This is a genomic window from Aliidiomarina maris (assembly GCF_003987335.1).
Classification (GTDB): domain Bacteria; phylum Pseudomonadota; class Gammaproteobacteria; order Enterobacterales; family Alteromonadaceae; genus Aliidiomarina; species Aliidiomarina maris.
This window is the reverse complement of record NZ_PIPK01000005.1, coordinates 172,309-221,091: the sequence shown is the minus strand read 5'-3', so window position 1 is coordinate 221,091 and position 48,783 is coordinate 172,309. Positions and strand designations below refer to the sequence as shown.

General features: G+C 51.5%; 48 protein-coding genes and 1 tRNA gene (1 of these 49 only partly in view). 24 read left to right on the top strand and 25 right to left on the bottom strand.

Annotation, left to right across the window (positions count from 1 at the left end):
* The first annotated feature begins 212 nt into the window (after positions 1-212).
* Positions 213-635, top strand: a complete 423-nt coding sequence (locus tag CWE07_RS07655; RefSeq protein WP_241974095.1) for an RNA recognition motif domain-containing protein — start codon at positions 213-215, stop codon at positions 633-635.
* A 159-nt stretch (positions 636-794) separates the two neighbouring features.
* Positions 795-1,889 carry a tRNA (uridine(54)-C5)-methyltransferase TrmA gene (trmA, locus tag CWE07_RS07650; protein ID WP_111569108.1) on the top strand — a complete coding sequence of 365 codons (1,095 nt, stop codon included), beginning with the start codon at positions 795-797 and terminating at the stop codon, positions 1,887-1,889.
* 49 nt (positions 1,890-1,938) lie between these two features.
* Here the strand turns inward: trmA and CWE07_RS07645 are convergent, their stop codons facing one another.
* The 3 genes from CWE07_RS07645 to efp form a co-directional block, all read right to left on the bottom strand.
* The gene (locus CWE07_RS07645; protein WP_111569109.1) at positions 1,939-2,502 is read right to left on the bottom strand and encodes a MerC domain-containing protein; all 564 of its coding nucleotides are present in this window, start codon (positions 2,500-2,502) and stop codon (positions 1,939-1,941) included.
* A gap of 95 nt (positions 2,503-2,597) precedes the next feature.
* Positions 2,598-3,551 carry an elongation factor P--(R)-beta-lysine ligase gene (gene epmA / locus CWE07_RS07640; RefSeq protein WP_111569110.1) on the bottom strand — a complete coding sequence of 318 codons (954 nt, stop codon included), beginning with the start codon at positions 3,549-3,551 and terminating at the stop codon, positions 2,598-2,600.
* An 86-nt stretch (positions 3,552-3,637) separates the two neighbouring features.
* The gene (gene efp, locus CWE07_RS07635; protein WP_111569111.1) at positions 3,638-4,207 is read right to left on the bottom strand and encodes an elongation factor P; all 570 of its coding nucleotides are present in this window, start codon (positions 4,205-4,207) and stop codon (positions 3,638-3,640) included.
* A gap of 110 nt (positions 4,208-4,317) precedes the next feature.
* Between efp and epmB the strand changes: the two genes are divergently transcribed.
* Positions 4,318-5,352 (top strand): EF-P beta-lysylation protein EpmB, encoded by a 1,035-nt coding sequence (gene epmB, locus CWE07_RS07630; protein ID WP_111569112.1) that lies wholly within the window; start codon positions 4,318-4,320, stop codon positions 5,350-5,352.
* Here the strand turns inward: epmB and CWE07_RS07625 are convergent.
* The 5 genes from CWE07_RS07625 to CWE07_RS07605 form a co-directional block, all read right to left on the bottom strand.
* A complete protein-coding gene (locus tag CWE07_RS07625; protein WP_111569113.1) occupies positions 5,349-5,531 on the bottom strand; it encodes a hypothetical protein in 183 nt (60 codons plus the stop codon). The genes epmB and CWE07_RS07625 overlap by 4 nt on opposite strands.
* A gap of 103 nt (positions 5,532-5,634) precedes the next feature.
* Positions 5,635-6,141, bottom strand: a complete 507-nt coding sequence (locus tag CWE07_RS07620) for a DUF3016 domain-containing protein (RefSeq protein ID WP_111569114.1) — start codon at positions 6,139-6,141, stop codon at positions 5,635-5,637.
* 163 nt (positions 6,142-6,304) lie between these two features.
* A complete protein-coding gene (gene groL, locus CWE07_RS07615; RefSeq protein ID WP_111569115.1) occupies positions 6,305-7,936 on the bottom strand; it encodes a chaperonin GroEL in 1,632 nt (543 codons plus the stop codon).
* Positions 7,937-7,993: 57 nt separating this feature from the next.
* On the bottom strand, positions 7,994-8,284 hold the full coding sequence (locus tag CWE07_RS07610; RefSeq protein ID WP_111569116.1) for a co-chaperone GroES: 291 nt from the start codon (positions 8,282-8,284) through the stop codon (positions 7,994-7,996).
* A 119-nt stretch (positions 8,285-8,403) separates the two neighbouring features.
* A complete protein-coding gene (locus tag CWE07_RS07605; RefSeq protein WP_157983239.1) occupies positions 8,404-8,931 on the bottom strand; it encodes an FxsA family protein in 528 nt (175 codons plus the stop codon).
* 90 nt (positions 8,932-9,021) lie between these two features.
* On the opposite strand from CWE07_RS07605, the gene cutA reads away from it, so the two are divergent.
* From cutA to purD, 11 genes are all read left to right on the top strand, one after another.
* Positions 9,022-9,357 carry a divalent-cation tolerance protein CutA gene (gene cutA, locus CWE07_RS07600; protein WP_111569118.1) on the top strand — a complete coding sequence of 112 codons (336 nt, stop codon included), beginning with the start codon at positions 9,022-9,024 and terminating at the stop codon, positions 9,355-9,357.
* Between the two features lie 117 nt (positions 9,358-9,474).
* Positions 9,475-11,277 carry a protein-disulfide reductase DsbD gene (locus tag CWE07_RS07595; protein WP_111569119.1) on the top strand — a complete coding sequence of 601 codons (1,803 nt, stop codon included), beginning with the start codon at positions 9,475-9,477 and terminating at the stop codon, positions 11,275-11,277.
* Between the two features lie 134 nt (positions 11,278-11,411).
* Positions 11,412-11,873, top strand: a complete 462-nt coding sequence (gene aroQ / locus CWE07_RS07590) for a type II 3-dehydroquinate dehydratase (protein ID WP_111569120.1) — start codon at positions 11,412-11,414, stop codon at positions 11,871-11,873.
* A gap of 16 nt (positions 11,874-11,889) precedes the next feature.
* Positions 11,890-12,351: an acetyl-CoA carboxylase biotin carboxyl carrier protein gene (gene accB, locus CWE07_RS07585; RefSeq protein WP_111569121.1), complete on the top strand. Its 462-nt coding sequence runs from the start codon at positions 11,890-11,892 to the stop codon at positions 12,349-12,351.
* A 21-nt stretch (positions 12,352-12,372) separates the two neighbouring features.
* Positions 12,373-13,716, top strand: a complete 1,344-nt coding sequence (accC, locus tag CWE07_RS07580) for an acetyl-CoA carboxylase biotin carboxylase subunit (protein WP_111569122.1) — start codon at positions 12,373-12,375, stop codon at positions 13,714-13,716.
* A gap of 2 nt (positions 13,717-13,718) precedes the next feature.
* Complete coding sequence (prmA, locus tag CWE07_RS07575; RefSeq protein ID WP_111569123.1) at positions 13,719-14,603, top strand: 50S ribosomal protein L11 methyltransferase; 885 nt, start codon at positions 13,719-13,721, stop codon at positions 14,601-14,603.
* 176 nt (positions 14,604-14,779) lie between these two features.
* Positions 14,780-15,769, top strand: a complete 990-nt coding sequence (gene dusB / locus CWE07_RS07570) for a tRNA dihydrouridine synthase DusB (protein ID WP_111569124.1) — start codon at positions 14,780-14,782, stop codon at positions 15,767-15,769.
* Complete coding sequence (fis, locus tag CWE07_RS07565) at positions 15,762-16,058, top strand: DNA-binding transcriptional regulator Fis (RefSeq protein ID WP_111569125.1); 297 nt, start codon at positions 15,762-15,764, stop codon at positions 16,056-16,058. Before dusB ends, fis begins: the two co-directional genes overlap by 8 nt.
* A gap of 96 nt (positions 16,059-16,154) precedes the next feature.
* Positions 16,155-17,729 carry a bifunctional phosphoribosylaminoimidazolecarboxamide formyltransferase/IMP cyclohydrolase gene (gene purH / locus CWE07_RS07560; protein WP_111569126.1) on the top strand — a complete coding sequence of 525 codons (1,575 nt, stop codon included), beginning with the start codon at positions 16,155-16,157 and terminating at the stop codon, positions 17,727-17,729.
* 90 nt (positions 17,730-17,819) lie between these two features.
* The gene (locus CWE07_RS07555) at positions 17,820-18,764 is read left to right on the top strand and encodes a class I SAM-dependent methyltransferase (RefSeq protein WP_111569127.1); all 945 of its coding nucleotides are present in this window, start codon (positions 17,820-17,822) and stop codon (positions 18,762-18,764) included.
* Positions 18,765-18,776: 12 nt separating this feature from the next.
* A complete protein-coding gene (purD, locus tag CWE07_RS07550) occupies positions 18,777-20,069 on the top strand; it encodes a phosphoribosylamine--glycine ligase (RefSeq protein WP_111569128.1) in 1,293 nt (430 codons plus the stop codon).
* Between the two features lie 87 nt (positions 20,070-20,156).
* Here the strand turns inward: purD and CWE07_RS07545 are convergent, their stop codons facing one another.
* The 6 genes from CWE07_RS07545 to orn form a co-directional block, all read right to left on the bottom strand.
* On the bottom strand, positions 20,157-20,525 hold the full coding sequence (locus tag CWE07_RS07545) for a MaoP family protein (RefSeq protein WP_111569129.1): 369 nt from the start codon (positions 20,523-20,525) through the stop codon (positions 20,157-20,159).
* A gap of 145 nt (positions 20,526-20,670) precedes the next feature.
* Positions 20,671-22,167, bottom strand: a complete 1,497-nt coding sequence (locus CWE07_RS07540) for a response regulator (RefSeq protein WP_111569130.1) — start codon at positions 22,165-22,167, stop codon at positions 20,671-20,673.
* A gap of 16 nt (positions 22,168-22,183) precedes the next feature.
* Entirely contained in the window at positions 22,184-22,594 is a 411-nt protein-coding gene (locus tag CWE07_RS07535; protein WP_111569131.1) for an OsmC family protein, read from the bottom strand.
* Positions 22,595-22,678: 84 nt separating this feature from the next.
* Positions 22,679-23,350, bottom strand: coding sequence for a response regulator transcription factor (locus CWE07_RS07530; RefSeq protein WP_111569132.1), 672 nt, complete (start codon positions 23,348-23,350; stop codon positions 22,679-22,681).
* Between the two features lie 226 nt (positions 23,351-23,576).
* Positions 23,577-23,652: transfer RNA gene (locus tag CWE07_RS07525), tRNA-Gly, on the bottom strand.
* Positions 23,653-23,730: 78 nt separating this feature from the next.
* Complete coding sequence (gene orn, locus CWE07_RS07520; protein WP_111569133.1) at positions 23,731-24,285, bottom strand: oligoribonuclease; 555 nt, start codon at positions 24,283-24,285, stop codon at positions 23,731-23,733.
* A gap of 134 nt (positions 24,286-24,419) precedes the next feature.
* Here orn and rsgA point away from each other — a divergent pair, with 134 nt between their 5' ends.
* From rsgA to CWE07_RS07505, 3 genes are read left to right on the top strand one after another with little or no spacing between them, the layout of a single operon-like run.
* Positions 24,420-25,439, top strand: a complete 1,020-nt coding sequence (rsgA, locus tag CWE07_RS07515; protein ID WP_111569134.1) for a small ribosomal subunit biogenesis GTPase RsgA — start codon at positions 24,420-24,422, stop codon at positions 25,437-25,439.
* Between the two features lie 5 nt (positions 25,440-25,444).
* Complete coding sequence (asd, locus tag CWE07_RS07510; RefSeq protein WP_111569135.1) at positions 25,445-26,314, top strand: archaetidylserine decarboxylase; 870 nt, start codon at positions 25,445-25,447, stop codon at positions 26,312-26,314.
* A gap of 1 nt (position 26,315) precedes the next feature.
* Positions 26,316-27,047, top strand: coding sequence for a glycerophosphodiester phosphodiesterase (locus tag CWE07_RS07505; RefSeq protein WP_111569136.1), 732 nt, complete (start codon positions 26,316-26,318; stop codon positions 27,045-27,047).
* A 73-nt stretch (positions 27,048-27,120) separates the two neighbouring features.
* On the opposite strand, the gene CWE07_RS07500 is transcribed toward CWE07_RS07505, so the two are convergent.
* From CWE07_RS07500 to nudC, 4 genes are all read right to left on the bottom strand, one after another.
* Entirely contained in the window at positions 27,121-30,270 is a 3,150-nt protein-coding gene (locus CWE07_RS07500) for an efflux RND transporter permease subunit (RefSeq protein ID WP_111569137.1), read from the bottom strand.
* Positions 30,271-30,273: 3 nt separating this feature from the next.
* On the bottom strand, positions 30,274-31,329 hold the full coding sequence (locus tag CWE07_RS07495; protein ID WP_111569138.1) for an efflux RND transporter periplasmic adaptor subunit: 1,056 nt from the start codon (positions 31,327-31,329) through the stop codon (positions 30,274-30,276).
* A 118-nt stretch (positions 31,330-31,447) separates the two neighbouring features.
* A complete protein-coding gene (gene hemE / locus CWE07_RS07490) occupies positions 31,448-32,524 on the bottom strand; it encodes a uroporphyrinogen decarboxylase (protein ID WP_181452259.1) in 1,077 nt (358 codons plus the stop codon).
* Between the two features lie 75 nt (positions 32,525-32,599).
* A complete protein-coding gene (gene nudC / locus CWE07_RS07485; RefSeq protein ID WP_198679897.1) occupies positions 32,600-33,427 on the bottom strand; it encodes an NAD(+) diphosphatase in 828 nt (275 codons plus the stop codon).
* Positions 33,428-33,553: 126 nt separating this feature from the next.
* On the opposite strand from nudC, the gene rsd reads away from it, so the two are divergent.
* On the top strand, positions 33,554-34,033 hold the full coding sequence (rsd, locus tag CWE07_RS07480) for a sigma D regulator (protein ID WP_111569140.1): 480 nt from the start codon (positions 33,554-33,556) through the stop codon (positions 34,031-34,033).
* A gap of 50 nt (positions 34,034-34,083) precedes the next feature.
* On the opposite strand, the gene CWE07_RS07475 is transcribed toward rsd, so the two are convergent.
* Complete coding sequence (locus CWE07_RS07475; RefSeq protein ID WP_111569141.1) at positions 34,084-34,818, bottom strand: BamJ family beta-barrel-assembly machinery protein; 735 nt, start codon at positions 34,816-34,818, stop codon at positions 34,084-34,086.
* A gap of 102 nt (positions 34,819-34,920) precedes the next feature.
* On the opposite strand from CWE07_RS07475, the gene CWE07_RS07470 reads away from it, so the two are divergent.
* The 3 genes from CWE07_RS07470 to CWE07_RS07460 all read left to right on the top strand — a co-directional run bounded on the left by CWE07_RS07470 (position 34,921) and on the right by CWE07_RS07460 (position 37,151).
* Positions 34,921-35,910, top strand: coding sequence for a WD40 repeat domain-containing protein (locus tag CWE07_RS07470; RefSeq protein WP_111569142.1), 990 nt, complete (start codon positions 34,921-34,923; stop codon positions 35,908-35,910).
* Between the two features lie 122 nt (positions 35,911-36,032).
* A complete protein-coding gene (locus tag CWE07_RS07465; RefSeq protein WP_126818991.1) occupies positions 36,033-36,266 on the top strand; it encodes a SlyX family protein in 234 nt (77 codons plus the stop codon).
* Between the two features lie 15 nt (positions 36,267-36,281).
* A complete protein-coding gene (locus CWE07_RS07460) occupies positions 36,282-37,151 on the top strand; it encodes a phosphoribulokinase (protein WP_111569143.1) in 870 nt (289 codons plus the stop codon).
* 26 nt (positions 37,152-37,177) lie between these two features.
* Here the strand turns inward: CWE07_RS07460 and CWE07_RS07455 are convergent, their stop codons facing one another.
* The 6 genes from CWE07_RS07455 to CWE07_RS07430 all read right to left on the bottom strand — a co-directional run bounded on the left by CWE07_RS07455 (position 37,178) and on the right by CWE07_RS07430 (position 43,541).
* Complete coding sequence (locus CWE07_RS07455) at positions 37,178-37,528, bottom strand: DUF3802 family protein (RefSeq protein WP_111569144.1); 351 nt, start codon at positions 37,526-37,528, stop codon at positions 37,178-37,180.
* Between the two features lie 101 nt (positions 37,529-37,629).
* On the bottom strand, positions 37,630-39,102 hold the full coding sequence (astD, locus tag CWE07_RS07450) for a succinylglutamate-semialdehyde dehydrogenase (RefSeq protein WP_111569145.1): 1,473 nt from the start codon (positions 39,100-39,102) through the stop codon (positions 37,630-37,632).
* 52 nt (positions 39,103-39,154) lie between these two features.
* Positions 39,155-40,213: an arginine N-succinyltransferase gene (astA, locus tag CWE07_RS07445; RefSeq protein WP_241974094.1), complete on the bottom strand. Its 1,059-nt coding sequence runs from the start codon at positions 40,211-40,213 to the stop codon at positions 39,155-39,157.
* Positions 40,206-41,417 carry an aspartate aminotransferase family protein gene (locus CWE07_RS07440; protein ID WP_111569307.1) on the bottom strand — a complete coding sequence of 404 codons (1,212 nt, stop codon included), beginning with the start codon at positions 41,415-41,417 and terminating at the stop codon, positions 40,206-40,208. Before CWE07_RS07440 ends, astA begins: the two co-directional genes overlap by 8 nt.
* Before the next feature lie 249 nt (positions 41,418-41,666).
* Positions 41,667-42,860 (bottom strand): HDOD domain-containing protein, encoded by a 1,194-nt coding sequence (locus tag CWE07_RS07435; protein WP_111569146.1) that lies wholly within the window; start codon positions 42,858-42,860, stop codon positions 41,667-41,669.
* 51 nt (positions 42,861-42,911) lie between these two features.
* Complete coding sequence (locus CWE07_RS07430) at positions 42,912-43,541, bottom strand: anthranilate synthase component II (protein WP_111569147.1); 630 nt, start codon at positions 43,539-43,541, stop codon at positions 42,912-42,914.
* 1,064 nt (positions 43,542-44,605) lie between these two features.
* Between CWE07_RS07430 and CWE07_RS07425 the strand changes: the two genes are divergently transcribed.
* The 3 genes in view from CWE07_RS07425 to CWE07_RS07415 are tightly spaced (at most 11 nt apart) and all read left to right on the top strand, a layout consistent with a single transcriptional unit that may run on beyond the window.
* On the top strand, positions 44,606-45,844 hold the full coding sequence (locus tag CWE07_RS07425) for a TolC family protein (protein ID WP_111569149.1): 1,239 nt from the start codon (positions 44,606-44,608) through the stop codon (positions 45,842-45,844).
* A 10-nt stretch (positions 45,845-45,854) separates the two neighbouring features.
* Complete coding sequence (locus tag CWE07_RS07420; RefSeq protein WP_111569150.1) at positions 45,855-47,012, top strand: efflux RND transporter periplasmic adaptor subunit; 1,158 nt, start codon at positions 45,855-45,857, stop codon at positions 47,010-47,012.
* A gap of 11 nt (positions 47,013-47,023) precedes the next feature.
* Positions 47,024-48,783, top strand: the 5' portion of a protein-coding gene (locus CWE07_RS07415; RefSeq protein ID WP_111569151.1) for an efflux RND transporter permease subunit. 1,453 nt of this gene lie beyond the right edge of the window; 1,760 of the gene's 3,213 nt are visible here — the first part of the coding sequence; the start codon lies at positions 47,024-47,026; its stop codon lies off the right edge, out of view.

Below are 48,783 nucleotides of genomic sequence, written 5' to 3'. Positions count from 1 at the left end.
TTTGTTGTATTCAGACCAGTTTTTAACTCGGTATTTTGCTTTGCTCATTGCGGTGTCTAGTATCAGCGTGGTTTGGCGATCTGATCAACGCTAACTGAGAAAGTTCCACTATTTGTTCAACAAGGCCTGTTGCAGCTATTATCGCAATTGTTTTCGGCCTTATTGCAGGTCTTATCGGTGGTGGCATTGCCGCGAACACTCAACTTATATCTTTGGTTGCCATTTTTAGCTTCGTCAGCGCTGTACTCTCACCATGGGTAAGTCAGTCAATCGTCGCACAGCGTGCAAAAGCGCCTAAAGCGTCTCCGCGTGCCCGCACTCAGTCCGCCCCCGCACAACACCCTACACCTGCGTCAACGGGTCAAAACCCAGATGGTTCAGATCAAGTCACACTATATGTAGGTAATTTGCCGTTTAAGACGAATGAGCAGAATGTAGAAGAAACATTCTCTGAGTTCGGTCATGTTTTTGCAGTACGTTTAGTCAAAGATCGTCGCACTGGTAAAAAGAAAGGTTACGGATTTGTCGAGATGTCAGCGCAAGGTGCCGATGAAGCGTTAAATCGTTTAAACGACTCTGAATATGAAGGCCGCACACTTAAAGTGCGTTTTGCTAACACAGAACGTAAGGACTAAGTCCCTTCTTTATTATCTGTATTGAGCCTTTGGTATTCAGTTGATACCAAAGGCTGATGCAACCTTTATCTCGCACATTGGGCGCCAGCCCTGTTTGAGTTAGAATAGACGACTTTGTTGACCGCGCTGTATGAGAGCGCACGCTATAGAGTCCCTGTTATGAGTCAATCATTACCAAGCCGATATCAAGCCCAGCTCGATACTAAAGCAGAACAATTGCGCCAACGCTTAGCCCCGTTTACGCCACCCGCACTTGAAATTCATCCGTCATTACCTGAACACTATCGCATGCGCGCTGAGTTTCGCGTCTGGCATGAAGGTGACGCGCTGTATTATATAATGTTCGACCAAGCGACACGCGACAAGTATCGGGTCGACTCGCTACCTGCAGCTAACCAACTTATCAACCAACTGATGCCAGCTGTACTGGAGTTTATTCAGTTCCGACCATTGCTGCGCAAAAAGTTGTTTCAGGTCGACTTTCTAACCTCTACCACGGGCGAAGCCGTCGTATCTCTTCTCTACCACCGTCAACTCGAGGCAAGTTGGGAAGAAGCTGCCGATGAATTACGCGCAGCGCTTAATCAGTTTGCCAAGGTCAGTATTATCGGACGCGCCCGAAAGCAGAAAGTGGTGCTCGGTAGTGAAGCGGTAATGGAACAGTTAGAGGTCAATGGACGTCTGTATAAATTCGAGCAGGTAGAAAATAGCTTTACTCAGCCGAACGCTGGCATTAACCAAGCCATGTTAACTTGGGCAAGCGACGTCACCAAGGGGCTTAGTAACGACTTGCTGGAATTATATTGCGGTAACGGTAACTTTAGCTTACCCCTTGCGACTAACTTTCGACGTGTGCTTGCAACCGAGATCAGCAAAACTTCAGTACGCTCGGCGGAACTGAATATCGCGCTCAATCAAATAGATAATGTCCAGGTTGTGCGCTTGGCGGCTGAAGAAGTCACCCAAGCCATTCAAGGAGAGCGAGTGTTTCGACGCTTAGAGGGAATCGACCTATCTGACTATCAGTGCGACACCGTATTGGTTGACCCACCACGCGCAGGACTTGATGCTGACACGCTGCAGATGGTCAGCCGCTACCCGCACATAGTCTATATATCGTGTAACCCTCAAACCTTAGCCGAGAATCTGGAAACATTAACCCACACGCACCACATAACCCGTGCAGCATTATTCGACCAGTTCCCGTTTACTGAGCATACTGAGGTTGGCGTTTTTCTTAGCGCGAAGTCATGACTTCGCGCGGGGATGCTACGCATAGCAGCCAAAGCTGGTTTGTTGTGCGTTACTTCAAAACTACGTGCGAGGTTTCTGCGGCAGGACTGTGCGATGAAGGGGCCGGCGACGAAGTGGCAGGCGACGAAGTGGCAGGCGACGAAGTGGCAGGCGACGAAGTGGCAGGCGACGAAGTGGCAGGCGACGAAGTGGCAGGCGATGAAATGGCCGGCTCGTCTGCAGCCACATCACAATTCTTGGCTTTGGCTACGCGGCACATATATAGGTTCATCACATGGGCGGTGATGAGTAGCGATGCGCCCACCAGAACGACCGGAATTTCCCACAAGTGGCCGAACTCATGCCCTATATTATGTTTATTGAAATACAACACCACGCCTGTCGCAAGGGCGAGCATAGGCAAAGGGCTACGATGATGGCGTGAACCGATACCAATGGCTACGCCACCAAGTACTGCACTGACCAATAAAATGCCACGTTCTAAACTTTCCGCGCCTAGAAAAGATAAGCCAATCAGCGATAAGGTCGGCAACAATACCGGTACTAGCAAGCAGTGCAATGCACATACGATGGCTAGCCAAATGCCTGTTTTGTCGAGCGGTTTATGCTTCATGAACCAACCTTAGTCTACTGTTAGGGTGTGATAGTATAACATTGCGTATATAAAGTGCAATTAGCGGCCACGCTCAAAACACAGATTTACCTGTTCTATACGCGTCTTGCGCTAAATGAGAGCACCTGGTCGATATGCTCTGCTCCCCACCTCAGCATGGCAAGGCGGTCTACGCCTAACGCGACACCTGCACAATCCGGTAAACCTGCCTCAAGGGCCGTTAATAAATGGTGATCAATAGGCTGCTGCGGCTTGCCTTGGCGCGACCGCATCTGATTGTCCGCAGCGAATCGCTGTGCCTGCACTGAACTGTCGCTCAATTCATAGAAACCATTGGCGAGTTCTATCCCTTTAAAGTACACCTCGAAGCGCCTGGCTACCCGAGGGTCCTGCACATCAATCCTCGCGAGAGCAGCTTGACTGGCGGGGAAATTAAATACGATAACCGGACGTTGTTGACCCATTTGGGGCTCAATAAAATGACTCATTGCCAGTTGCAGCAACGTGTCGGTATCGGTTTCCGTTGCTACCCAATCACCAAGCTGCTGTGCACTCAGCCAGTGCTTTAGCTGCGTAATACCAGCTGCTTCCAACGGGTCTATGTTTAAATACTTCAAAAACAGGGCTTGGTAGCTTATATAATCCGCAGCCTCGCAGCCCAAAGTAACTTGCAAAAATGCATCGACCTCCTGCATTAATTGCGTGTCGTCAAAGCCGATACGGTACCACTCAAGTAAGCAGAACTCTGGGTTATGATAGCGCCCCAATTCGTCATCGCGCACTGCTTTGCCAAGCTGATAGATACACCCACTGCCAGCGGCTAGCAGGCGTTTCATTGCATACTCAGGCGAAGTTTGCAGAAAGTAACGCTGACCAGCGATGCTGGTTTCGGCGTTGGTTAAGTGAGGATCTGTTACCCCTGCTGTGGCTAACAACGGTGTGTCTACTTCCATCACTTCGCGCTGCGCGAAGAAATCGCGTATCTCACGCATTAATTGGGCACGGTCGCGTAAACGCTGAACACTAATGCCGGGTTGCCAAAGGGTCATAAAAGGTTGCCATGTCCAATAACAAAACGGTGCCAATGGCACCGTTTATTCGCTCGATTGATTGATTCGGCATTATGCCGACACCGTTATTTTTGCACGCGAGAGACGTAATCGCCGCTGCGGGTATCAACCTTGATCACTTCGCCAATTTGTACGAACAATGGCACACGAACCACAGCGCCAGTCACCAAAGTGGCCGGTTTACCACCTGTCCCAGCAGTATCACCTTTCAAACCAGGATCGGTTTCAGTAATTTCTAATTCAACAAAGTTCGGTGGTGTGACATTGATAGGCTTGCCGTTCCACAAGGTTAATGTGCAAACGTCTTGCTCGACTAGCCATTTAACCGTGTCACCCACTGCGGCTTCATCGGCGGCTAGTTGCTCAAAGCTCTCATTATTCATGAAATGCCAGAACTCGCCATCACTGTACAAGTATGCAAGTTCAACTTCCTGTACATCGGCCGCTTCAACGCTATCGCCGGACTTGAAAGTCTTCTCTACTACTTTACCGCTAATTAATTTACGGATTTTCACGCGGTTAAAAGCTTGGCCTTTACCTGGCTTAACCATTTCATTTTCAAGGATGGTGCAAGGCTCGCCGTCCTGCATAATCTTCAAACCACCTTTGAATTCACTTGTGCTGTAACTTGCCATGGATATCCTCTTTGCGGGAAGTCTACAAATTTTGTCCCAATAATAAACCAAACCGGGCGGCATTTCAGGTAAAATAACAGCCCATTGAATTAAAATATCTATTCGCACCCATGAGCTCAGCACCGAACGAGGCACAAGTTATCCATCTAAGCGCTCCGAACGATTGGCAACGCCAGTTAGCGAATGCTTATAAAGACCCGCTTGCACTCGGTGAGGCGTTGCAGCTGCCAAGCACTTGGATTGCCACGCATGCGCCAGCTCGACGTTTATTTCCGATGCTGGTGCCACAACACTTCGCTGGTTTGATGCGACCTGGCGATATTAATGACCCATTATTGCGCCAAGTCTGGCCCTTGCACAACGAATTCAATGCCGTCGATGGCTATAGCACAGACCCACTTGGCGAGGACGATGCCACTGCACAACCCGGTTTATTGCATAAATACAGCTCACGGGTATTAGTCATTTTGCGCGGCGGCTGTGCAGTGAACTGCCGCTATTGCTTTAGGCGCCACTTCCCATATGGCGAACATAAGTTTGGCCAAGCTCAACTTAATGAATTAGTGCGCTATATCGTCGCTCACCCGGAGGTGAATGAAGTGATTTTGAGTGGCGGCGACCCATTGATGGCGAAGGACGATAAGATTGCCACATTACTGGCTGCATTGGAGCCATTAGCGCAAATTACCCGAGTACGTATTCACTCGCGCCTGCCAGTGGTGATTCCTGATCGCCTGACCCAGGAGCTTGCCGACCGCTTTTATGCCAGTCGCTTGCAAATTATTCTGGTAATTCACGCCAATCACGCGCAAGAGATTAGCCCAGAGCTTCGCCAAGGTCTTGCCAAATGGCGTCAAGCGGGTGTGCATCTGTTGAATCAAAGTGTGTTATTGCGAGGGGTCAACGACGATGCTGCAGCATTGGCGCAACTCAGTGAAGCCTTGTTCGCGGTGGGTGTCATGCCGTATTACTTACACCAGCTAGATAAAGTGGCCGGCGCCGCACACTTCGCAGTGAGCGACACCTTTGCCACTGATCTTATTCAGCAATTACAGGCTTCGCTACCAGGTTTCTTAGTACCTAAACTGGTACGTGAGATTGCCGGTGAAGCAAGTAAAACACCGCTTTGGCCTAGTGAATCCTAAGCCGTGGTGTTAATGTTTTGCCCCACCGCCGCACTCGGCGTAGACGGGCTAACGGTCATTTCGACCGCTGCGGATTGCAATAACTGCAAGCTCGCTTGGCCGACTAACTTTTGCTGATTGTTCGCCATCTGCACACCTTTAAGTTCAAGGGCTTGCTGGCTATTCATTGATACTTCCATGCTACCTCCTACGTGATCACGTATTTGGAAAAAAAAGCGAGGGCATTTACCCTCGCTTACTGTGTCGGTGACTGCGCCGGATACTTTAACCTCTTTACGAAAATTAAGCGTTAAAGTTTTCGCGGAACCAACGTTCAACCATTTCACGTTCATGACCAAGATTGTCGGTACTGGTGCTATGGCGCCGAATACTGTCGGTAGTCGTGCGGCCACGCAGACGCTCCTCACCCTCTTGCAGTACTTCGCCGTCGGCTGCCACTAAGCTGTATGCAAAGCGTAATACCGGTTCATGTCCATGGCGAACGATGCGCAACGGCTCTAAGCCACCGCTACTTGGAATAGGTTCAACGTAACCCGCCAAATCGATATCGGTGACAGTGACGTTTAATACCTGGTCTTCAGGCAAGCGACTTGCCACTTGGGCAAATATTTCCTCAAAACCAGCTAACGTACGCTCACGAAATCGGGTGCGGTTTTCACGCGCAGGTTCGATATCGGAAAAGCGTTCGGGCTCTTTAAACTCAATATTCAACTCTGCGCTATGCGCTGCACTAAGCGCGGATAAAGGCAATAGTGCCATTGTGATCAAGGCAATCATGGTGCGTTTCATATCGGTATCCTCCTAATAGGACAACATACATAGTTGTAGAGTATGACCATAATTTAAGCAATAGGTTGCAGGTTAGAGAATTGCAAAGAATTGCCTGGCGCACCAACAAAAAGGCAGTGCCGAAGCACTGCCTTGAATAGGTTGGAGCGACGTAAGCGAACGCTTACATCATGCCCATGCCGCCCATGTCGCCGCCTGGCATTGACGGAGCTTCATCTTTTGGCAACTCGCTAACCATGGCTTCGGTGGTAATCATTAATGATGCCACTGAGGCTGCAAATTGCAGTGCAGAACGAGTTACTTTGGTTGGGTCCAAAATACCCATTTCTAACATGTCGCCATACGTGTCGTTACCTGCGTTGTAACCGAAGTTACCTTCGCCTTCACGAACCTTGTTGGTAACCACTGACGCTTCCGCACCGGCGTTGGTCGCGATTTGACGCATTGGCGCTTCCATCGCACGTAACGCAACTTTGATACCGACGTTTTGGTCTTCGTTGTCGCCACGTAAGTCTTGCAACTTGCTCGCTGCGCGAACCAGAGCAACACCACCACCAGGCACTACGCCTTCTTCAACCGCAGCGCGGGTTGCATGCAACGCGTCTTCAACACGTGCTTTCTTCTCTTTCATTTCAACTTCAGTCGCTGCGCCAACTTTAATCACCGCAACACCGCCAGCTAACTTAGCTAAACGCTCTTGCAGTTTTTCGCGGTCGTAGTCAGAAGACGTTTCTTCGATTTGTGCACGAATTTGACCAACACGTGCTTCAATCGCTTTCTCATCGCCCGCGCCGTCAACAATCGTGGTGTTGTCTTTGTTGATAACAACACGCTTCGCACTACCTAAGTCTTCTAACTGAGCTTTTTCCAGCTCCATGCCAACTTCTTCAGAAATCACGGTCGCGCCAGTCAAAATAGCAATATCTTGCAACATGGCTTTACGGCGGTCGCCGAAGCCTGGTGCTTTAACTGCCGCTACTTTGACGATGCCGCGCATATTGTTAACAACCAAAGTTGCCAGCGCTTCACCTTCAACGTCTTCAGCGATCAGCAATAAAGGCTTACCTGATTTCGCCACACCTTCAAGGGTTGGTAGCAATTCGCGGATGTTGCTGATTTTCTTATCAACTAACAAAATGTAAGGGCTGTCGAGCTCAACCAGACCAGCTTCTTGGTTGTTCATGAAGTAAGGCGATAAGTAACCGCGGTCAAACTGCATACCTTCAACCACGTCCAGCTCGTCTTGCAAGCCTTGGCCTTCTTCAACGGTGATGACGCCTTCTTGGCCCACTTTGTCCATGGCATCAGCGATAATTTTACCAATGGTGCTGTCAGAGTTCGCTGAAATCGTACCCACTTGGGCAATCGCTTTGCTGTCGGCACATGGCTGAGAAATTTTCTTCAGCTCTTCAACCGCCGCAATCACCGCTTTATCAATACCGCGCTTCAGATCCATCGGGTTCATACCCGCAGCAACTGACTTCAAGCCTTCAGCCACAATCGCTTGCGCCAATACGGTCGCAGTTGTGGTACCGTCACCGGCTTCATCGTTGGCTTTTGACGCAACTTCTTTGACCATTTGCGCGCCCATATTCTCAAACTTGTCTTCAAGTTCGATTTCCTTCGCAACGCTAACACCGTCTTTGGTGATAGTTGGTGCGCCAAATGACTTATCCAACACCACGTTACGGCCTTTAGGGCCCAAAGTTACTTTTACCGCGTCGGCAAGGATATTCACGCCTTTCAGCATTTTTTGACGTGCTTGGTTACCAAATTTAACTTCTTTAGCTGCCATAATCTGTATTCCTTCTTAATTCTCAGTAGTGGTAGTTCGTTTTAACGTAACGAACGGTTACTCAACGATGGCTAAAATGTCTGACTCGGACATGATAAGCACTTCTTCGCCGTCCAGCTTCTCGGTTTTCACGCCGTAGCCTTCACTGAATAAGACTTTGTCACCAACCTTTACATCCAATGGCTTCACTTCACCGTTGTCCAGAATGCGGCCATTGCCCACAGCGATGATTTCGCCGCGAGTTGACTTTTCAGCTGCTGAGCCAGTTAACACGATGCCACCTGGTGATTTACTTTCTGCGTCAGAACGCTTGACGATCACACGGTCATGCAAAGGACGAAGTTTCATGTGGATACTCCCTAATTGAGATAGACATAACGAAAGGCCCGAAGGCCGGTGTTAAATATTTAGTTGATAGCAAAATGGGGGCTGCTGTGACGAACCCAAGGGGGCGAGTGAAAAAAAATTCACTTTTTGCTGTTGCGCGTGTCGTCGTTATCACCCAGATGCGCATGGGGCTCGCGCTTCTCAGTATACTCGCCGTCAATCACGTCGCCGTTCGCGTCATTAGCTGGACCTCTAGAGCGACTACCTGGCTGCCCTTGACCAAACTGAAAGCGCATGAAGGCAGCTTTGCCCTTAGCCTGCATACGCCCAATTAAGCGTCCTGCGAGGGCATGCCGAACAGGCGTCACAAGTAACGCAAAACCAATGATATCGGTCACAAACCCGGGGGTAATCAGTAGCACGCCTGCAAAGAAAATAAGCAGCCCACCGACCATTTCCAATTCAGGCACTTGACCTTGCAACATGCGTTGCTGCATCGCCACCCAGTTGCGCACGCCTTGAAGCTTGACTAATAATGCGCCTATCACCGCCGTGGCAATGATTAACAAAATAGTGTTCCAACCACCGATCGCATCGCCCACTTGCAGCATGATAGTGATTTCGATAATTGGAACAGCAATAAATATCAATAAAAGTAGTTGTAACATAAGTAGTCCTAACTTGGTGTTAACTCTATAAATGGGGCATGATAGCCGCAAATTCAAGGCAGCTTGCTCTTTCCACTTACGAGGTTTTTTATGCCAGTTACACATGACATCATCATGGTTTTCTGCACAACGCCAAGCCGTGCGGTGGCTGAACAGATTGCGCAAACTCTGGTGGCTAAAAAATTAGCTGCTTGTGTCAATATAGTTGCCGGGGTCGAATCTGTGTATGCATGGGAAGGAAAGATTGAGCAACAGCAGGAGTTTTTACTGTTAGCAAAAACTACAGCGGCAAATTATGAGCGACTTGAGGCGACCATTTTGTCATTGCATCCGTATGACACCCCAGAGATTATTGCCAGCCCTATTCAACATGGCCTGACGGATTATCTCACCTGGGTCGCAGCGACCACTGGCAACAACAACTAACCAGGCAACCGGATTCATCGTCGGTTAACCTTGACCTGCGATGCTGCTACTATCTGTGCTTTGCTGGTCACTCAGGTTGCCGCGGGCTTTTACTTTTTTATGTGCAGGAATTTAAGTATGTTTACAGGCGCCATTCAAGGCAGTGCCCGACCTAAGGTCAAACGCCCATATCTATTTCGCATGGGTTGGTTTGCAACTTGGCTGATGCTGCTTGCATTTAGTTGGCAAGCGCCCAGCATGGCGCAAACCTTTAACATGAATCAGTTTGCCAGTAACGACAGTGACTTTTTGCCAGTCCAGCAAGCGTTTCAGTTTAGCTATGAGCAGCACGGCGATGAACTCAGCCTGCACTTTGATATTGCCGAAGGTTACTATTTATATCAGCACCGCTTTAGTTATCAGCCTGAATCTTTAATTTATGGCATTCAACCGCTCCCTGAAGCAGAAGAGCATTCCGATGAGTTTTTCGGTGATACCTTTATTTACCGCGACAGCTTAACAATTGTGGTTGAGTTAGCCCCACTTCAGGGCGGTGAGGTATTGACGTTTAGCTTTCAAGGCTGCGCTGACGCTGGCTTATGTTATGCGCCGACGCGGCATGAAATCTCCCTGCAGGCAACCACGGGCGCAGGTGCCGCCGGCACAGGCAGCGGTGTCGCACTTGCCGATTTTTCAGAACCGGCTGGTGGCCCTTTCAGTGAGGTACTGAATTCTGACAACCTGACCTGGGTCATGCTGGTGTTTTTACTGCTCGGGCTAGGTTTAGCCTTTACCCCATGCGTGTTTCCAATGTATCCGATTATTGCCGGGATTATTGGCGGTCAACGCGGTAAGCTCACGACAGGACGCGGCTTTTTGCTATCGTTTGTGTACGTGCAAGGTATGGCCCTCACCTACACGGCACTAGGTATTATCGTGGCGCTCGCGGGTATGCAATACCAAGCGTACTTACAGCACCCGGCTATTTTAATCACCCTAGCAATTCTGTTTATTGTCCTTGCAGCGGGTATGTTTGGCGCATATACATTGCAACTGCCAAGCCGATGGCAGAATTCGCTCAATCAATTGAGTCAACGCCAAAAAGGCGGCGCCTATGGCGGTGTTTTCCTGATGGGTGCGCTGTCTGGCTTGATTGCATCCCCCTGTACTACGGCACCATTATCTGGCGTATTGCTATTTATCGCGCAGTCTGGCGATGTGGTAAACGGTGGTTTAATCCTCTATGCCTTAAGTATCGGAATGGGCATCCCGCTGATGATTATTGGTGCGTCTGGCGGCAAGTTACTTCCGAAAGCTGGCCCATGGATGAACAGCGTGAAGATTATATTCGGCCTGTTATTGTTAGCCGTAGCACTGTTTATGATCGAGCGCCTCATTCCAATGTTCACCGCAGCTATTCTGTGGCTGGTGTTTATCGTAATCAGCATCGTGATTATTAGCCGTAGCTTCTGGCCACAATTGAAAGCCCGTGGGCGAGTTATTTTGGTCGCTTGCATGCTGGCACTAGCCAGCGCTGGGGTCGTTTGGCAGAAGCCATTTATCCAAGCCGCGTTTATGGAGCACTTGGAGTTTGAGCAAGTAGTCGGCCTTGAGGCATTGCAGCAACGCTTGGACGCCGCGCAAGGCCAGTGGGTCATGCTCGACCTGTACGCCGACTGGTGCGTTGCCTGTAAAGAATTTGAAGCCTACACCTTTACCGACCCGCAGGTTCAAGCGCTACTTGAAAATGCGGTCGTACTGCAATCGGACGTCACCAGTAGCAACGCAACCAATAACGAATTGCTCGGCCACTATCAAGTCGTTGGCTTGCCCACCATTATGTTTTTTGACCCTAATGGAGAGGAAATTCGCGGTGCGCGGGTGACAGGCTTTATGAATGCCCGTGACTTTGCCCAACATTTAGAGCAGCTAATGATGTAAAACTTGCGCCGAAATGCTGTGATAAGACCAGTATTTTACTGTCATTTTGAAATTAGGCCGTATAATGACATGATTGGTTAAAACGCCAATGCCGCATTTGTGGTTTTGGCTTTATCGCAGCAGATGAGCGCAATATGACTGAGAAATCACGCATTTTAGTCTTGCATGGCCCTAATTTGAATATGTTGGGGACGCGTGAGCCGTCGGTATACGGTACGACCACGCTGGCACAGATCAATCAAAACCTCACTCAGCTTGGGGCTGAATTAGGTTGCGCAGTCACTTGCCTACAAAGTAACGCCGAGCACGAGCTGATTGATGCAATCCAGCAAGCGCACGGTAACATTGACTTCATTATTATAAATCCTGCTGCTTATACCCACACCAGTGTGGCGATCCGTGATGCCTTACAAGGGGTACAAATTCCTTGTATTGAAGTGCATTTATCGAATGTACATGCGCGCGAAGCGTTTCGTCACCATTCCTATATCTCAGATATTGCCCAAGGGGTAATATCTGGGTTTGGCGCAGCTGGTTACTCATTCGCATTGCAACAAGCAGTTAGCCTGTTGCAGTCCTCTTCTCACACTAACTAGAGCAAAGATATTGGTTATGGATATTCGTAAAATTAAAAAGCTAATCGAACTGGTTGAAGAGTCTGGCATTGCAGAGCTGGAAATCACTGAAGGTGAAGAATCAGTCCGTATCAATCGTCACAGCCCAGCACCTATGCAACAAATGCATTATGCGGCACCAGCGCCGATGCCTGCAGCAGCGCCAAGCGCACCGACCGCAGCCGCTTCTGCGACCTCTGTTGACGCACCTGCGCCAGAAGAAACTGGCCATAAAGTGCGTTCACCTATGGTTGGTACGTATTATGAGTCGCCAGCCCCAGGTGCAAAAGCCTTTGTTCAGGTTGGCCAGCAAGTCAATGTCGGTGACACCCTGTGCATCGTGGAAGCGATGAAAATGATGAACCAGATTGAAGCAGATGTCAGCGGCACTGTGAAGAAAATCTTGGTTGAGAACGAAGCGCCGGTGGAATTCGACCAGCCGCTATTTATCATCGAATAATACTACCGCCAGGTTGAGACTATGTTAGATAAAGTAGTGATTGCCAACCGTGGAGAAATAGCGCTGCGTATTTTGCGTGCCTGTAAAGAATTAGGCATCAAAACCGTCGCCGTTCACTCTACGGTGGATAAAAATCTTAAGCACGTGTTGCTCGCCGATGAGTCAATTTGTATTGGCCCGGCCTCAGCGACTGAAAGTTACCTGAATATTCCACGTATTATTAGTGCAGCAGAAGTGACTGACGCGGCTGCTATTCACCCGGGTTACGGCTTTTTAGCAGAAAATGCTGACTTTGCTGAGCAGGTGGAAAATTCTGGGTTTATCTTTGTTGGCCCAACCCCTGATGTGATTCGCATGATGGGCGACAAAGTATCAGCGATTGAAGCGATGAAAGCCGCAGGCGTACCTTGTGTGCCTGGTTCGGGTGGTCCGTTGGACGACAATGATGAAAAGAACCTGAAAATTGCTAAGCGTATTGGCTATCCGATTATTGTCAAAGCCGCTGGCGGCGGCGGTGGCCGCGGTATGCGTGTCGTGCGTCAGGAAAAAGACTTACTGTCTGCGATTGTCACCACCCAAAACGAAGCCCGTGCTGCTTTCGGTAACCCTGTGGTGTATATGGAGAAGTTCTTAGAGAACCCACGCCATATCGAAATTCAGGTGTTAGCAGACGGTCAAGGTAACGCCGTTCACTTGGGCGAGCGCGATTGCTCGATGCAGCGCCGTCACCAAAAAGTGGTAGAAGAAGCGCCAGCACCCGGTATCACCCAAGAAATGCGTAAAAGCATTGGTGAGCGCTGTGCCCGTGCGTGTGTGGAAATTGGTTATCGCGGTGCTGGTACCTTTGAGTTCCTATACGAAAACGGCGAGTTCTATTTCATTGAAATGAATACCCGTATTCAGGTTGAGCACCCTGTCACCGAATTGGTAACCGGGATTGACTTAGTCAAGGAGCAGCTGCGCATTGCTGCGGGGCGTCCGCTGTCGATTAGCCAAGAAGACGTGGTCATTCGCGGCCATGCTGTTGAATGTCGTATCAATGCTGAAGACCCTGAGCGTTTTGTGCCTTCGCCTGGCACAATTACCCGTTTCCACCCACCAGGTGGCATGGGCGTACGCTGGGATTCGCACATTTATACTGACTACCGCGTACCACCGAACTACGATTCGATGATAGGCAAGTTGATTACTTTTGGTGACAACCGCGACGTCGCTATTGCGCGCATGCGGAATGCCTTAAGCGAATTAATTATCGACGGTATTAAAACCAATATACCTTTGCAAAAAGGCATCATGGCGGATGAGAATTTCCAACATGGTGGTACCAACATTCATTACTTAGAGAAAAAGCTGGGGCTTGCTTAAGCATGCCTTGGATTCAACTGACTTTAAGTAGTGATGAAGCCCATGCGCGTCAACTTGGCGATGTCCTCATCGCCAATGGCGCGCAAGCGGTCACCTATCGCGATGGTAAAGACGCGCCTATATTTGAGCCCGGCCCCGGTGAAATTCAACTGTGGGACCATACCTTAGTGACCGGTTTATTTGACGCTGCCCATGATATGCGCGGGCTAGTTAAGCGCCTTGAACAGGTGAAATACTTAGGTAAAGGCTTCGCGTTTAAGACCGATCCTTTGGAAGACAAAGACTGGGAACGCGAATGGATGGATAACTTCAAGCCTATCCAGTTCGCCAGCAACTTGTGGGTCGTGCCGTCATGGCACCAAGCACCTGATCCCAGTGCAGCAAATATTCTGCTCGACCCAGGGATGGCGTTTGGTACGGGTACGCACCCGACCACGGCGCTTTGTCTCAGTTGGTTAGCCAAGCAAGACCTGGCGGGTAAAACCGTGGTCGATTTTGGCTGTGGCTCCGGTATTTTAGGTATCGCGGCACTCAAGTTAGGTGCGGCACGTTGTGTTGGCATTGATATTGACCGCCAAGCTCTGATTGCCACGCGTGAAAACGCAGAACGCAATGACGTCGGCGATAAGTTCGACGTGTACTTACCGTCGGAACAGCCCACCATGGCCGCTGATATTGTGGTGGCGAATGTGTTAGCTGGGCCACTGCAAGAGTTGAGCTCAGTGATTCTTGGCTACGTCGGCGAACATGGCTACTTGTGTATGTCAGGGATATTATCCAGACAAGCTGACGACGTAATGGATGCCTATCAGCCTGCCATTGCGTTTAATCCAGTCACAGAGCAAGACGAATGGGTGATGCTGAACGGTCAAAGAGTCAGCGCATAGAAATTACACACCGTTAACAAGCATCGGGCTGTAAAGCAGGTGCGCCAAGGCTTAACCAGAAATAAAGTCAAGGGCGAAAAGTGAAAAAAAAGCCAGTTTTGTTCACTTTCTCGCCTTTCCTTTCGCGTTCAAATTCCCTAAAATTCTCTCCCCTTTCGCTGCACAGTTTTTAGACGATGCGGATTGGAAACTATACACTCGACAATAATGTGATTTTAGCGCCCATGGCGGGCGTCACCGATGTACCCTTTCGCAATTTATGCATAAGAACGGGTGCAGGGCTTGCCGTTTCAGAAATGCTCTCCAGCAACCCGCGGGTATGGGAGACCGAGAAATCGCGCGAGCGCATGATGCACCACCAAGATGTGGGTATTCGTGCGGTGCAAATAGCTGGTTGTGACCCAGAGCTGATGGCGCTGGCGGCACAACACAACGTTGAGCATGGCGCCCAAATTATTGACATCAATATGGGCTGTCCAGCGAAAAAGGTTAATAAAAAGCTGGCCGGGTCGGCATTATTACAGGACCCCGCGCTGGTCACCGAGATTTTACATGCAGTGGTTGCTGCGGTAGATGTCCCGGTTACTTTGAAAATACGCACAGGTTGGGCTCGCGCGCATCGCAACGGGGTTGAAATTGCCAAGATAGCTGAACAAGCAGGCATTCAATCGCTGGCAGTACATGGACGCACGCGCGAGGATATGTATAAGGGTAACGCCGAGTACGACACCATTGCGGCAATCAAGCAGGCGATTTCCATCCCTGTGGTCGCAAATGGTGATATTACTTCGCCGCAACAAGCTAAATTTGTGCTCGATTACACGGGCGCAGACGCAGTGATGGTCGGCCGAGGTGCCCAAGGTAACCCTTGGCTGTTTCGTGAGATAGTCCACTATCTTGCCGAGCAACAAGCGTTAGCGCCACCGAGTATGGACGAACTAGCCACGGTCATGCACCAGCATTTGCAACAGCTACATAATTTTTACGGTGACCTGAAGGGCCTACGTATAGCCCGGAAGCATATTGGTTGGTACTTGCAGGCCATTGATGATCCACTTGGGTTTAGAAGTTACTTCAATGCCCTGGAGAGCGCGGCCGCGCAAAGCGACGCACTACACCATTATTTTGAAAACTTACAAGAGAGACAAGAGCGCTACTATGTTTGATCAGAACGTAAATCGTGATGCAGTTAACACGCCCCTGATGACGGCAAGCCAGAACGCTAACCCTAAGCCATTGCGCAACAGTGTAAAGCAGGCGCTAAACAACTTCCTAACGCAACTGGAAGGTCAGGACCCACAGGAATTGTACGAGCTGGTACTGTCTGAAGTGGAAGCGCCTTTACTTGAAGAAGTTATGACCTACACGCGCGGCAACCAAACCCGTGCAGCAACCATGCTAGGTATCAACCGCGGTACCTTGCGTAAGAAGCTGAAAAAATACGGCATGAACTAATTGCCCCTGAAGCCCCGCCTCTGTGCGGGGCTTTTTATTTGCTTTTGCTTTATAATTTAGTCTTTGTTTTTACTCATAAATCATGGAAATCAGGTTATGAACCAGCACCGTCCTATCCGCCGTGCGCTTCTCAGCGTTTCAGACAAAACTGGCATTCTCGAATTTGCCACTGCACTTAGCCAGCAAGGCGTTGACCTACTATCCACAGGCGGCACCGCCAGATTATTACGTGACGCAGGGCTGCAGGTGACCGAAGTGTCTGACCATACCGGGCACCCTGAAATTATGGACGGTCGAGTAAAAACCTTGCACCCTAAAATTCACGGCGGCATTTTGGCCCGTCGTGGCCAAGATGAAGCGGTCATGCAAGCTCATGATATCGATCCGATTGATATGGTGGTGGTGAACTTATACCCGTTCAAACAAACCGTCGCGAACCCAGACTGCAGCCTCGCGGATGCGATTGAGAACATCGATATCGGCGGCCCTACCATGGTGCGCGCCGCAGCGAAAAACCATGCGGATGTCGCGATTGTGGTCAACGCCAGTGATTACGACCGCGTGTTAGCCGAAATGGCTGACTCACAAGGTAGCTTGAGCCAACAAACTCGCTTCCAGTTAGCCGCAGCCGCCTTTGAACATACGGCTGCCTATGATGGCATGATCGCCAATTACTTAGGCCAGCGCACCCAGAACACCGATGCCCCAGCTCAGTTTGCGGATACCTTGAACCTGCAGCTGCGCAAAAAGCAGGACTTACGTTACGGTGAAAACAGTCATCAACAAGCGGCATTTTATGTGGAAGCTGATGCCGAAACACCGAGTGTTGCGACTTCAAAGCAATTACAGGGCAAAGCTCTATCGTTTAATAACATCTCCGATACGGACGCGGCTTTAGAGTGTGTGAAATCATTCAGCGCACCGGCTTGTGTCATCGTCAAGCATGCCAATCCATGTGGCGTGGCAGTGGGCGATAGTATTAAAGCGGCCTACGAGCGTGCTTTTAAAACCGACCCAACCTCAGCGTTTGGCGGCATTATCGCGTTTAACCGTGAACTCGACGAAGCCACCGCCCAAGCCATTATCAGCCGTCAGTTTGTTGAAGTGATTATCGCTCCGGGCGCAAGCCGTAAAGCACAAGCTATCGTGGGTGCTAAACAAAATGTGCGTCTATTGGTGACTGCTCCTTGGCAAGGTGTCCAGGCGCAAATGGATTATAAGCGTGTGCAAGGCGGTATACTGGTACAAGACAGTGACAATGCCGTCATTACAGCTGCCGACTTAAAAGTGGTGTCCCAGCGTGCACCCAGCGAACAGCAAATTGAAGATTTACTATTCTGCTGGAAAGTAGCCAAGTTCGTTAAATCGAACGCCATTGTATACGCCAAAGACGGCATGACGATTGGTGTAGGTGCAGGGCAAATGAGCCGCGTCTACAGCGCGAAGATCGCTGGTATTAAAGCTGCTGACGAAGGCTTAGAAGTTGCTGGCTCAGTCATGGCCTCGGACGCATTTTTCCCATTCCGTGACGGTATTGATGCGGCCGCAGAAGCAGGCATTAGTGCGATTATTCAACCAGGTGGCTCTATTCGCGACGACGAAATCATTGCTGCCGCGAACGAGCACGACATCGCCATGGTATTTACCGGCGTGCGTCATTTCCGCCATTAAACTTGGGGTTTAACTCACGGATGCGAATTTGCTGCTACGCTTAATAGCGACTATGAATCTCTCATAAGCAGCAAATTTGAGGACGTTACAATGAATAAATCGTTTTTAAGCTTAAGCATTTTGGCCTGCTTGATTGCAGGCCCTTCTTTTGCCATGCAGCAGGAAGAGCCGCCGGTCAATCCTGCCGTCGTCGAAGAAAATGAGCCTGAAGAGTTAGATGTCGTGCGTGATGTCGATGACGAAGGTTCAGATCTTGAGCAGCGCGACTTTAATCTGGATATGGACATCAGCCCAATGACGTTGCGAGAGGCAGTCGATGCGCCTAGTCGTCGCCCACAAAGCCGTGATCGTGATGGTGCGCGTAACCCATATGACACCCTTGAGTTTTTCGGTATTGAGCCGAACATGACGGTGGTAGAAGTATGGCCGGGTGCTGGTTGGTATACCGAAATCCTGGCACCTCTACTTGCAGCAGAAGGCACACTGTATGCGGCTCACTTCCCAGGTGACTCTGAGTCAGATTTTTTTCGTACTGCGCGTGGTAATTATCAAGACTTTTTGCGCACCAGTAATATCTATGCGAATGTGCAAATAACCGAGTTTAACCCAGGCAGTCATCACGAGATTGCCCCTGAGGGCAGTGCGGACATGGTACTTACCTTCCGAAACTTGCATAATTGGTATATGCGCAGTGGTGGCGAAGGTCTTGAACAAGCCATGGACGCTTTTTATACCGCCTTGCGCCCAGGTGGCGTACTTGGCATGGTCGACCATCGCTTACCAGAAGATCGCGACGATGAAGAAGCTGAAAGTAGCGGCTACATCAAGCAAAGCTGGGTTGTTAGCGCAGCAGAGGCAGCTGGCTTTGAGTTGGTTGATGAAAGCGATATTAACGCCAACCCAGATGATACCGCCGATTACTCCGATGGTGTATGGGCATTACCCCCTACCCTTCGCGGTGGTGACCCTGAAGGCCGCTTCACTGAAATCGGTGAAAGCGGCCGCTTTACCCTGAAATTCCGAAAACCCGAATGATGAGATAGCTGAATGAAAGTATTGATTATCGGCGGCGGTGGCCGCGAACATGCATTAGCCTGGAAAGTTGCGCAGTCGTCACGTGTTGACCATGTTTACGTGGCGCCTGGCAACGCAGGTTCTGCATTAGAGCCCATGGTAGAGAATGTCGCTATCAGTGCTGAGGACATCGACGGCTTACTTGCCTTTGCCCAGCGCGAGCACATTGAACTGACTATCGTGGGGCCTGAAGCGCCGCTGGTTGCCGGTGTAGTTGATACCTTTCAAGCCCATGGCTTGGCCATTTTTGGGCCAAGCCAAGGGGCTGCACAATTAGAAGGCTCCAAGAAGTTCTGCAAGGATTTCCTGGCTCGGCACAAGATCCCGACTGCCGCGTATGGCACCTTCACCGAAGTTGATGCGGCCAAGGCTTATGTGCGTCAACACCAGCTACCCATTGTGATCAAAGCCGACGGCTTAGCCGCTGGCAAGGGCGTTATCATTGCGCAAAGCTTAGCCGAAGCTGACGCTGCCATTGACGATATGCTGGCTGACAACAAATTTGGCGATGCGGGTTCACAAGTGGTCGTCGAAGAGTTTTTACAGGGTGAAGAAGCAAGCTTCATCGCCATGGTGGATGGCGATACTATTTTGCCTTTCGCTTCAAGCCAAGACCACAAAGCCCGTGATGATGGCGATCAAGGTCCTAACACCGGCGGTATGGGGGCCTATTCACCAGCACCGGTACTGAGCGATGACATCAACGCGTGGGTGATGCAACATATTATGCAGCCTACCGTTGAAGGCATGCGTGCTGAGGGGAATACCTACGTTGGCTTCTTATACGCTGGTTTAATGATTGATAAAGACGGCCAAGCGAAAGTTTTAGAGTATAACTGCCGCTTCGGCGACCCTGAAACACAGCCAATCATGATGCGCTTACAATCAGATTTAGTCGAATTATGCTTAGACGCATTAGCAGGTCAACTTGGGCGTACGCCGATTGAGTTTGATCCGCGCGCTGCGGTGGGCGTGGTGATGGCCGCGGGTGGTTATCCAGAGCAGTACCGTAAAGGCGACGTGATTCACGGTTTAACCGATGCGCCCAATACGGCACAAGCGAAAGTGTTTCACGCAGGCACGGCGGTCAAAGACCAGCAAGTCGTGACTCACGGTGGACGTGTACTCTGCTGTACCGCGTTAGGCGATACCGTGACTGAAGCTCAAGCTCATGCCTATGCGCTGGTGAAAGGCATTCAATGGGACGGCGCATACTATCGTCGTGACATCGCCCACCGTGCCATTACACGTGAGCAACAGTCTTAACTGCAAAGTCACTGTCACCATTTAAAAGCAATAGAGCCAGCATATGCTGGCTCTATGTTTTTTAATCTGAGTTGCGTTACTCACGCTTTAATCTTCGACGACCAGGTCATCGTCTTCTGTTGATGCGGTATAGTCGCTATCGTCTTCAAACACTTTGCTGCGGCCGTACATGCTGCCCACTTTAGGGCGATTAATACGGGCTTGGTACTTGGCCCAAGCTTTCTCCACTGGGCTCACAGCGGCCTGTTCGCCCTTGGCTACGGCCAGCAAGTTCTTGTCTTCTTCCGTTTCAGGCGCCAATTCACCGGCAACTAAGGCATTAATCAAACAGCCGTAGTGCAGTAAAGCGTCACTTTCACGAATAGAGAAATCACCTGAACGTGCAAAGCCGTACGGGTAGTTACGAAAATCATTAAACGGTTTTCTTAGCAGTGTGTCACGGGTTAATGCAGCCATAATATCCTCGCCTAGCTGACCTCCGGCCCTGTTGACTCAGGGATTGGAGAACCTCGAATAAGCGACCCTACCGAATGATAATGTCGCTACCTAAAATTTATACTGACGATATAGAGGCGAGAATGACTTTTGTCAATAAATATTTTTAGCTGGCTGTGGTTTCCTGCGGCAAGAATTGCTTTACTTCCAAGCGCTGCATACATGCGCTTAGCTTTTGCGCCAACGCTGGATTTTGCGGCGCCAGGCGCACAGCGCGATGCCACGCATAGGCTGCAATATCGAATTGGGCTTGCTTGAATAGCGAGGTGCCAAGGGCATCCGCTAAGCGCACACGCTGAGATGGCTCTGGCAGCATCATGCCGAGCATCAGTTCGAGTAACAACTGGTTACTGGTGGCGCGACTGGTGGCACCTTGCTGCTGAATCAGGTTCACGCAGGCTTGAACCTGACAAATTTGAACCTCGCTATGGGCAATCCAATGCAAATACATGCGTACCAACAACGAAATCGGTGAAGCATCTTGGGTCGGCTCACCCACCTTGAGCTGGGTGTCGCTTGCGGCTGTAATCGTGCCTGCTTCAAAATGCTCCAACAGTGCTGGCCATAATGACTCATTGAGCTCTTTATCGCGCCCATGCTGCTGTGCGGTAACAATATTCAATGCCACTTGCATGGCACCTAACTGCGCTTTGGCGTGTTCCACAGTCGGCTCTTTGAATACACCTAGCAACACTGTTTTCAAAATGGCAACCGCATAGAAATAAGCTTGATGGGAGCCACGCTTAGCGCGCTTTAATTTATTGTTTAAGTAAGCGAGACCATCATTGGTTTGACGTTGGTAAGTTAATACGATGGCTTTACACTCACATTCAAAGAGTGATAGCTCACTTTCTTTTAGGCTGGCTGGCATTTGCAGATCAGCTAATTGCCCTGAAGCAATCGAAAGCTGATTCACCAATGCCAAGGTTGCACTGTAATACGCGTCCTGCGAGGCCATACTGTTAAATAAATGACGCCCTGCTTTGTATTGACCCAAACTAAACAGCGCGCGCAGTTTTATCGCGCGGGCCCAGCAATAATCCTGAATTAACTGGTAACGGCGAATCACCTTCGCAAACTGACCTAGCTTAAGCAGCAGCATGCACTCGAGCAACCAAGCTTGTTGCTGCAAGTGCGGCGGGCAGTTGGCTTTGCACAATTGCAAACTATTAAATGCCGGTAGCCATTTTTGCTTATCAATTAAGTAAAACACACTCGAAAACGTGGCTTGGTTTTCTTTCACCCAGGCAATGCTCGCTTGCAAGTGGCCTAAGCTCATAGGTTTTTCACGAAACTCGGTTTGGGTAAAACGCAACGGCGCTTGGCGCTTAGCAAGGTGAATGGTGTTAGATAAGAAAATTACGTGGGTTTTGGCACTAATTCCCTGACGCCACTCAAGGTAGTGTAATAGTTCAGTGCCTTTGACGGAGGGGCCAAGATCGTAGCCGAGAATAATCAAATCGGCCTGAATCTTGTCTTTACGCTCCATCAGTGCAGCGCCAGACGCATGCAGCTGAACCTCATAATTAGCATCAATAGCGCGCACGAAATCGCGTAATACGCCTAAGGTTTCGACATTATCTTCAACAATGATGACTTTCATCGCACAGCTACCAAGCTTACATGTCAGAGGGTTTGACGCTAAAACTGTGCGTCACTTTGACGGTCGCGCCGAGCATAATAGACACCGAACAATACTTGTCAGCCGATAGTTTGACCGCGCGCTCGACATGCTGCTCGGCGATGTCTTCGCCAGTCACGATAAAATGCAGATGGATACTGGTGAACACCGCAGGGACGGCATCGGCACGCTCAGCCGTGACGTCTACCTCGCAATGTTGAATGCGTTGACGTGCTTTTTGCAGAATGGAGACCACGTCTACCGACGAGCAACTTGCGACGGACATTAGCACCATTTCCATTGGGCTTGGTGCATGCTGCCCTTGTTGACCGTCCATGACCACGCTATGACCGCTACCCGACGTACCTAAGAACTTAAGATCGCCACACCACTGTACTTTTGCGCGCATTTGCGACTCCTTTGACTGTTTCATCCCAAGATTATCACAGCCAGGTTTGCGCGCCCATAGTTTCAAATCGCACAGACGAAAATTTTAGCCTGTCATACCTAAATTATCTTGTCGTTTCATACGCTGGTTAACTAAGGTCAGAATGTCATGGCGGGAATTAACCCCAAGCTTACGATACATATTCGTGACGTGGCATTTCACTGTGTGCTTACTAATAAATAACCGCCGCGCAATTTCGCTATTTTTATGGCCGTCAAGCAGTGCCATACACACTTGCTGTTCACGCTTACTCAGTTCGTAGGCCGCAGCCAGCTCAAATACGACCTGCTCTTGTGACGTATTGCTGGTTTGATAATCACGCACTGCCTGCTCGACAATTGCGCGTGGGAACCAAATCCGGTTATTGAGCAAGTTCTCAAGGGCTTTGAGTTCGTCCTCAGGCCGTTCCTCTCCGTGCAGCACGCCACTATATCCGGTTTTTAGAAAGTGCAGCATTGCCTTTTCTGGCAGCCCACCCGTATTCGCCAACACAAAGTTACATTGGTTTAAATAGGGACTGGGGTTATAAGGCAAGTATTTGGGTAGGCCCACACTTTGAGTATCAACGAAGATCACAGACAAAGGTTGTAGGCGAATTCTGAAAAAGTCCTGCAATGCATCACAGTGAATGACCGGAGAGTCAGGCTTAACAAGGCCTAGCAGCCCGTCCCACTTAGAAATCCAACTTTTGCTCTTTGATATTATAACATTAGGCATAATTTTTAAGTATTATTTATGTTTTGTGTTACACGCGAATACCTAATATATAACAAAGAATATACTGGGTAGCTAGTAAATCTTAGCTAAACCAAGCAATTAATTGTTTGTGTCGATATTGATTAAAGATGTCGATATTGATTAAAAATATAAGGGAGATAAGGAGATATGCATTGGCGCAAGACTTAAACGCAAAAAGCCGCCTGATTAGGCGGCTTTTCTAATTTGGAGCGAGTAACGAGGTTCGAACTCGTGACCTCGACCTTGGCAAGGTCGCGCTCTACCAGCTGAGCTATACTCGCAGTGCTGTCTTACCGGGCATTGCCCTTGACTGCGAGGCGCATTTTACTGAACTTGAGAAACAATGCAACCCCCTTTTTTTAATTTTTTTCCAAATTTAGCAGGGTTGCTCGATAATGCGCCAATTCCGCAATGGATTCACGAATATCGGACAGCGCAGTGTGGGTATTCTGTTTTTTGAACCCCGACAACGCCTCCGGCTTCCAGCGCCGCGCCAACTCCTTCAGTGTGCTTACATCTAAATTACGGTAATGGAAGTACGCTTCAAGTTCAGGCATTTGACGCGCTAGAAAGCGGCGATCCTGGCAAATACTATTACCGCACATGGGGGAACTGCGCTCTGGCACATGTTCCCGTAGGAATTCTATCGTCTGTGCTTGCGCGTCAGCCATGCTAACCGATGACTCACGAATGCGCTGGACTAAGCCCGATTGGGTATGTGTGCGCGTGTTCCACTCATCCATCGCGGCCAAGGTTTTATCACTTTGATGAATCGCGAACACTGGCCCCTCAGCGATAACGTTTAAGTCTTTATCGGTGACTATGGTGGCAATTTCTATAATGACATCCGTTTCAGGCACTAAACCTGTCATTTCTAAGTCAATCCAAATTAAACGCTGACTGATTTCGCTCATGCTATGCTCCAAACGCAAGGGGCGCAGGCGTACTATGTATCTAGCAAGCTTACGCAACAGGTCAAAACGGGCGTATAGCCCCGAAGTGTTGTATCATAGCAAGCAAGAAAGTTAATCACCATGAAAGGAACGTTGTGGGTCGACACAATAAACTGAGCAAGGGTCAACAGCGGCGCGTACGCGAAAACATGCAAAAGCGGCTGGCCAAACGTGACTTGCGCCAAGATGTTGAGTGGAGCGCTGAACAGCTGGGGCAAATGCAAAGCGCGCTAGTGATTAGCCGCTTCGGCCAGCATGCGGATATCGAAACCGCTGACGGCGTTACCCTACGTTGTAATATTCGCCGCACCGTTGGCTCGTTAGTGACCGGCGATGAAGTCGCGTATCGCCCCGCAGCTGAGAACGAGCAAGGCCTGCAAGGCGTCATCGAAGCTGTGGAAGAGCGCCGCAGCGTGCTGACCCGCCCTGATACCTACGACGGTATCAAGCCTGTGGCGGCTAATATCGACCAAATTTTTGTGGTGACGTCACCATTACCTGCATTCTCCAGCCAAATTATCGACCGTTATTTAGTGGCTTGTGAAGATATCGCAATTCGGCCTGTCATTGTGCTGAATAAGGCTGACTTACTTGATGAGGACAACCGTGACGCCATCGAAAGTCGGCTTCAGGTGTACCGCGATATCGGATACCAAGTTGCCACAGTAAGCGCAAAGCAAGCCCAAGGTCTTGACCAACTGACAGCGCTAATGGCTGACAATGTATCTATTTTCGTCGGTCAGTCTGGGGTCGGCAAGTCGTCTCTGGTCAATGCTATTTTGCCTGATGCGGCGATTGAAACGGGTGCGGTGTCGAGTAACTCAGGGCTGGGCCAACACACCACCACAGTCGCTAAATTGCACCGCTTAGCCAATCGCGCCGCACTGATTGATTCGCCGGGTATTCGCGAGTTTGGTTTATGGCATATTGAACCAGAGCGGGTGACTTGGGGCTTTCGCGACTTTCGGCCATTTATTGGCGGTTGCAAATTTCGCGACTGTACGCATAAAAACGACCCCGGATGCGCACTGCAAGCCGCCGTCGCCGCACAAAAGCTAGACGCAGAGCGACTAGAAAACTACCATCGCATTATTGAATCTTTACAGCAGGCTTAATCGTCATGAGCAAACTCGATCAATTTAAAGTCAAAGCCCAATATGTATTACCCAAGCATGCCATTTCCCGCGCGATGGGTGCCTTTGCGAGTGCGCGTTGTGGTATTTTTACCCAAGCCTTTATGCGCTGGTTTATCAAGCATTATAAAGTTGATATGACTGAGGCGGTGCAAGAAGACCCGCGCGACTACCCGACTTTCAACCAGTTTTTTACCCGCCCGCTGAAACCCGAAGCGCGCCCCCTATTGGCGGGCGATGGTGAACTTGCCCACCCGGTTGATGGCGCGGTATCGCAGCTTGGGCCGATTCATGGCCGCAGCATTGTGCAAGCCAAAAATCATGACTATTCAATTTCAGCTCTGCTGGGCGGCGATGACGCAGAAGCTGCGCGCTACCAAAATGGTCAGTTTGCGACAATTTACCTAGCGCCGCGCGACTATCACCGCATCCATATGCCACTTGACGGGGTGTTACGCAAAATGACGTATGTACCGGGCGACTTATTCTCGGTCAACCCATTAACGGCGGCCAATGTGCCCGGGTTATTTGCCCGTAATGAACGGGTGGTATGTCATTTCGATAGCCCGCAAGGCCCATTTACCTTGACCCTGGTTGGCGCCACCATTGTCGCCAGCATTGAAACCGTGTGGGCTGGTACTGTCACACCTCCAACAGGGCCAAGTGTGCATAGTTGGGACTATCCAAGCAGCGGCTTTAATGCCGTTAGCCTGAAAAAAGGCGAGGAAATGGGCCGCTTTAAACTGGGCTCTACGATTGTGATGACCTTTCCTGAGGGCATGATGAGCTTTGCCGATGATCTTAAACCCGAAGATGTCACTCGCATGGGTACCGTCATGGGCGCTTTGGTCGACTAACATGTTGATCATTGCACACCGTGGTGCCAGTGCCGAAGCGCCGGAAAATACCTTGGCTGCGATTCAACGGGCATTGGATAGCCAAGTAGATGGTATTGAAATCGACGTGTATTTTGTCGATGGTGAGGTGTTTGTCTTTCATGACCGGTACCTTGAGCGCTTAACCGCGCACCCTGGCCGCTTGCTCGACTTAACCGCCGCGCAAATTCGGCGGTTGAAGGTATTTAACCAGCAACCCATACCTACCCTCAGTGACGTGCTCGCATGTATTGCTGGGCGCTGTATGTTGAATATTGAGCTTAAAGGCGATGTGCCAGTAGACATTCTACGGGAACACCTCGACCAAGCGTTGACCACTTATGGTTTTAGTCAAGAGCAACTACTGGTCTCGTCGTTTAATCACCACTGGCTGCAACGCGCGAAGCAGGCTTCACCCTGGTTACGCTTAGGCGCCTTAAGCGCGAGCTGTATGCTTGATTACGCACGCTACGCAAGCGACTTAGACGCCTACTCTGTGCACACCTGTGTCGATTTTATCGACCAAGCCTTAATTGATGATGCCCACGCTCGTGGATTGCCTGTCTATGTCTATACCGTGGACCAAGCCGAGGACATTAAAGACCTACAGGCTATGGGCGTGGACGGCATATTCACCAACCACCCGCAGTATGCGCGCAATGTCCTTGAGGGTTTACCCACCGCTGATAAGGCATTGATTTGGCATAAACAATAGCCAGCACGGCAGTCACAAAAAAGGTGCCTTTAGGCACCTTTTTTATTTGTCCATCGAGTTGAAGCAGCCCCCGCTATGGGCGCTCTGCATTGGCTTCTGCCAACGCCATGTCTTCGGCTCGACGGTCAGGGTATTCGGCTTCATAGGCTTCGATACGCTTCGCCAGTAACTTCGGAGAACCAGTATTCTTAGCCATCGCAGCATATAATGCTGGGACAATAAACAGCGTCATAAAGGCCGAGAACGCGACCCCGCAGAATATCACCATACCAATCACGGCACGGCTTTCTGAGCCAGGGCCCGATGCTAATACCAACGGCAGTGAACTCATAATAGTGGTAAATGCCGTCATTACGATAGGGCGTAAACGTAAGGTGGATGCCTTCACCAAGGCTTCTTCAAAGCGCATGCCCGCGTCGCGCAACTGGTTAGCAAATTCGACGATTAAGATACCGTTTTTAGCCGCCAAACCGATCAACATGATCATCCCAATCTGGCTATAGATATTAATCGTCATATCACCAAGCCATAAGCCCAGTGCAGCACCGAAAATAGCCAGCGGTACGGTCAAGATAATCACAAACGGGTGAATAAAGCTTTCAAACTGCGCTGCCAAGACCAAGAAGGTCACGGTCAATGCGAGTAAGAATATCCAGTAAATCGTGTTACCGCCTTCTTTGTATAGGCGTGATTCACCGCGGTAATCGTAAGCGACTTCTTCAGGTAAATCCGTTCGTACCACCTCTTCTAAGAACGCAAGGGCCTCACCCAATGGGTATCCATCGGCTAGGTTGGCGTCAATCGTAATTGCGCGCATGCGATTGTAACGGTTCAGCTGCGGCGCGGTGGCACCTTCCACCGTGGTGATCAAGTTCGACATCGGAATAAGTTGTCCGGAAGTACTTGAGCGCACATAAATGTTATTGATATCCGACGGTGTACGGTAGTCCATACGTTCGCCTTCAATTATCACATCATATTCTTCGCCACGGTCTGAGTACGTGGTCACACGACGCGTACCCATGATGGCTTCAAGGGTGCGACCGATATCCCCGACAGATACACCAAGGTCTGCAGCGCGGTCATGGTCAATTCGAATCGATAACTGAGGTACGGTTTCGCGGTAATTGCTATCCACCTGCAGTAAACCAGGGTTTTCCTCTGCACGCGCGACGACAATGTCACGCCACTCTGCCAACTGGTCAAAGTCGTGCCCCTGCAACACAAAGCGAACCGGACGGCCGCCACCGCCACCACCACCGAGTGAGCTGCGCATATTGGCCACCGCTATGACGTCCGGGATGTCGTTAAGAACTTCACGGAACTCAGCCATCAGCTCTTGGGTTGACCAATCGCGCTGGGTGTAATTCACCGTATTGACAATCACGACACCCGCACTATTTCCCCAACCTGGAGCACGCACTAATAAGCGATCGACCATGCCCCGATCAACGTATGGCAATAACAACTCTTCTACACGTTCCATATTGCGACGGTTTGACTCGTAGCTCGCACCTTCAGCGCCACGCACCATAACAAAGAAGTTACCACGGTCTTCGGTAGGCACATATTCTTGTCCGAGCTGGCTGAAGAGCAGGTATACCCCACCGGAACACAACGCAACAACAACGAATGCCATACTGGAAAAGCTAATAGTACGCGTCAATGCACGTTCATAACCACGTTCAAGCTTACCGAAACCGGCGTCAAATGCGCGTCTGAACCAGCCTTTCTTCTGCTTACCTTTCTTCAGTATTTTAGAAGACAGCATCGGCGACAATGACAGTGCGGTGATACTTGAAAAACCCACTGCAGCGGCCAGCGCTACGGCAAACTCAGAGAACAATAGCCCCAAGTTGCCGTCCAGGAACATCAGTGGTAAGAATACGGAAATCAGAACCGCAGTCGTTGCTACCACTGCAAAACCAACCTCGCGCGCGCCACGGTAGGCCGCCAACAAGGGTGGGTCGCCCATTTCCACGCGACGGTAGATATTTTCCAGTACTACGATAGAGTCATCCACCACCAGACCAATCGCGAGTACAAGTGCAAGCAAGGTCAGTAAGTTGATGGAATAGCCCATTGCGCCAAGCACAATATACGAAGCTAATAAGGCAACGGGTACGGTTATGGCCGGAATCATGGTCACGCGCAAATTACCCAAGAATAGGTAAATCACGATCACCACCATAGCCATGGCGATAAACAGGGTGTTATACACCTCATTAATTGAATCTTCGATGAACACGGCGCTGTCGTAGGCTTTAAACAGCTCCATACTGGCAGGCAAAGTCTGCTGGATACGGGCTATTTCAAGGTCGGCGTTGCGCACCACTTCTAAGGTGTTGGCTTCGGCTTGGCGTTCAATGCCGATACCCAGCATATTGACGCCGTTGGCACGGAACAGGTTTTGATCGTTTTCAGCTTCGAGTGACACCCGAGCTACTTCGCCCAATCGCACCAAATAACCACCGTCACCGCCGCCACGGATCGTCAGATTCTGAAAGTCCTCGGGTGACAAGTAAGAGCGTGTGACGCGAACGTCAAACTCGCGATCACTTGATTCTAAAGTCCCCGCAGGTAGTTCCACGTTCTCGGCACGTAAGCGGTTTTCTATATCCGTTACAGTGACATCCCGCGCCGCCATTGCATCACGATCAAGCCAAAGCTTCATCGCGTAGCGCCGCTCACCACCTAAGTTAACCCGGGCAACCCCATCAACAATCGCCAAACGCTCCAGCATGAAACGTCGCGCGTAGTCCGTTAACTGCTCTGCGGTCATGACTTCTGAACGCAAGTTATACCAAACTACCGTGTCTTCATCGGCGCCGGCTTTGGATATTTCCGGCGGGTCAACTTGTTCAGGTAACCGACGAGTAATCCGCTGCACGCGCTCACGCACGTCATTCGCCGCCGCATCAAGGTCTCGCCCGGCTTCAAATTCGATGGTGACTTGTGAGTTACCATTGCGACTACGTGAATCAATAAACCGGATGCCGTCAATACCGCTAATACCACGCTCAATTCGCTGAGTAACTTCACGCTCCATAATTTCGGCGTTGGCACCAGGGTAATTGGTGTTAATGGTAACAACAGGCGGTTCAATACTTGGGTATTCACGTAGAGGCAACGCCATAAACGCAACGACACCGAAAATCACCAAGAGTAAGTTTAAAACTGTCGCGACTACTGGGCGCTTAACCGATACATCTGACAAAAACATGGTTTACTGCTCCCGCGGTGACACAGGTAAGCCATCACGTAGACGTACCACACCCTCACGAACAATGATATCGCCTTCACGCACGCCACTCAGCACCTCAACCCAACCTGGTTGACGGCGGCCAATTTCAATCACAGTGCGCTCGACAATATTGTCTTCGTTGACAACGAAAACGATAAATTCGTTGCGAATAGGAACCACGGATGATTCTGGGATCATTAACGCGGTATCAACTTGACGCTCCAAGCGCACACGCATCAACATACCAGGGCGCAATTCGCGGTTGCTGTTCGGCAATTCAGCACGTACTTGAATAGAACGAGTGAGAGGGTCAACCCGAGAGGCCAAGCTGACAATACGACCTTCAAATTCACGCCCAGGGTAGGCAGTTGATACCCCGAACACACGCTGGCCTGTCGCTAGGCTAGGTAAGTAAATTTCTGGCACGCTAAAATCAACAAATATGGGCTGGATGCTATCTAGTGTGGTAATCACATCACCAGGGCGCACCAAAGAACCACGGCTTACCTGACGGATGCCTAAGCGGCCTGCGAATGGTGCATGGATAGTCATTTCTTCAAGGCGGGTGCGTGCAACTTCAAGCTCGGCCACGGTTTGCTCAACGCGCACTTCCTGTTCGTCAATCATGCTGCGCGATGCAGCATTTTCAGCCGCCAATTCGCGTAAGCGATTGAGTTGGCGGTTGGCCTCAGCTAAACGAAACTCTAATTCTTGTACCCGTGCACGCTCTTCGCGGTCATTCAGGGTGACGAGTAATTGACCTTCAGTGACATCATCGCCATCACTGAAGTGCAACGAGCGCACGTTTTGGGTGACGCGAGCCATGATTTCGACCGACTCACTCGCTTGTGCGGTACCAAGGCCTTCGATGACGTCACGAAACTCGACGTAATCAACCTCGTGAGTGACCACAGGTTGCGTCAAATCGCGGCGCTCGGCCACTTGCTCTTCTGCACCAAAAAAATACAGGTATGCAACGAAACCTGCGAGTACAACACCTACCAATGAAAGCGGCGTTACAAAATAACGTTTTGCCATTACTGCCCTCTAGCTCAAGTTATTAACCCTGAATATGCGACGGCACCATTGTAACGCACTCTTTCTAAGGCGCTTTACGCCTCAACGCTTATAAAGCGAAACTGGTCGCAAATGCAGCTTATGATTCGTCACCATGATAGCCAGCACTGAGTTCGTGCACTGCTTTGATAAAGGCGCCAGCATGCTCTGGGTTAACCCCAGGGTGAATGCCATGGCCTAAATTAAATACATGCCCACTACCACTGCCGTAGCTGTCTAAAATAATCTGCACTTCCTGACGAATACGCTCTGGGCTTGCATATAACACCGACGGGTCCATATTGCCCTGCAGCGCTACTTTATCGCCAACGCGTTGACGTGCATCGCCCAGGTCGGTGGTCCAGTCGACGCCTAATGCGTCACAACCTGTCGCCGCCATGGCTTCAAGCCATTGGCCACCATTTTTAGTGAACAATGTGACAGGTACTTTACGGCCATCCGCTTCACGCGTTAAACCTTGCACAATTTGCTGCATATACGTGAGTGAAAACTCGCGGTAGTCACGCGGAGATAATACGCCACCCCAAGTATCGAAGATCATAACGGACTGAGCACCTGCTGCAATTTGAGCATTCAAATAGCTCGTCACCGACTGCGCCAACTTGTGCAACAATAAATGCAGGGCCTCAGGCTCAGCGAACGCCATTTCTTTGATTAACGAGAAGTTCTTGGTACTGCCACCTTCCACCATGTAGGTCGCTAAAGTCCATGGGCTGCCAGAAAAGCCGATAAGCGGGACTTCACCTTTAAGCTCACGACGAATGGTGCGAACTGCGTTCATCACGTACTGCAACTCTTGCTCAGGGTCAGGTACACCTAACTTTTGAATGTCACGGAAAGAACGCAAAGGGCGCTCAAAACGCGGGCCTTCACCTTGTTCAAAGTACAAGCCCAAGCCCATCGCATCAGGGATCGTCAAAATATCAGAGAACAAAATAGCGGCATCAAGGGGGAAGCGGCGCAGTGGCTGTAATGTCACTTCACATGCGAGCTCTGCATTACGGCACAACGCCATAAAATCGCCCGCTTGCTTTCGCACCTCACGATACTCTGGTAAATAGCGTCCAGCCTGGCGCATCATCCAAATGGGTGTGCGGTCGACAGGCTGCTTGGCCAAGGCGCGAAGGTAACGGTCATTCTTTAGCGTGCTGCTCATGTGGCAAATACCCCTTATAAAATTTGTGCGCATTCTATCAAGCCTTGGGCGTGACAGTAAGTAGTAACGCGGTTTTTAACATCCGCACTTGGTGCGGGCAGCGTCAATCAGCTGTGCCGCAATGGTGCCGGGTGGTGGTGTTTTCGGTAGCGCATTGAACGTAAACCAATTCGCGGCTAGTACCTCATTACCATCTGGCGTAACGTCTCCATCGCGATATCGGGCGGTAAACCCCATCATCAGTGAATGTGGGAATGGCCACGGCTGGCTCATCACATACTCAATACATTCGACGTCAACGCCGGTTTCCTCAAATACTTCACGCGCAAGGCATTGCTCCAGGGTTTCACCACTTTCAACAAAGCCGGCTAACACCGAATACAGCCCCTCTGGATGACGCACGCCATGGGCCAACAGTATTTCTGCGCTATCCCCATGGCCACGATATACCGCCACAATAATACACGGTGAAATACGCGGATAGGTACGATAATCACAGGTGCGGCAATAGACTGCGAGCTCATCGGTGACTTCTTCTAAACCTTGACCGCACTGACTGCAAAACAAGTGTGTACGAATAAAATAGGCGACCTGACATGCGCGTCCAGCCAGTGCAAACAATTGACTATCAACCCGATGCAGCAATTGACGCAGGGGCAATGACTCAAATCCGGCTAATTCAACCGGTTCGTCTGTATCGAGTAAGTAAACCGGTGTACCTTGATACGTACCAATACGAGCACGGTATGCAGCATGCTGCCAAAGGGAAGCCACCGCCTTGGAATCAAGCTGAGGTAAAATATTTGCAGCGTCCTCTGGTACACTTTGCAAAACTTTGTTGCCGTTTACTATCATATAGATAGCCACTTGATCAGGGGCATTTTCAGGGCGTGGAACTATCATTTTTGCTCCCAGGTAAAAAGGTGTAAAGGTGACGGAAAAAGATTGACCCACCGTTGCTAAGCCGCGTAGATTGGAGCCATTGATCAACCCATTTCGATCAATTTATACCACGACCAGGAGGTCAGTATGTTAAGCCGCAATGAATCAGCCCGCCAACGCTGGGGTGGTCACCACCAAGCCTTGGATAATTGGCTCGAAGAGCGGCAGGAAATGCTTATCCGCTACTGCCAGATGGCAGGGCTACCGCCTTATGATAATGGCGCCAAAGGACTACCGTCTAGCGCTGATATTAAAGCATTTTGCGAAGTTTTAGTGGATTATGTATCAACCGGCCACTTTGAGATTTACGAACACCTGATGAAAGCTGCAGATATTGAAGACGAAGACGCACGTCAGGTGATGCTGCAAATTTATCCGCTTATCACGGTCACTACCGAACGCGTACTGAATTTTAATGACAAGTATGCTGAGACCACTGAGCAAGCCGCACTGCGCGAATTCGACCAAGATTTGTCAGCGCTGGGTGAAGCATTGGAAGTACGAATGGAGCTGGAAGACAAATTGATGTACGCACTGGAACAACGTGCTGCGCTGTCAGAAAGCTAATCGGAACGATTAAAAAAAGGTGCCAAGCGGCACCTTTTTTATTGTCAGACTTACTCTTCGTCGTCGCCAACAATACTAAGCAGCTCGACTTCGAAAATTAAAGTTGAGTTAGCAGGAATGCGTCCGCCACCCACTTCACGCTCGCCGTACGCCAATTCTGCTGGAATCACAAAACGATAATGCGCGCCCTCACGCATTAATTGTAAGCCTTCAGTCCAACCAGGAATCACTCGATTAAGTGGGAACACCGCAGGTTCGCCGCGCTGATATGAGCTGTCAAATACATCGCCGTTGACTAAGCTACCTTCATAATGCACTTCAACATAATCCGTTGACGCCGGGCGCTCGCCCTCACCTTCACGGATAATTTCATATTGCAGGCCTGACTCAGTGATCACCACATTATCGCGCTCAGCATTTTCCGCTAGGTATTCCTGACCTTCACTCATGGCACGCCCGCCAACGATCTCAGCTCGCTGACGCTGGACTTGCTCTTGCAGGGCAATCAAAATATCTTCTGCTTCCTGCTGGCTCATACGCGAATCGCCGCGTGCACTTTCTGCAAATGCGCGAATAATAATATCGCTATCAAGCTCAACGCCCGCTTCCTGTTGGTAGCTCAGGTTTTCTTCCACATAGATTCCAATCGATGCGCCAAGGGCATAAGACTGACGTTGAATTTCATCGTCAAAATCGATTTCAACCTCTTGCTCAGCTTGGTTACCACAAGCGCTCAGTGCCAATGTTAGGGCTGACACTGCAAATACTTTTTGCATCGTTTTCATAGCTAGTTCCAATCTTGTCTGGTTGTTATTGAGTTTATTCGTGCGTCACTTCGAATCACTGTTATAGTGACTCTAGTGTACACATATTACGAGTGCTGACCAATGAGAAACTTGTATCGCCTCAGTTGGGTTATTGCGTCGTGGATAGCCCTTACCGCCTGCTCTGGTGGTATCGAACTGGACGAGCGCTATGAACGCTCGCCATCGCGCACCCAAGCCGCCGCGATCGCCCAGGACGGCAGCGTGGCGGTCGTCGCTACCAGCGAGCACGGTTTACGCCTGATTGACTTGGAAAGCCAACAAGTGCGCCACAACTGGCAACAAGACCAAGATGGTATAGCACAAATTGTGAGTGTAGCGCTATCTGCTGACAACCGCGTCGCAGTCGCTGCCAGCCGAGAAACTGTCGCCATGTGGGACGTGCGCGACGGCTCGGTGCTCGGATATTGGCGCCACGAAGATTCATTTATTACTGACGTGGCTGTATCTAATCGAGGTCGCCACCTGGTCATCGCACGAAGTGACGGCGTGGTGCTGATTTTTGAACCTGAAAGTGGCCGTAGACTCGAGTTCTTCGGTCATAGCGAACGCGTTAATTCAGTCGATGTCAGTGCTAACGGACGTTTTGTGATAAGCGGTGCTGATGACTTTACCGCGCTGGTATGGCGCTCCGACAACGCTCAAGTCATCCAGCGCTTCAATGAGCAAGGGCGTGTCGGACGCGTGCGTTTCAATCCCGACGGTAGTAGCGCTTTAGTGGCGAGTGCACAGCAAGCTACCATATGGCACCTCACCCGCGGCGAAGTATTGGCCGAACTCAGATACAGAGCGCGTCATCGTTCTTTTTTAAGCGCAGCGTTCTCACCCGATGGTGACTATTTAGTGACTGGGTCACCGTCACGCCATATTGAAGTCTGGCGCACAAGGGATGGCGAGCGCATGTATACCGTGCAAACCCGTGGCCGCGATAGCGAACACCCACCTCGGGCTGCGGTGCTGGCTGTTGGTTTTAGCCCCCAAGGCGACGGCATATTGAGCGAAAGCAGTGCTGGCTTCGGCGAGCGCTGGCGCTTACCCAATGACGCACGCTAGCAGCTAACCTCAATAAATATGCACAAACCAAGTAAACAGGCTGCAAACGAGTTACACTAACGGGTAAGAATGAACGTGGGTCGCCTTGCGCCCTACGCAGTTAAGATTAAGAGAGTCGCGAAGTGAGTCAACAACCAAACCTAAACGATTTGAACCGTCGAATTGAAGATTTAGAGAGCCAACTTGCGTTTCAAGAGCAAACCATTGATGAGCTCAATCAATTAGTAACGGAACAAAATGGTGAACTGGCGACGTTTAAACGACACTTGCAGTTGCTCGCATCACGTCTAAGCCAAGTACGTGATCAGCAAAGTGAAAATTCAAGTTTAGTGGATGAGAAGCCTCCCCACTATTAACCATGCGAGTGAAGTATGTCGGCTAAACACCCAATTATTGCAATTACCGGTTCTTCCGGCGCTGGCACATCAACCACAGGCCAAGCCGTACGTCATATCTTCCGTAATTTGAATCTCAATGCCTGCTTTATTGAAGGGGATGCCTTTCATCGCTATTCACGTCCAGAAATGGATTTAGCTATTCGGCGCGCCCAAGAACAAGGTCGCCATATTAGCTATTTTGGGCCAGAAGCGAATGACTTTGAACGTTTAGAAACCCTGTTTTCTGGTTACTCAGACTCAGGAGAAGGCGAAACCCGACGCTATTTACATAGTTTTGATGACGCCGTGCCATATAACCAGATGCCAGGTACCTTTACCCCTTGGGAACCTGTGCCAGCAGGCAGCGATTTGCTGTTTTACGAAGGCTTACACGGTGGGGTGAAAGGCCAGGGCTACGACGTTGCTCGCCATGTTGACCTGTTAATTGGCATGGTGCCCATCGTTAACCTTGAGTGGATTCAAAAGTTACTACGCGATACCTCTGAGCGCGGCCATTCGCGTGAAGCCGTGACCACCAGTATTGTGCGCAGCATGGATGATTATATTCATCACATCGTGCCGCAATTTTCGCGCACCCACATTAACTTTCAACGCGTGCCCACGGTCGATACGTCAAACCCATTTAGTGCCAAGGATATTCCGTCACTCGATGAGAGCTTTGTCGTCATTCGCTTTCGCGGTATGCGCCACGTCGACTTCCCGTACTACTTACAGATGATTGATGGGGCGTTCATGTCACGCATTGACACTATGGTGGTGCCGGGAGGCAAGATGGGGCTCGCCATGGAGCTAATTTTGACACCGCTGATTGACGAGTTGATGGACAGACGTGGGCGTGATTAAGCCCACGACATTTTGTTCGTCTTGTATCAGCCTTCCAACTCGCTAATACGCGCGTCTAATAAGTTTTTCACTAAGCCAGTAAACTCTTCAATAAAGGTTTGCTGTGATTCGGTCGGGTAAGTGTTTAATACGGACGCCAAGACTTCTTCCAGGTCGTATAAAATAGCATCTGCTTCGCGCACGATATCAAAACGCACCTCTTGGCTGACGTCATGCTGCTGGCTGACACGCATAATTTTATCAGACAAAGAATCTTCTAACTGCTCACGCACGGTAAATGAAGCTCTCGCGCCACTATCGCCAGCGGCCTCGAATACCCCTAGTTGCTGGGTCAAGTATTGAATTAACTCAATGTATCCGTCGCTCTCTACAATCATGGTCTGCTCTTTATATGCGTTTCAATCCATTTCGCTACTGTAGAGCCCCTGCGCCAACGTTGAGTGGCAGAGACTCTACCTAAGCATGGCACCAGTTCAGCTTAGAACGTCAAACCTGGTGATAGCGTTTCCGGCAATTTAACTTTATCGGCTTCCACTGATGCGACTGGGTACGCGCAGTAGTCCGCCGCATAGTAAGCGCTCGCGCGATGGTTACCACTATCGCCAATTCCACCAAAAGGTGCCGCACTGCTAGCACCGGTAATCGGTTTATTCCAATTCACGATACCCGCGCGAATATGCAATAGGAAGTCATCGTACACGGCTTTGTCATCTGCCAGCAAGCCCGCCGACAAACCAAAGCTGGTGTTGTTTGCTTCATCGATCGCCGCGCTTAAGTCGTTATAACGATACACCTTCAACAACGGTCCAAAGTGCTCTTCGTCCGGCAACGCTTGCGCGTGCGTCACATCAATGATGCCTGGGGTGACAAAGCCCTTATCCGCCTCAGGCTGCGTTAGGGTCACTAAAGATTTCGCGCCTAAGTCGAGAATCGCTTGTTGCGCTTTGACCATGCCTGCCGCTGCTTTGGCTGAAATCATCGCACCCATGAATGGGGCTGGGTCTGCGGCGTAATCACCCACCCGGATGCTTTGGGTCACAGCGACTAAGCGTTTCAAAATAGCGTCGCCATTGGCGCTATTTTCAATAAATAAACGTCGCGCACAGGTGCAACGCTGCCCACTGGTGATAAATGCCGATTGCACAATATCATGCACGGCAGCGTCAATGTCAGCGACGTCTTTGATAATAAGGGGGTTGTTGCCACCCATCTCAAGGGCCAAAATTTTGCCCGGTTGGCCACCAAATTGCTCATGCAATAATTTGCCCGTGGTCGAGGAACCGGTAAAGAACAAGCCATCGACTTGCGGGTTGCGCGACAATGCTTTGCCGGTTTCGACTAAGCCATGGACCAAGTTTAGTACACCGTCAGGTAAACCCGCTCGTTGCCACAACTGCATGGTTTTCTCTGCCACCAGCGGGGTTTGCTCACTCGGTTTGAATACCACTGTGTTACCAGCGATCAACGCAGGCACGATATGGCCGTTGGGTAAGTGCCCAGGGAAATTATACGGGCCGTACACTGCCACAACACCATGTGGACGGTGGCGAATGAACGCTTTCGCGCCCGGCATCGGGTTTTCAACTGTGCCGGTACGCTCATGGTAAGCGCGCTCTGAAATGGCGACCTTACTGACCATAGCAGCGACTTCGGTGCGTGTTTCCCAGATTGGCTTACCCGTATCTTGGGCAATCGCGAGCGCCAATTCTTCTTTATTTTGCTCAAGCAATTCGGCAAAACGCTTAGCAATCTTAAGGCGTTTATCAAACGACATCCGCGCCCACGCTGGAAATGCTTGGCGTGCAGCGTGCACTGCCTGATCGACTTGTTGTGGCGTCGCACAGCGACCTTGCCACACGACCTGATTGCGCGCAGGGTCGATAGATTCTAAGACTTCACCTTCACCGGCCAACCACTGGCCGTTGATCCATAAGCTTGCATGTTCTGACATCAAATTATCCTCATCATCTAGACGCCCTTGAGGGCTTGTCTGCTGCGCACCTTTACAATGGAGCGATGCGCACTTGATCACCGCTTTGCACATTCAATGCTGCGGCGACGCGCGGGTCCAGTATCACATCATCACCTTGGCAATTTAGCTGGGTGTGACACGCGCGGAATTGCTGTACATCGAGATTACACACTAAATAACTCTCGGAGACTTCAGGCGTACCCACTTGAACTCGCATCAAACGGCTATTACGCACCGTTTTTAGCTGCTTAAGGTCACCTTCTACTGTGGGGCCTGCGTCGAAAATATCAATATAATCTCTAAATCTTAGCCCTTCAGACTGCAGTAACTTCAAGGCTGGCAACGTATTTTGATGCACCTTGCCGATTACATCTTGCGCACTTTTATCTAGCATGTTGACGTAGATTGGAAAGCGCGGCATGAGTTCAGCCACAAAGGTTTTATCGCCAATACCAGTTAAGTAGTCAGCGCGCGGAAAGTCCATGGTAAAAAAGTGCTTTTCCAACCACGCCCAGAATGGAGAGCGCCCATTCTCATCGGAAACACCGCGCATTTCGGCAAATACACGCGGCGAGAAGCGCTGACTAAACTGCGCTAGGAACAGCAATCGAAACTTCGACATCGCACGCCCGTTGCGGCCAAACCGGTATGGTTCACGCACGAACAGCGTGCAAAGTTCAGTCGCCCCAGTGTAATCATTACACAGGGTCAGGGTTTGCAAGGCGTTATACACATTGTGCTTTGGCGAGTGATGTACCACTTTGCCTAAATGGTAGTGATAAAAAGCATCGCTCAGGCCAACCGCGGCTTCAATACCCGCCACCCCAGCGATTTCGCCCTTTGCCGTGTCTTCCATGACAAACAAGTAGCCTTCTTCACCTGGTTGCGTTACCTGAGGTAAGGCAAAGGCCTGCTGTGCGCGTGCAATCCGCGTGCGCAACAAACCTTCATCGACCGGTAGCGAAGTAAACCCGTGTCCAGATTCCACTGCACATTGGTATAGAGCATCGTAATCCGACTCTCGAATAGGTCGAATCACCAACTGCCCTTCGCTCGCTTGCATGCGTGGCGTCCGCTGTGCCTTAGGCATGGCTTGCTACAACCTGTGCAACCGCCTGCTCAAACCGTTGCATACCTTCAGCAATATCGTGTTCAGGAATAATCAATGATGGGGTGAAACGCACCACATCCGCACCTGCAATCAACACCATCAAGCCATGTTCTGCTGCGGCTAATAAGAACTCCCGAGATTTACCTTTGTAAGTATCGTTTAGTGCTGCACCTAACAACAAACCTTGGCCACGCACTTCACTAAATACATGATATTTTTCGTTGATTGCATGCAATGCATCACGGAATAATTGCTCGCGTTGCTTCACGCCATTCAATACGTCTGGCGTATTAACCACATCCATCACCGCCTCTGACACCGCACATGCCAACGGGTTACCGCCGTACGTGCTGCCATGTGTGCCTGGCTTTAAGTGGGCTGCAATGTCAGCCGTAGTTAGCATCGCACCAATTGGGAAACCACCGCCTAGCGCCTTGGCAGTACTTAGAATATCTGGCGTTACGCCACTTTGCTCATAGGCATACAAAGTACCCGTGCGTCCAAAGCCTGTTTGTACTTCATCGAAAATTAATAATGCTTGGTGCTTGTCGCATAGTTCGCGCACACCTTTCAAGAACGCTTTATCACCAGGTACAACACCGCCTTCGCCTTGCAACGGCTCAATCATCACCGCACAGGTTTTTGCACTCATCACAGCCTCAAGGCTGGATAAGTCATTAAATTCAACGTGCTCGATTGCGCCAGGCTTAGGCCCAAAGCCATCTGAATACGCCGCTTGTCCACCGACGGTCACCGTGAAGAACGTACGTCCGTGGAAGCCTTTTTGGAACGCAATGATTTGCTGCTTGTCTTCACCGTGCTTTTCCAAAGCCCAACGGCGCGCCAGCTTCAATGCCGCTTCGTTCGCTTCGGCGCCTGAGTTAGCAAAATATACACGGTCAGCAAATGTGGCGTCGGTTAACTTTTTCGCCAAGCGGATTGCTGGCTCATTGGTTAAAACGTTACTTAAGTGCCACAGTTTTTGGCCTTGTTCGGTCAGTGCGTTCACCATCGCAGGGTGACAATGGCCAAGGCAATTCACGGCGATCCCCCCTGCAAAGTCAACGTACTCGCGACCTGCTTGATCCCAAACACGTGAACCTTCGCCTTTGACCGGAATAAAAGCGGCAGGGTTATAGTTAGGCACCATCACGTCGTCGAACATTTCGCGGGTAACTGACATGGCTTGAGACTGTGCTTGAGACATAGTGAACTCCTGATTGCGGCATCAATAGCTTAAAATTAGACTCGCTATTATGCCATGAAATCAGTTATTTGTCTGGAGGATAACAAGATTGTGCGTAATCTAAGCGCGCGGTAAGTAGACTTTCAGGCTAACTGCATAACTAAGCACGCTATTGCTTGTCGCGTGCATAGATATGTTAAAAAAATTTTCTACATGGCGCTTAAAACGAATGGTGTAGCCTTAAGTTTACGCGTTTGCATTGCCGCGATCGCGGGCTAGGATCAGCTTTTTCAGGTTCACTTTACGCAATTCAAGGATATCTTTGGCATTTAGTTCACTGGCTGCAAACATCCGCTTGCCGTCTTCGAGTGACGCAAGGTTTGCGCTGTGTAGCATGCGAAACTCACTAAATGTATTCGCTTGCCATAGCAGCCGTGCATAGCCACTGGTCTCGGTTATGCTCTGAGCGCTGGCGAATTCTTCGTAGATACGATGTAACGGCAAACGCTCAAGCTCAAAGCCAGCAAACAGCATATGTGTGACCTGACGCTCTTTTTGCAGCATTAAATCACGCAGAAACTGCTGGTCTGGCTCAATCTGCACTAGCGCGTTATAACGTGCCGATGTGGTTTCATTGCGTAAGTCACGCAACATCAGCTGACGTACGTCATCAAATATTTTGACATACAAACGCGCCAGCACCACTTTGCCCATTTCATGGAAAATGCCGGCATTAAACGCGATTGCTGGGTCTAACTTGCCATCCAGCTCGGCCAAGCGCTGGCTAACGACTGCGGTCGCCATCACGTGCTGCCACAACTTGCGGCGTAATAATACAAACGGCGCTTCAGCCGGCGGTAACCAATTTTGCATGGTCAGTGCCGGCGCAATAATTTTAATGTCTTCCGTACCGACAAAGTTCATCGCACCACGAAAGTTCGAAATACGCGCGCGCTTTGGGTCATTCGGGTCAGCAAATGGTGGTAGGTTGACCATTTTGACCATCCCCACGTGCAGCCAATCGAGGCCATGGGACAGTTCTTCAATTTTGCGTGAGCTCGCGGCTGGCGAGAACAGGGTATCCATGAGCTTAGGGCCATTATCTGCCAACATTAGTACCCGCTCGCGAATATACGTCTGCTCCTGGAGGCGCTTTTCAACTGCCAAATACAAGCGCTTATGCAACTGCTGCTCTACCTCTTGACGCACTTTGTCATGCACCGCTTGCTTACGTGCTTGTTCGGCACGGCGGCGCTGTTCAACCTCAAGAAGCTCACGGCTGATCGCTTTCTGGTCGTCGTCCAAGCCCTCCTCAGTCATATATTGCCCACGTGCAAAGTTGAGACTGATCAGGTAATTGATAAACCGACGCCCAAGTAACGCAACACGGTCACTTGATTCAGATTGGGTAGATACAGAAAATTGCGCGTATTGACTCACTAAGCTGAAACTCCTGCTTATATTAGATAACCTTCAAGTCGCCTGCACAGTTTAGCGCAAACTCTGGCTAAGCTCACTTAAATCTGCACTTACAGGTAAGCCTGCATGGGCACAAAATGCGGCCAAAATACGATGGCCATACTCAGTTAATACTGATTCTGGATGAAACTGAATACCATATATGGCGTGTTCGCTATCACGGATGCCCATGATTTCGCGATACGCTGAATGCGCCACCCAAGCGTCCTCGACCAAGCCATTAGGTAGTGTATCGGCCGCAACCAGCAAAGAATGATAGCGCGTGACACGAAACTCTGGAGGTAAGCCGGCAAAAAGCCCTTGCCCATGGTGTGCCACCAACGACGTCTTACCGTGCATGACCTGATTCGCTCGCACCACGTTTGCACCATATGCTTGCGCAATTGCCTGGTGCCCAAGACACACACCCAATATGGGTACTTGTCCAGCAAAACGCTCAATAGTAGCAAGACTAATCCCAGCGTCACTCGGTGTGCCCGGTCCGGGTGAAATAATAACCCCCGTGGGCGCCATGTCACAAATCGCTTGCACACTAATTTGATCGTTGCGGTAAACAACCACTTGCTGCCCTAGCTCATTAAAGTAGCGCACTAAATTATGCGTAAATGAATCGTAGTTGTCGATCATCAACAATTTAACCATGGCAACCTCTTGTTTTTTCTGTATTTTTTTTAATCATTCTTGGGTCTATATACACAGATATATACACACATGCACCGGATTTCGGCAGCACAAGCGCCGGATAATGCCCTTGTGGGGTGGCAGCGAGCATGGAGGCTGGCCTCACGGTGCGTCTCTGCAAGACGCCTTGATGAGACTCCTTGCAAGACTGCCGGCCTGAATGCCGGTGAGCGACGCGCACAACCGCGCACCACGAGGACGTGGTGCGCGAGGCGCTACCTATGGCTGGGGGATTTAATGGCATCGGGCAATCTCCTGAGTCTTGGAGCCGCCATGCCGGAGAGCCATCTATTGAACCTTGCCCGCCGGTGGGGCGGCAAGGTGCGGATCAAAGCCGCAACGACGTGCCGCTTCTACCGGAAGCGCCACCACTGAGCAATGTTGATCGATGCAGTACGGGTCATGGCAGACCGAGTTAAACCGGGGAAGATGCGTAGGAAGCGAATCACCCCACAGCAGCTTCATATCCGAAGCATTGTAACATGCACCTCTCTTTGCCGTCTAACAGTTGAGCTGCAAGGAGTCGCTTTCCTAGCAAGGCTTCGAGCATCCGATCAAGGTGGGCGTTGACCCTATTGGCCGTCGAAATTGATTGCGAACTTGGCTCATTCCATGGTAGCCTGCTGCAATGATGCGTATTTTGTTCAGACATAGGCTGGCAGTGATGGCGTTGCTTCTTGCAACGTTCGTTGTCATTCCTATGGCTGATGCGGTCTTGTGCGCATCTGAGGGTGGGGATACGTATTCATACGTTGAAACCCATAGTGACGATAGCAAGGACAAGGATTCCGACTTCGGTCATGGCGCCTGCAGCCACGGGCATTCTCACCATACATACGACCACGTTCCCCCGCGTTCAGCGGTCGAGGTCGCTTCCCTGCCCCTGGCGCACCAATGGCCAGACAGTGATGCCATCGCATCACACACGCCTGATGGATTGATGCGCCCCCCCAAAGCCTGACGAATCCGGACCGTGCTGCTTGCACGGTCGTTTCGTCAACTCGTTTAGCTTTGGGAGTCTTCTCATGTTTATATCGTTCGACCGACCGCTATGCGCGGTTGGCTTTGCTGTGGTCGCTACAACGATCACGCTGGCATCACCAGCAAGTGCCGAGCCCGCTCCGCCTTATGAAACACTGATCGAGCATCTCGATCGAACCCCGGCGACACTAGAAGCCGAAGCGTTGCTCGACGCCGCCAAGGCGCGCGCGCAACAAGCCCATGCGTTGCCTAATCCTTCCATTTCCCTGGAAGCCGAGAACGCTTACGGCCGCGCGCCGTTCACTGGCTATGGCGCCGCAGAGACCACGTTTTCCGTCAGTCAACCTCTGGAACTGTGGGGACAGCGGGGTGCACGTATTGGTGCCGCCCGGGCGGAAGCTGACGCGGCTGCTCTGCGCCGCGACCAATCGCGATGGGCAGTGGCCGGCCGCCTGGCGCTGATCTATGCCGAGGCGGAAGCCGCTTCCTTGCAGTATGAGCTGGCCGTCGAGGCACTGTCGCTGACGCAGGCGGATGCAAGCGCGGTGATGGCCCTTATAGAAGAAGGTCGTGAGCCCACGCTTCGTGGCATCCAGGCCGAAAGCGAGGTGGAGGCTGCTCGTGCCGTCGTGGACGAAACACAGGCAAACCGAGATGCGGCTTTCGCGCGTCTCGCCGCAGCAGCGATGCTGACCGAACCTGTCACATCCATCGGAACCAGCCTGCTAGATCGCGCACCCAGCCCCTTTGCACAGGATGTACGCAATCCCTTGGCTGTTCAGATTGCCGAAGCCGAACTGGATGCGGCTGGTCAATCCGTAACCGTGGAGCGACTGCGTGCTCGTCCCGACGTGACTGCTTCGCTCGGTGTCCGGCGATTCGAAGAATACGACACCCAAGCACTTATGTTCGGCATCAGCGTATCCGTTCCGCTGTTCGATAGGAATAAGGGCGCTATCAGTGCAGCGCGTGCCGAGCAGCGAGCTGCCGAGGCGCGGCTGACCGGTTTGAAATTGGAGGTCCAGGCAGATCGCAGTGCTGCACAAGCCCGCCTCACTGCATCGATCACTCGGACACGTGCTGCCGACAACGGCGTCGCTGCTGCAGAAGAAGCCTACCGCCTCGCACGCGCCGGGTTCGATGCCGGGCGAATCTCGCAGTTGGAACTGCGCAGCATACGGGCGGCCTTGATTGCCGCACGCAATACCGCAGTGGACGCACGCCTGGCGCGCGTCCGTGCAGAAGTCGAACTCGCGCGCCTTGACGGCCGCACCCCATTTTGAGGAAGCATAGATGACAACCACAAATATCCGGCTCCTCTGTGGAGCAGTCCTACTTGTCGCACTTGGAGCGGGCTTTGGCCTTGCCCAACTGATCCCCCACACGGAGCACGCTGCTTACGTCAAGGGTGATGATCATGATGACCACGATGACGAGGCGCCCGAAGGTGTTGTCGTCCTGACAGCGCGACAAATCGAGGCGTCAGGCATCGGTATCGTCGCGGTGGGTCGTGGCGGCGGCAACGAGACTCGACTGACGGGGCGGGTCGAATCCGCCCTAGACGCACGCACAGCGATCTCCGCCATCGTGGGCGGCCGAGTCGAGCAGGTACAGGTCGCACCCGGCTCGCCGGTTGAAGCGGGCCAAACGCTGGTTGTGGTGATCAGCGGCGAAGCCGCCACTCTGCGCGCCAATGCCGAGGCCGCGGCCGCCGAGGCGGAAGCCGCACGCCTGGAATATCGACGCGACTCGAATCTGGTCGAACTGGGCGTGGTGGCCCGCCGGGAACTGGAAGCGTCCCGCGCCCGCTCACTGGCCGCCGATGCGGCAGCCAGGGCGGCACAGGCACAGGTGGTGGCAGCCGGCGCCCCTGACGCACAGGGCCGTGTCGCCATCGTCAGCCCGATCGCGGGTGTTGTCGGCACAGTCCAAGTCACGCCGGGCGGATTCGTCGCTGCCGGTGGTGGCGTCGCGGAGGTTTCCAATCCCGCGCAGACCGAACTCGTCTTCACCGCGCCACCGGCCCTGGCGGCGCAGGTGATCTCCGGATCTCGCATCGGAGTCAGAAGCCCCTCCGGCGATTTCGAAGCGGTGGTATTAGGGGTGGCCGCCAATGTGCGTGAGCAAGGCAATGCCACCCTCATCCGGGCTCGTCCGGTTTCGGGCGTCCTGCCACCCGCCGGCTCGCCAGTGACGGGGGTCATTGTTACCGATAGGCAGGAAGATGGCCTGACCGTCCCCGCCGACGCGGTGCAAACGGTGGACGGGCGATCGGTGGTGTTCGTCGCCACTGACGAAGGCTTCCGGGCAACGCCGGTGCTCGCTGGCCGTCAAGCTGGCGGCCATATCGAGATACTGAACGGGCTTGATGGCTCAGAGCGCATCGTTGGGATCAACGCCTTCCTTTTAAAAGCCGAACTCGCCAAAGGCGAGGCCGAACACAGCCACTGAGGAAGCAACCCATGTTCAAGTTCATTATCGAAACCTCAGTGCGCTTTCGCTGGTTCGTGGTGATCGCCGCCGCCGTGGTGGCCGCCTATGGCCTGCTCGAACTGAACCGGCTGCCGATCGACGCGGTACCGGACATCACCAACCGCCAGGTGCAGATCAACACCATAGCGCCCGCGCTCGCGCCCGGTCAGATCGAGCGCCAGGTAACCTATCCACTTGAAACAGCCTTGGCCGGCATCCCCGGGCTGACTAGCACCCGCTCGATCTCACGTAACGGATTCTCCCAGGTCACCGCCATTTTCACCGACCAGACCGACATCTACTTCGCACGCCAGCAAGTGGCCGAACGCATGCGCGAAGTGGAGGAGGAGTTGCCCGAAGGGGTGACGCCGATGATGTCGCCGGTGACCACGGGTCTGGGCGAAGTACTGATGTGGACGGTGGACTATGTACCGTTCAACAGCACTAATCTCGCCGAGCCCGGTCAACCCGGCTGGCAGGAGGGCGAGGTCTATCTGACGCCGGAAGGTGAACGGCTGACCACGCCCGAGGCGCGCGCCACCTATCTGCGCACGGTCCAGGACTGGATCATCGCACCGCAGATGCGGTCCACGCCGGGCCTGGCAGGCATCGACACCATCGGCGGATATGTCAAGGAATACGCGGTGCGGCCCGACCCGGCCAGGCTCGCTGCCTATGGACTCGGCCTCAGCGATCTGGTCCAGGCGCTGGAGCGCGCGAATGTCCAGGCCGGCGCAGGTTTCATCCAGCGTGGCGGTGAAGGCCTGGTGGTGCGCGCCGACGCGCTGGCCGAGACGGTGGAAGACCTCGCCCAGGCGCCGGTGGCCAATCGCGCCGGTCTGGTCGTGCGCGTCGCCGATGTGGCGACAGTCGAGATCGGCCAGGCGCCGCGCCTGGGCGCGGCGACACGCGATGGTCATGAAGCGGTACTCGGCACCGCGCTGATGATCGCCGGCGGCAACAGCCGCACCGCCGCCCAGGCAGCGGCTGCGCGGTTGTCGCAAGTCAGCCAGTCGCTGCCCCCAGGCATCATCGCAGAGCCGGTGCTCGACCGCAGCGTGCTGGTCAATGCCACGATCAGGACGGTCGCCACAAACCTGACGGAAGGCGCACTGCTAGTGATCGCAGTGCTGTTCCTGCTGCTCGGCAATATCCGCGCGGCGGCGATCACTGCGCTGGTGATCCCGCTGTCCTTCCTGTTCGCGGTCATCGGCATGAACCGGTTCGGGATCAGCGGAAACCTGATGAGCCTGGGCGCTCTCGACTTCGGCATTCTGGTCGATGGGGCGGTGATCGTGATCGAAGCGACGCTACGGATGCTCGGCCAGCGGCGTCAGGAGTTGGGTCGACCGCTGACCGCGATGGAACGCCTGGGTGTCGCCATGCAAGCAGCTCGCAAGATGGTGAGGCCCGCCGCCTTTGGCCAGCTCATCATTCTGTTGGTGTTCGCGCCGATCCTGATTCTCGAAGGGGTAGAAGGAAAAACCTTCCAGCCGATGGCAGCCACCTTCATGCTGGCCCTTGCCGGTGCGTTCGTCCTCTCCTTTACCCTCGTACCGGCGATGGCCGCGCTGTTCGTGCGTGAGCCCAAGTCTGTCCCTGAGGCCAGTGAAGGCCAGCACGAAACCCGCGTGATCCGCTTTGTACGGCACTGGATCGAGCCGGTGATTCGCGCCGCCATCGTGCGCCCCAAGATCGTGCTGGGATCGGCGCTGCTGGCGTTGGTCATCGGGGCGTCGGCTTTCCTGTC

Excerpts from the sequence above, each read along its gene's own strand:
- trmA (WP_111569108.1), top strand. The coding sequence starts at position 795 with ATGAGTCAATCATTACCAAGCCGATATCAAGCCCAGCTCGATACTAAA.
- CWE07_RS07460 (WP_111569143.1), top strand. The coding sequence starts at position 36,282 with ATGTCGGCTAAACACCCAATTATTGCAATTACCGGTTCTTCCGGCGCT.
- CWE07_RS07610 (WP_111569116.1), bottom strand. The coding sequence starts at position 8,284 with ATGAAACTTCGTCCTTTGCATGACCGTGTGATCGTCAAGCGTTCTGAC.
- purD (WP_111569128.1), top strand. The coding sequence starts at position 18,777 with ATGAAAGTATTGATTATCGGCGGCGGTGGCCGCGAACATGCATTAGCC.
- epmA (WP_111569110.1), bottom strand. The coding sequence starts at position 3,551 with ATGACCCTTTGGCAACCCGGCATTAGTGTTCAGCGTTTACGCGACCGT.
- CWE07_RS07545 (WP_111569129.1), bottom strand. The coding sequence starts at position 20,525 with ATGGCTGCATTAACCCGTGACACACTGCTAAGAAAACCGTTTAATGAT.
- CWE07_RS07505 (WP_111569136.1), top strand. The coding sequence starts at position 26,316 with ATGTTGATCATTGCACACCGTGGTGCCAGTGCCGAAGCGCCGGAAAAT.
- CWE07_RS07440 (WP_111569307.1), bottom strand. The coding sequence starts at position 41,417 with ATGTCAGTTACCCGCGAAATGTTCGACGACGTGATGGTGCCTAACTAT.
- accC (WP_111569122.1), top strand. The coding sequence starts at position 12,373 with ATGTTAGATAAAGTAGTGATTGCCAACCGTGGAGAAATAGCGCTGCGT.
- CWE07_RS07535 (WP_111569131.1), bottom strand. The coding sequence starts at position 22,594 with ATGCGCGCAAAAGTACAGTGGTGTGGCGATCTTAAGTTCTTAGGTACG.
- dusB (WP_111569124.1), top strand. The coding sequence starts at position 14,780 with ATGCGGATTGGAAACTATACACTCGACAATAATGTGATTTTAGCGCCC.
- CWE07_RS07430 (WP_111569147.1), bottom strand. The coding sequence starts at position 43,541 with ATGGTTAAATTGTTGATGATCGACAACTACGATTCATTTACGCATAAT.
- CWE07_RS07500 (WP_111569137.1), bottom strand. The coding sequence starts at position 30,270 with ATGTTTTTGTCAGATGTATCGGTTAAGCGCCCAGTAGTCGCGACAGTT.
- cutA (WP_111569118.1), top strand. The coding sequence starts at position 9,022 with ATGCCAGTTACACATGACATCATCATGGTTTTCTGCACAACGCCAAGC.
- CWE07_RS07605 (WP_157983239.1), bottom strand. The coding sequence starts at position 8,931 with ATGTTACAACTACTTTTATTGATATTTATTGCTGTTCCAATTATCGAA.
- asd (WP_111569135.1), top strand. The coding sequence starts at position 25,445 with ATGAGCAAACTCGATCAATTTAAAGTCAAAGCCCAATATGTATTACCC.
- rsd (WP_111569140.1), top strand. The coding sequence starts at position 33,554 with ATGTTAAGCCGCAATGAATCAGCCCGCCAACGCTGGGGTGGTCACCAC.
- fis (WP_111569125.1), top strand. The coding sequence starts at position 15,762 with ATGTTTGATCAGAACGTAAATCGTGATGCAGTTAACACGCCCCTGATG.
- prmA (WP_111569123.1), top strand. The coding sequence starts at position 13,719 with ATGCCTTGGATTCAACTGACTTTAAGTAGTGATGAAGCCCATGCGCGT.
- CWE07_RS07455 (WP_111569144.1), bottom strand. The coding sequence starts at position 37,528 with ATGATTGTAGAGAGCGACGGATACATTGAGTTAATTCAATACTTGACC.
- CWE07_RS07645 (WP_111569109.1), bottom strand. The coding sequence starts at position 2,502 with ATGAAGCATAAACCGCTCGACAAAACAGGCATTTGGCTAGCCATCGTA.
- orn (WP_111569133.1), bottom strand. The coding sequence starts at position 24,285 with ATGAGCGAAATCAGTCAGCGTTTAATTTGGATTGACTTAGAAATGACA.
- groL (WP_111569115.1), bottom strand. The coding sequence starts at position 7,936 with ATGGCAGCTAAAGAAGTTAAATTTGGTAACCAAGCACGTCAAAAAATG.
- accB (WP_111569121.1), top strand. The coding sequence starts at position 11,890 with ATGGATATTCGTAAAATTAAAAAGCTAATCGAACTGGTTGAAGAGTCT.
- CWE07_RS07420 (WP_111569150.1), top strand. The coding sequence starts at position 45,855 with ATGACAACCACAAATATCCGGCTCCTCTGTGGAGCAGTCCTACTTGTC.
- CWE07_RS07620 (WP_111569114.1), bottom strand. The coding sequence starts at position 6,141 with ATGAAACGCACCATGATTGCCTTGATCACAATGGCACTATTGCCTTTA.
- epmB (WP_111569112.1), top strand. The coding sequence starts at position 4,318 with ATGAGCTCAGCACCGAACGAGGCACAAGTTATCCATCTAAGCGCTCCG.
- efp (WP_111569111.1), bottom strand. The coding sequence starts at position 4,207 with ATGGCAAGTTACAGCACAAGTGAATTCAAAGGTGGTTTGAAGATTATG.
- CWE07_RS07495 (WP_111569138.1), bottom strand. The coding sequence starts at position 31,329 with ATGGCAAAACGTTATTTTGTAACGCCGCTTTCATTGGTAGGTGTTGTA.
- astA (WP_241974094.1), bottom strand. The coding sequence starts at position 40,213 with ATGCCTAAGGCACAGCGGACGCCACGCATGCAAGCGAGCGAAGGGCAG.
- CWE07_RS07425 (WP_111569149.1), top strand. The coding sequence starts at position 44,606 with ATGTTTATATCGTTCGACCGACCGCTATGCGCGGTTGGCTTTGCTGTG.
- CWE07_RS07530 (WP_111569132.1), bottom strand. The coding sequence starts at position 23,350 with ATGCCTAATGTTATAATATCAAAGAGCAAAAGTTGGATTTCTAAGTGG.
- CWE07_RS07555 (WP_111569127.1), top strand. The coding sequence starts at position 17,820 with ATGAATAAATCGTTTTTAAGCTTAAGCATTTTGGCCTGCTTGATTGCA.
- aroQ (WP_111569120.1), top strand. The coding sequence starts at position 11,412 with ATGACTGAGAAATCACGCATTTTAGTCTTGCATGGCCCTAATTTGAAT.
- astD (WP_111569145.1), bottom strand. The coding sequence starts at position 39,102 with ATGTCAGAACATGCAAGCTTATGGATCAACGGCCAGTGGTTGGCCGGT.
- CWE07_RS07595 (WP_111569119.1), top strand. The coding sequence starts at position 9,475 with ATGTTTACAGGCGCCATTCAAGGCAGTGCCCGACCTAAGGTCAAACGC.
- CWE07_RS07540 (WP_111569130.1), bottom strand. The coding sequence starts at position 22,167 with ATGAAAGTCATCATTGTTGAAGATAATGTCGAAACCTTAGGCGTATTA.
- hemE (WP_181452259.1), bottom strand. The coding sequence starts at position 32,524 with ATGAGCAGCACGCTAAAGAATGACCGTTACCTTCGCGCCTTGGCCAAG.
- CWE07_RS07475 (WP_111569141.1), bottom strand. The coding sequence starts at position 34,818 with ATGAAAACGATGCAAAAAGTATTTGCAGTGTCAGCCCTAACATTGGCA.
- purH (WP_111569126.1), top strand. The coding sequence starts at position 16,155 with ATGAACCAGCACCGTCCTATCCGCCGTGCGCTTCTCAGCGTTTCAGAC.
- CWE07_RS07625 (WP_111569113.1), bottom strand. The coding sequence starts at position 5,531 with ATGGAAGTATCAATGAATAGCCAGCAAGCCCTTGAACTTAAAGGTGTG.
- CWE07_RS07470 (WP_111569142.1), top strand. The coding sequence starts at position 34,921 with ATGAGAAACTTGTATCGCCTCAGTTGGGTTATTGCGTCGTGGATAGCC.
- nudC (WP_198679897.1), bottom strand. The coding sequence starts at position 33,427 with ATGATAGTTCCACGCCCTGAAAATGCCCCTGATCAAGTGGCTATCTAT.